At 58.6% G+C, this 57,671-nt stretch carries 45 protein-coding genes and 11 pseudogenes (2 of these 56 running past the window's edge); 38 read left to right on the top strand and 18 right to left on the bottom strand.

Annotated features, from left to right (window positions below; all coding sequences use genetic code 11):
* The 10 genes in view from IVB18_RS43085 to IVB18_RS43040 are tightly spaced (at most 49 nt apart) and all read left to right on the top strand, a layout consistent with a single transcriptional unit that may run on beyond the window.
* On the top strand, positions 1–111 hold the 3' portion of the coding sequence (locus tag IVB18_RS43085; protein ID WP_247986155.1) for a TrbC/VirB2 family protein. Its footprint begins 216 nt before the window's first position; only the last 111 of its 327 coding nucleotides appear in the window; its start codon lies beyond the left edge, outside the window; it ends in the stop codon at positions 109–111.
* The gene (locus tag IVB18_RS43080; protein WP_247986154.1) at positions 111–374 is read left to right on the top strand and encodes a VirB3 family type IV secretion system protein; all 264 of its coding nucleotides are present in this window, start codon (positions 111–113) and stop codon (positions 372–374) included. Before IVB18_RS43085 ends, IVB18_RS43080 begins: the two co-directional genes overlap by 1 nt.
* Positions 375–382: 8 nt before the next feature.
* The gene (gene trbE, locus IVB18_RS43075) at positions 383–2,815 is read left to right on the top strand and encodes a conjugal transfer protein TrbE (RefSeq protein WP_247986153.1); all 2,433 of its coding nucleotides are present in this window, start codon (positions 383–385) and stop codon (positions 2,813–2,815) included.
* On the top strand, positions 2,815–3,549 hold the full coding sequence (gene trbJ, locus IVB18_RS43070) for a P-type conjugative transfer protein TrbJ (RefSeq protein ID WP_247986152.1): 735 nt from the start codon (positions 2,815–2,817) through the stop codon (positions 3,547–3,549). The genes trbE and trbJ overlap by 1 nt, the downstream gene beginning before the upstream one ends.
* 2 nt (positions 3,550–3,551) lie before the next feature.
* Positions 3,552–3,923, top strand: coding sequence for a putative entry exclusion protein TrbK-alt (gene trbK-alt, locus IVB18_RS43065; protein WP_247804053.1), 372 nt, complete (start codon positions 3,552–3,554; stop codon positions 3,921–3,923).
* A gap of 3 nt (positions 3,924–3,926) precedes the next feature.
* The gene (gene trbL / locus IVB18_RS43060) at positions 3,927–5,159 is read left to right on the top strand and encodes a P-type conjugative transfer protein TrbL (RefSeq protein ID WP_247986151.1); all 1,233 of its coding nucleotides are present in this window, start codon (positions 3,927–3,929) and stop codon (positions 5,157–5,159) included.
* A gap of 49 nt (positions 5,160–5,208) precedes the next feature.
* Entirely contained in the window at positions 5,209–5,889 is a 681-nt protein-coding gene (trbF, locus tag IVB18_RS43055; protein WP_247986150.1) for a conjugal transfer protein TrbF, read from the top strand.
* A gap of 1 nt (position 5,890) precedes the next feature.
* Positions 5,891–6,865, top strand: a complete 975-nt coding sequence (trbG, locus tag IVB18_RS43050) for a P-type conjugative transfer protein TrbG (RefSeq protein ID WP_247986149.1) — start codon at positions 5,891–5,893, stop codon at positions 6,863–6,865.
* Positions 6,862–8,067, top strand: coding sequence for a TrbI/VirB10 family protein (locus tag IVB18_RS43045; protein WP_247986148.1), 1,206 nt, complete (start codon positions 6,862–6,864; stop codon positions 8,065–8,067). The genes trbG and IVB18_RS43045 overlap by 4 nt, the downstream gene beginning before the upstream one ends.
* 5 nt (positions 8,068–8,072) lie before the next feature.
* A complete protein-coding gene (locus IVB18_RS43040; protein WP_247560515.1) occupies positions 8,073–8,315 on the top strand; it encodes a DUF2274 domain-containing protein in 243 nt (80 codons plus the stop codon).
* On the opposite strand, the gene IVB18_RS43035 is transcribed toward IVB18_RS43040, so the two are convergent.
* The 3 genes and pseudogenes from IVB18_RS43035 to IVB18_RS43025 all read right to left on the bottom strand — a co-directional run bounded on the left by IVB18_RS43035 (position 8,288) and on the right by IVB18_RS43025 (position 9,866).
* Entirely contained in the window at positions 8,288–8,683 is a 396-nt protein-coding gene (locus IVB18_RS43035) for a LysR substrate-binding domain-containing protein (protein ID WP_247991870.1), read from the bottom strand. The two genes, IVB18_RS43040 and IVB18_RS43035, sit on opposite strands and share 28 nt — an antisense overlap.
* A gap of 35 nt (positions 8,684–8,718) precedes the next feature.
* Positions 8,719–9,087, bottom strand: coding sequence for a LysR family transcriptional regulator (locus IVB18_RS43030; protein WP_247986147.1), 369 nt, complete (start codon positions 9,085–9,087; stop codon positions 8,719–8,721).
* A gap of 150 nt (positions 9,088–9,237) precedes the next feature.
* Positions 9,238–9,866, bottom strand: a pseudogene (locus IVB18_RS43025) (acyl-homoserine-lactone synthase).
* A 90-nt stretch (positions 9,867–9,956) separates the two neighbouring features.
* Here IVB18_RS43025 and IVB18_RS43020 point away from each other — a divergent pair.
* Positions 9,957–11,192, top strand: a complete 1,236-nt coding sequence (locus IVB18_RS43020) for an IS701 family transposase (RefSeq protein WP_247983558.1) — start codon at positions 9,957–9,959, stop codon at positions 11,190–11,192.
* A 189-nt stretch (positions 11,193–11,381) separates the two neighbouring features.
* Here the strand turns inward: IVB18_RS43020 and IVB18_RS52090 are convergent, their stop codons facing one another.
* On the bottom strand, positions 11,382–11,606 hold the full coding sequence (locus tag IVB18_RS52090; RefSeq protein WP_346732595.1) for a helix-turn-helix transcriptional regulator: 225 nt from the start codon (positions 11,604–11,606) through the stop codon (positions 11,382–11,384).
* Positions 11,603–12,049, bottom strand: a pseudogene (locus tag IVB18_RS52085) (autoinducer binding domain-containing protein). Before IVB18_RS52085 ends, IVB18_RS52090 begins: the two are co-directional and overlap by 4 nt.
* A gap of 400 nt (positions 12,050–12,449) precedes the next feature.
* On the opposite strand from IVB18_RS52085, the gene ald reads away from it, so the two are divergent.
* Positions 12,450–13,562 (top strand): alanine dehydrogenase, encoded by a 1,113-nt coding sequence (gene ald / locus IVB18_RS43010; protein WP_247986146.1) that lies wholly within the window; start codon positions 12,450–12,452, stop codon positions 13,560–13,562.
* A gap of 231 nt (positions 13,563–13,793) precedes the next feature.
* Here ald and IVB18_RS52080 read toward each other — a convergent pair.
* A pseudogene (locus tag IVB18_RS52080) lies at positions 13,794–15,476 on the bottom strand (aldehyde dehydrogenase family protein).
* A 597-nt stretch (positions 15,477–16,073) separates the two neighbouring features.
* Between IVB18_RS52080 and IVB18_RS42995 the strand changes: the two are divergent.
* The 17 genes and pseudogenes from IVB18_RS42995 to IVB18_RS42915 all read left to right on the top strand — a co-directional run bounded on the left by IVB18_RS42995 (position 16,074) and on the right by IVB18_RS42915 (position 26,994).
* The gene (locus tag IVB18_RS42995; RefSeq protein WP_247986145.1) at positions 16,074–16,436 is read left to right on the top strand and encodes a hypothetical protein; all 363 of its coding nucleotides are present in this window, start codon (positions 16,074–16,076) and stop codon (positions 16,434–16,436) included.
* Complete coding sequence (locus tag IVB18_RS42990; protein ID WP_247986144.1) at positions 16,433–16,615, top strand: hypothetical protein; 183 nt, start codon at positions 16,433–16,435, stop codon at positions 16,613–16,615. Before IVB18_RS42995 ends, IVB18_RS42990 begins: the two co-directional genes overlap by 4 nt.
* A 312-nt stretch (positions 16,616–16,927) precedes the next feature.
* Positions 16,928–17,128, top strand: coding sequence for a hypothetical protein (locus IVB18_RS42985; RefSeq protein ID WP_247970971.1), 201 nt, complete (start codon positions 16,928–16,930; stop codon positions 17,126–17,128).
* 26 nt (positions 17,129–17,154) lie between these two features.
* A complete protein-coding gene (locus IVB18_RS42980) occupies positions 17,155–17,562 on the top strand; it encodes a hypothetical protein (protein ID WP_247986143.1) in 408 nt (135 codons plus the stop codon).
* Between the two features lie 584 nt (positions 17,563–18,146).
* Positions 18,147–18,692: pseudogene (locus tag IVB18_RS42975) on the top strand (transposase); the annotation flags it as partial.
* A 222-nt stretch (positions 18,693–18,914) separates the two neighbouring features.
* Positions 18,915–19,259 (top strand): annotated as a pseudogene (locus tag IVB18_RS42970) (SIR2 family protein); the annotation flags it as partial.
* Between the two features lie 313 nt (positions 19,260–19,572).
* Positions 19,573–20,758, top strand: a pseudogene (locus IVB18_RS42965) (NifB/NifX family molybdenum-iron cluster-binding protein).
* 12 nt (positions 20,759–20,770) lie between these two features.
* Positions 20,771–20,992 carry a ferredoxin gene (locus IVB18_RS42960; protein WP_247986141.1) on the top strand — a complete coding sequence of 74 codons (222 nt, stop codon included), beginning with the start codon at positions 20,771–20,773 and terminating at the stop codon, positions 20,990–20,992.
* A 655-nt stretch (positions 20,993–21,647) separates the two neighbouring features.
* Entirely contained in the window at positions 21,648–21,941 is a 294-nt protein-coding gene (locus tag IVB18_RS42955; protein ID WP_247986140.1) for a hypothetical protein, read from the top strand.
* Positions 21,938–22,252 carry a nitrogen fixation protein NifZ gene (locus IVB18_RS42950; protein WP_247986139.1) on the top strand — a complete coding sequence of 105 codons (315 nt, stop codon included), beginning with the start codon at positions 21,938–21,940 and terminating at the stop codon, positions 22,250–22,252. Before IVB18_RS42955 ends, IVB18_RS42950 begins: the two co-directional genes overlap by 4 nt.
* On the top strand, positions 22,249–22,488 hold the full coding sequence (locus IVB18_RS42945; RefSeq protein ID WP_247986138.1) for a nitrogen fixation protein NifZ: 240 nt from the start codon (positions 22,249–22,251) through the stop codon (positions 22,486–22,488). Before IVB18_RS42950 ends, IVB18_RS42945 begins: the two co-directional genes overlap by 4 nt.
* A 15-nt stretch (positions 22,489–22,503) precedes the next feature.
* The gene (locus IVB18_RS42940; RefSeq protein WP_247560494.1) at positions 22,504–22,857 is read left to right on the top strand and encodes a DUF3024 domain-containing protein; all 354 of its coding nucleotides are present in this window, start codon (positions 22,504–22,506) and stop codon (positions 22,855–22,857) included.
* A 33-nt stretch (positions 22,858–22,890) separates the two neighbouring features.
* Positions 22,891–23,160 (top strand): DUF6129 family protein, encoded by a 270-nt coding sequence (locus IVB18_RS42935; RefSeq protein ID WP_247986137.1) that lies wholly within the window; start codon positions 22,891–22,893, stop codon positions 23,158–23,160.
* 560 nt (positions 23,161–23,720) lie between these two features.
* A complete protein-coding gene (locus IVB18_RS42930; protein WP_247319892.1) occupies positions 23,721–23,939 on the top strand; it encodes a hypothetical protein in 219 nt (72 codons plus the stop codon).
* A 1,244-nt stretch (positions 23,940–25,183) separates the two neighbouring features.
* Positions 25,184–25,363, top strand: coding sequence for a hypothetical protein (locus tag IVB18_RS42925; protein WP_247986136.1), 180 nt, complete (start codon positions 25,184–25,186; stop codon positions 25,361–25,363).
* Between the two features lie 292 nt (positions 25,364–25,655).
* On the top strand, positions 25,656–26,084 hold the full coding sequence (locus tag IVB18_RS42920; protein ID WP_247986135.1) for a hypothetical protein: 429 nt from the start codon (positions 25,656–25,658) through the stop codon (positions 26,082–26,084).
* 481 nt (positions 26,085–26,565) lie between these two features.
* Positions 26,566–26,994, top strand: a pseudogene (locus IVB18_RS42915) (Lrp/AsnC family transcriptional regulator).
* 1,418 nt (positions 26,995–28,412) lie between these two features.
* Here IVB18_RS42915 and IVB18_RS42910 read toward each other — a convergent pair.
* From IVB18_RS42910 to IVB18_RS42870, 10 genes and pseudogenes are all read right to left on the bottom strand, one after another.
* Positions 28,413–29,945, bottom strand: coding sequence for a long-chain fatty acid--CoA ligase (locus IVB18_RS42910; protein ID WP_247991869.1), 1,533 nt, complete (start codon positions 29,943–29,945; stop codon positions 28,413–28,415).
* A gap of 1,261 nt (positions 29,946–31,206) precedes the next feature.
* Positions 31,207–31,341: pseudogene (locus tag IVB18_RS42905) on the bottom strand (M20 family peptidase); the annotation flags it as partial.
* Positions 31,277–31,414, bottom strand: coding sequence for a hypothetical protein (locus tag IVB18_RS51525; protein ID WP_253076229.1), 138 nt, complete (start codon positions 31,412–31,414; stop codon positions 31,277–31,279). The gene IVB18_RS51525 and the pseudogene IVB18_RS42905, both read right to left, overlap by 65 nt.
* A gap of 118 nt (positions 31,415–31,532) precedes the next feature.
* Positions 31,533–31,790, bottom strand: a pseudogene (locus IVB18_RS51520) (flavin reductase family protein); the annotation flags it as partial.
* 811 nt (positions 31,791–32,601) lie between these two features.
* Complete coding sequence (trpD, locus tag IVB18_RS42895; protein WP_247986134.1) at positions 32,602–33,615, bottom strand: anthranilate phosphoribosyltransferase; 1,014 nt, start codon at positions 33,613–33,615, stop codon at positions 32,602–32,604.
* A gap of 1,265 nt (positions 33,616–34,880) precedes the next feature.
* Entirely contained in the window at positions 34,881–36,488 is a 1,608-nt protein-coding gene (locus IVB18_RS42890; RefSeq protein ID WP_247986133.1) for a carboxyl transferase domain-containing protein, read from the bottom strand.
* A gap of 1 nt (position 36,489) precedes the next feature.
* Positions 36,490–36,996, bottom strand: a complete 507-nt coding sequence (locus IVB18_RS42885) for a biotin/lipoyl-containing protein (RefSeq protein WP_247319880.1) — start codon at positions 36,994–36,996, stop codon at positions 36,490–36,492.
* A gap of 1 nt (position 36,997) precedes the next feature.
* A complete protein-coding gene (locus tag IVB18_RS42880) occupies positions 36,998–38,467 on the bottom strand; it encodes a biotin carboxylase N-terminal domain-containing protein (RefSeq protein WP_247986132.1) in 1,470 nt (489 codons plus the stop codon).
* A 1,285-nt stretch (positions 38,468–39,752) separates the two neighbouring features.
* On the bottom strand, positions 39,753–40,490 hold the full coding sequence (locus IVB18_RS42875) for a carbonic anhydrase (protein WP_247986131.1): 738 nt from the start codon (positions 40,488–40,490) through the stop codon (positions 39,753–39,755).
* Between the two features lie 508 nt (positions 40,491–40,998).
* Positions 40,999–41,419 (bottom strand): annotated as a pseudogene (locus tag IVB18_RS42870) (VirK family protein).
* Positions 41,420–42,454: 1,035 nt separating this feature from the next.
* Between IVB18_RS42870 and IVB18_RS42865 the strand changes: the two are divergent.
* The 3 genes and pseudogenes from IVB18_RS42865 to IVB18_RS42860 form a co-directional block, all read left to right on the top strand.
* Positions 42,455–44,266: pseudogene (locus IVB18_RS42865) on the top strand (prolyl oligopeptidase family serine peptidase); the annotation flags it as partial.
* 92 nt (positions 44,267–44,358) lie between these two features.
* Positions 44,359–44,652, top strand: coding sequence for a prolyl oligopeptidase family serine peptidase (locus tag IVB18_RS51515; RefSeq protein WP_346732685.1), 294 nt, complete (start codon positions 44,359–44,361; stop codon positions 44,650–44,652).
* A 534-nt stretch (positions 44,653–45,186) separates the two neighbouring features.
* Positions 45,187–45,564 carry a hypothetical protein gene (locus IVB18_RS42860; RefSeq protein WP_247986129.1) on the top strand — a complete coding sequence of 126 codons (378 nt, stop codon included), beginning with the start codon at positions 45,187–45,189 and terminating at the stop codon, positions 45,562–45,564.
* Between the two features lie 438 nt (positions 45,565–46,002).
* Here the strand turns inward: IVB18_RS42860 and groL are convergent, their stop codons facing one another.
* Positions 46,003–47,643 (bottom strand): chaperonin GroEL, encoded by a 1,641-nt coding sequence (gene groL / locus IVB18_RS42855; protein ID WP_247986128.1) that lies wholly within the window; start codon positions 47,641–47,643, stop codon positions 46,003–46,005.
* A gap of 85 nt (positions 47,644–47,728) precedes the next feature.
* A complete protein-coding gene (gene groES / locus IVB18_RS42850; RefSeq protein ID WP_247277985.1) occupies positions 47,729–48,043 on the bottom strand; it encodes a co-chaperone GroES in 315 nt (104 codons plus the stop codon).
* 1,843 nt (positions 48,044–49,886) lie between these two features.
* On the opposite strand from groES, the gene IVB18_RS42845 reads away from it, so the two are divergent.
* The 6 genes in view from IVB18_RS42845 to IVB18_RS42820 are tightly spaced (at most 32 nt apart) and all read left to right on the top strand, a layout consistent with a single transcriptional unit that may run on beyond the window.
* Positions 49,887–52,409, top strand: a complete 2,523-nt coding sequence (locus IVB18_RS42845) for a 2-aminoethylphosphonate--pyruvate transaminase (protein ID WP_346732594.1) — start codon at positions 49,887–49,889, stop codon at positions 52,407–52,409.
* Between the two features lie 32 nt (positions 52,410–52,441).
* Complete coding sequence (rtxC, locus tag IVB18_RS42840) at positions 52,442–53,500, top strand: dhydrorhizobitoxine desaturase (RefSeq protein WP_247986126.1); 1,059 nt, start codon at positions 52,442–52,444, stop codon at positions 53,498–53,500.
* Between the two features lie 32 nt (positions 53,501–53,532).
* Positions 53,533–54,327: a gamma-glutamyl-gamma-aminobutyrate hydrolase family protein gene (locus IVB18_RS42835; RefSeq protein ID WP_247986125.1), complete on the top strand. Its 795-nt coding sequence runs from the start codon at positions 53,533–53,535 to the stop codon at positions 54,325–54,327.
* Positions 54,324–55,286: a DMT family transporter gene (locus IVB18_RS42830; protein ID WP_247986124.1), complete on the top strand. Its 963-nt coding sequence runs from the start codon at positions 54,324–54,326 to the stop codon at positions 55,284–55,286. The genes IVB18_RS42835 and IVB18_RS42830 overlap by 4 nt, the downstream gene beginning before the upstream one ends.
* Positions 55,283–56,569: an ATP-grasp domain-containing protein gene (locus IVB18_RS42825; protein WP_247986123.1), complete on the top strand. Its 1,287-nt coding sequence runs from the start codon at positions 55,283–55,285 to the stop codon at positions 56,567–56,569. Before IVB18_RS42830 ends, IVB18_RS42825 begins: the two co-directional genes overlap by 4 nt.
* Positions 56,569–57,671: the 5' portion of a glutamine synthetase gene (locus tag IVB18_RS42820; protein ID WP_247986122.1), read on the top strand. It continues 235 nt past the right edge of the window; 1,103 of the gene's 1,338 nt are visible here — the first part of the coding sequence; its start codon is at positions 56,569–56,571; its stop codon lies beyond the right edge, outside the window. The genes IVB18_RS42825 and IVB18_RS42820 overlap by 1 nt, the downstream gene beginning before the upstream one ends.

Genomic DNA, 57,671 nt, shown 5'->3' with positions numbered 1-57,671 from the left:
TCTGGTGGCTTTCGTCGCCTGGTTCAGATCGTGTTCGGTCTGTCCATCGCCTTTGCGGCATCAAGCTTCTTTCTGTCTTTCTTCTCCTTCGGCGGCGGCGTGGTGATCTAATGGAGGAGCCAGTCGCAGGCTTTATCGCGCCCGTGCATCGTGCGCTCACCGAGCCTATCCTGATGGGCGGTGCGCCGCGCGCCGTGGCGATCGCCAACGGCACGTTAGCGGCGGCACTCGGTCTTGGGCTGCGCCTGTGGGTTGCCGGCCTTCTCCTCTGGTTCGTCGGCCACATGGCCGCCATCTGGGCCGCAAAACGCGATTCCGATTTCGTGGAAGTCGTGCGCCGGCACGTCCGTATTCCAAGCCACCTCAAATCCTAGAGTTGCCTATGATGAATCTTGCCGAATATCGCCGTTCAAACACGCGCCTTGCCGACTTCCTGCCTTGGGCGGCCCTGGTCGATGAGGGCATCATTCTCAACAAGGATGGATCCTTTCAGCGAACGGCCCGGTTCAGAGGGCCGGATCTCGACAGCTCAGTGCCTGCCGAGCTTGTTGCTGTCGCAGGCCGCCTCAACAATGCGCTCCGTCGCCTCGGATCGGGGTGGGCCGTCTTCGTCGAGGCGCAGCGGCATTCGGCAGGACGCTATCCGCCGGATACATTCCCGGACGTCGCCTCGGCGCTGGTGGATGCGGAGCGGAAAGCGCAATTCGAGGAGGCCGGCAGCCACTATGAGTCGAGCTACTATCTGACTTTCCTCTATCTGCCTCCGGCAGAGAGTGCGGCCGTGGCGGAGCGCCTGCTGTACGAGGGCAGCCATCGCGCTGCGGGAGCGGATGCGCGCGAGGTGCTTGCCGGCTTTGTCGACCGGACCGGCCGCGTCCTGCAGCTCGTCGAGGGTTTCATGCCGGAATGTGGCTGGCTCGATGACGAGCAAACGCTGACCTACCTGCATTCGACGGTCTCGACCAAACGGCATCGCGTGCGCGTGCCAGAAATTCCGATGTATCTCGATGCGTTGCTTGCCGATCAATCCCTGACAGGAGGTCTCGAGCCCATGCTGGGCGAGGCGCATCTGCGCGTTCTGACGCTCGTGGGGTTTCCGACCGCGACCACGCCCGGAATTCTCGACGAGCTGAACCGGCTGGCATTCCCGTATCGCTGGTCGACGCGGGCGATCATGCTCGACAAGACAGATGCCACAAAGCTCCTCACCAGGATCAGGCGGCAATGGTTTGCCAAGCGCAAGTCGATCGCGGCGATCCTGAAGGAGGTGATGACGAACGAGGCCTCCGCGCTTCTGGATACCGATGCCCACAACAAGGCGATGGACGCCGACAGTGCGCTCCAGGAATTGGGCTCGGATCAGATCGCAGAGGTCTTCGTCACGGCAACGGTCACGGTCTGGGACGGGGATCCTCGCGCAGCCGACGAAAAGCTCCGCCTCGCCGAAAAGGTCGTCCAGGGCCGCGACTTCACCTGCATGGCCGAGACGGTCAATGCCGTCGAAGCCTGGCTCGGCAGCCTGCCGGGACAAACGTACGCAAACGTCCGCCAGCCGCCGGTCTCGACCCTGAACCTCGCCCATATGATCCCGCTATCTGCCGTATGGGCCGGAGAGGTGAGGGATCACCACCTCAACGCGCCCCCATTGTTCTTCGGTAAGACTGAAGGTTCCACGCCATTCCGGTTTTCTCTGCATGTCGGAGATGTCGGCCACACCCTGGTCATCGGACCGACGGGCGCCGGCAAGTCGGTGCTGCTGGCGCTCATGGCGCTGCAGTTCCGCCGCTATGGCGAGGCGCAGATCTTTGCGTTCGACTTCGGCGGTTCGATCCGCGCATCGGCCATCGCCACGGGGGGCGACTGGCATGATCTCGGCGGCGCGCTGGAATCGTCAGAATTCGTCGCGCTCCAGCCGCTTGCGCGCATCGACGATGTCGGTGAGCGAGGCTGGGCATCCGACTGGATCGCATCGATCCTGACGCGCGAGCGGATCGAGGTCACGCCTGACACCAAGGATCATGTCTGGTCGGCGTTGACCTCGCTCGCCTCGGCGCCGATTACGGAGCGGACGCTGACTGGCCTCTCCGTTCTTCTGCAATCCAACGCTCTCAAGCGCGCGCTGCAGCCCTACTGCCTCGGTGGGCCATACGCGCGGTTGCTGGACGGCGAGCACGAAAGGCTGGGTAAAGCCTCCGTCCAGGTGTTTGAGACCGACGGATTGATCGGGACCTCTGCCGCGCCCGCAGTTCTGGCCTATCTGTTTCACCGGATCGAGGACCGCTTAGACGGTCGTCCGACACTGCTCATCATCGACGAAGGCTGGCTTGCGCTCGATGATGCCGATTTTGCCGGCAAGCTCCGCGAATGGCTCAAAACGCTTCGCAAGAAGAACGCCTCCGTCGTTTTTGCGACCCAGTCGCTTGCCGATATCGACGGCTCGAAAATCGCGCCTGCCATCATCGAGAGCTGCCCGACCCGGATCCTGTTGCCAAACGATCGCGCCATCGAGCCACAGATCATGGCGATCTATCGCCGCTTTGGGCTGAACGACCGCCAGATCGAGATCCTCGCCCGCGCCACCCCCAAGCGACACTACTACTGCCAATCCCGACGCGGCAACCGCCTGTTCGAGCTCGGACTTGGCGAAATCGCGCTCGCCTTTGCGGCCGCCTCGTCCAAAGCCGACCAGGCTCTCGTCGATCGGGTGCTTGCCGAGCACGGAAGGGACGAGTTCGTCACCGGTTGGCTCAAGGCGCGAGACCTCGGTTGGGCCTGCAATCTCATTCCGCAGCTCGCCAAACAAGGAGCGCTCTGATGAGCTGTATCCGCCCGCTTCTGGCAGCAAGTATCATTGCCATGACCATGATCCAATCGCCCCGCGAAGCGAAGGCGCAGTGGATCGTGTTCGATCCCAACAACTACGTTCAGAATGGGCTGACGGCCGCGCGTGAGCTGCAGCAGATCAACAACCAGATCACTTCGCTCCAGAACGAAGCGCAGATGCTGATCAACCAGGCGAAGAACCTGACGAGCCTGCCTTATTCATCGTTGCAACAGCTCGAGCAGTCGATTCAGCGCACCCAGCAGCTACTCTCGCAGGCGCAGCGGATTGCCTACGACGTCCAGCAGATCGATCGCGCGTTTTCCACCACCTATGCGCCGGCATCCGCGAGCATGTCCGATGGGCTCCTGGTCGCAAATGCCCAAACACGCTGGCAGAACTCAGTTGCCGGGCTGCAGGACGCCATGAGGGTCCAAGCGAGCGTTGTCGGCAATCTCGACGCCAACCGCACCCAGATGTCCGCCCTCGTGACGGCGAGCCAGGGCGCAGCGGGTGCGCTCCAGGCAAGTCAGGCCGGCAACCAGCTCCTTGCGCTGCAAGCCCAGCAGCTTGCGGACCTTACGGCGACTGTTGCCGCGCAAGGTCGCGCACAGACGCTCGAATCCGCCCAGCGGGCTGCAGCGCAGGAGCAGGGTAGGGAGCAGCTGCGGCGCTTTCTCAGCCCGGGCCAAAACTATCAACCGACAACCGTGCAGATGTTCCACTGATCATGAAAATACGATTTGAACGACTACCTGTCGCGGCAGCAGCTGGTCTTGCTGTCCTGTTGGTCGCCGCCTGCGCCATTCGCCTGCGCACCGACGAGAGCGCGACCCAGTCTTCCGTCTCTCTGGCCTCAAAACCGGATGTGACCGCAGCAAAGCTCGAGCAATGCCGTACCGTCACCTACGAGCAGAAAGATGCTCTGCTTGAATGCCAGAAGATCTGGGCCGAGCAGCGCAATCAGTTCTTAGGCGGAAGCAGGGCAATTGATGGTTCGGATAGCCGGACCGGCGCGGCGCCATTCCCCTCTCCAGTCCCGCGTAAGGACGAAAGTCGCCTCCCGTCCGGCTTTTCCTCCATTCCGAGCCAAAGCGAGTGAGCCATGGGCGGCACGGGCGTCATCGACCAGTTTCTGGAAACCTTTACCCGCTACATCGATTCCGGATTCGGTCTCGTCGGGGGCGAAATTGGATATGTCGCCACAACGCTGGCTGCAATCGACATCACCCTGGCTGGCCTGTTCTGGTCGTTCGGAACGGACGAGGACATCATCGCCCGGCTGGTCAAGAAAACCTTGTTTGTCGGCGTCTTTGCTTACCTGATTGGCAATTGGAACAACCTCGCCCGGATGGTCTTCGAAAGTTTTGCGGGGCTAGGTCTGAGAGCCTCAGGGACAAGCCTTTCGTCAGCAGATTTCCTAAGGCCGGGCCGCATTGCGCAGGTAGGCCTTGATGCAGGCCGGCCGATCCTGGACTCCATCTCTGGGCTGATGGGCTATGTCAGCTTCTTTGAGAATTTCGTGCAAATCGTGGTCCTGCTGTTTGCTTGGATCGTGGTGCTGCTCGCGTTCTTTATCCTGGCGATCCAGCTGTTCGTCACCCTCATCGAATTCAAGCTGACGACACTTGCCGGCTTCGTCCTGATCCCCTTCGGCCTATTCGGCAAGACCGCTTTTGCGGCCGAACGGGTGCTGGGCAATGTCATCTCATCGGGAGTCAAGGTTCTGGTCCTTGCCGTCATCGTGGGCATCGGATCGACCCTGTTCTCGCAGTTCACGGGCGGCTTTGGCGGCAACCAGCCGACCATCGAGAATGCGATGGCACTTGTCCTGGGCGCGCTCGCCCTCTTGGGCCTTGGCATCTTCGGCCCCGGTATCGCCAATGGCATCGTCTCCGGAGGTCCGCAGCTTGGCGCAGGCACCGCCGTCGGCACGGGCCTCGCTGCCGGTGGGGTGATCGCGGCAGGAGCTGGCGTTGCCGCCGGCGCTGCAGGTCTTGCTGCAGGCGCAATTGCGGGCTCGCTGCGCGGTGGAAGCGCGATTGCAAATGGCGCGACGAACATGTTGCGGGCGGGAAGCTCCGGCGTCGAGGCGAGCGCGCCAGGCGCGGCAAGTCCCTTGCGTTCGCTCGCAGCCGGCCTTGGGCGAGGGGCTGGTCAAGTCGGTCAGGAGGAGGGGGGCTCCTCGGCCGCGCCCGACAGTCCGCCAGCCTGGGTTCGGCGTATGAAGCGGGCGCAGACCATCCAGCATGGAGCATCAGCGGCCACGCACGCGGTTCGGTCAGGCGATCACGGCGGGAGCGGCGCATCGGTCGACCTCTCACAAGACAATCGCTGAGTTCGCTGTCTCTCCAAATCCATTTCCAACCATGCCTTGAGGTGCACAAATGTTCAAACGATCGGCCGTTCACTATGGCCGCACGCCGGAGCCGGTCACGCCCTATCAACGCGCAGCTCAAGTCTGGGATGACCGCATTGGTGCAGCACGAGTCCAGGCCAAGAACTGGCGGCTCATGGCATTCGGTTGCCTGTTCCTCTCCGCGGGCTTTGCTGGAGCTCTGGTCTGGCAATCAGCCCATGGCACGATCACGCCCTGGGTGGTTGAGGTCGATCAATTGGGTGAAGCGAAAGCAGTTGCCCCTGCAAATGCTGCCTACCAGCCGACGGACCCTCAAATAGCGTTTCACCTGGCGCGCTTCATCGAGCACGTCCGCGGCCTGCCGATGGACGCGATTGTCCTCCGCGAGAACTGGCTGCGTGCCTACGACTTCACGACCGATCGCGGCGCCGCCGCGCTCAACGACTATGCCCGCAACAACGACCCCTTCGCCAAGCTCGGAAAGACGCAAATCGCGATCGAGGTCTCGAGCGTCATCCGAGCCTCGCCTGAGAGCTTTCGCCTCGCCTGGATCGAGCGCCGCTACGACAACGGCCAACTTGCCGCAACGGAACGGTGGACTGCGATCCTTACCATCGTCGTGAAAATGCCTCGCGATCTGGATCGCCTACGCAAAAATCCCCTTGGCATCTACGTCAACGCGATCAACTGGTCAAAGGAGCTCGGCTAACATGCCGTCAGGTCTCGTTATTGTGTCACGAAAAGTGCGACCGTGCTTGCCTCTGGCTCTTCTGGTCTGTGTCTCGACGCTCGGCGGCTGCACGACCTTCAGGCCGCCGCAAATCAGCTACGACAACGAGCTCCCGCCGGCACCGGACTTGCCGGCGCTTGCCGATGATCGCCCGCGACCGCTGCATGTGCCGCCGGCCTGGAAGGCTGCACGAGGCGGCAACAGCGCGGAGGCCAAGGAGCCTGTCGAGCGCATCGAAACCGCAAATGACGCTGCACGCGTGCAGCCTCGCAAGGCCGGCTACTACAATGCGGTGCAAGTGTTTTCCTATAGTCCGGGCGCGCTCTACCAGATCTATGCCGCGCCGGGGCAAATTACGGACGTTGCCCTCGAGCCCGGTGAGCAGCTGATCGGCTCAGGACCGGTCGCCGCAGGCGATACCGTCCGCTGGGTGGTCGGCGACACCGAGAGTGGCAGCGGCGACACCCGCCGCGTTCACATCATGGTCAAGCCAACCCGTCCCTCGATCGAGACCAACCTCGTCGTCAATACTGATCGCCGTACTTACCTGATCGAGCTTCGCGCCAAAGAAAAGCCCTATATGCCCTCGGTCGCCTGGTTCTATCCGGCGGATCGTGGCGGGCGAACGCGAGCTTTACCGCCGGCACCCTTTATTCCGGACCTGCCGGCGCGCCGCTACCGCTACGCCATCGAGGGCGACAGCCCGCCTTGGCGTCCCGTCAACGCTTATGATGACGGCCGAAAAACCTACATTGAATTCTCCCCCGGCGTCAGTCAGGGCGAGATGCCGCCGCTCTTCGTGATCGGGCCCGACGGCAAAACCGAGATCGTCAACTACCGCGCTTACGGAAATGTGCTGATTGTTGACCGGCTGTTCGCGGCCGCGGAACTGAGGCTGGGCGAGGAGCACCAGCAGAAGGTCAGGATCGTGCGTACCGACGGGAGGTCGCTTTGAACGATACTGACCAGGCGATCGATACACCAAAGGAAGCGCCTCGGGGCAAGCCGCCGGAAGAGATCGCCGAAACCCTGCGGCTCCGGCCGGATCGGCCAAAAGTTGCGCGCCTCTCGCGGAAAGTCCTTATCGGTGGCAGCGCCCTTGTGCTCGTGCTGATCACTGGCGCGGTGCTCTGGGCGCTGCAGGAGAAACGGTCAGGTGCTTCAGCGCCCGAGGAGCTTTACGCGACTGACCACCACAACGTCGCCGACCAGCTCGCGACCTTACCGAAGGATTACACCGAGATCCCGAAGGACGTGCCGCGCCTGGGGCCGCCTTTGCCCGGCGATCTCGGTCGGCCGATCGTCGCAGCACAGGGATCTTCGACGTCCAGCTCGCTCGGTATCGATGCCGAACTGCAGCGTGTCAACCAGGAGAGCGAGGCGGCACGGACCAGCAAGGTATTTGCCAGCACCAATGTCCGGCCACAAGCCCCTGCCACTTCATCGAGCGAAGCCCGATCCAGCGCCGCGCCATCATCCGACGAAGCATTTGCTCAGAATGGCCAAGACCGAAAGCTTGCGTTCGTCAGTGCAACGGTCGATCGTCGGACGACAAGCTCCGATCGCCTTGCGAGGCCGGCTTCGCCTTTTGTCGTTCAGGCCGGAACGGTCATTCCGGCAGCTCTCATCACAGGAATCCGCTCCGACCTGCCTGGCCAGATCACGGCGCAAGTCACAGAATCGGTGTACGATTCTCCTACCGGGCGAGCTCGCCTTATCCCCCAGGGAGCAAGGCTGATCGGGAGCTACGATAGCCAGGTCGCATTTGGGCAGTCGCGCGTGCTCCTGGTCTGGACGCGCCTTATCATGCCGAATGGGAGGTCGATTGTTTTGGAACGGCAGCCCGGTGCAGATGCGGCAGGCTACTCTGGTCTTGAGGACGAGGTCGACAATCATTGGAAGGAACTGTTGGGGGCGGCCGCTCTTTCGACGCTGCTTTCCGTCGGCACGGAGGTGAATTCCGGGGCGGATAACGGCAATACCAACAACGATCTCATTGCCGCCCTCCGCCGTGGAGCTGGGGATTCGATCAATCAAACAGGCCAGCAGGTGGTCCGCCGCAATCTCAACATACAGCCGACTTTGACGATCCGTCCGGGATTTCCGGTGCGGGTGATCGTCAACCGTGACCTGATGCTCGAACCGTATAGAGGTTGAGGACGATGGCAAAGCTTAAGCTCGGAGCAATCGAAGACGACAAGCCGATCAAGATTACGCATGAACTGCCCGCGAGCGTGCACAGGGATCTCGTGGCATATGCCCAGATCCTTGCACAGGAGACCGCTCAGCCGATCGGAGATCCGGCCAAGCTTATCGCGCCCATGCTGGCCCGGTTCATGGCGGCCGACAGGAGCTTCCGGAAAGCGCGCCGCGCGCGTCAGCGACCGATCGAAGGCGAGGAATAGCGGCTCGCACCCGCGCCATCGCGCAGCTCTTGGTAGACAAGGTCCGCCAAATTCGCGCCTATGTCGGACTCGAGCACGAGGCTTATTCCTGTGTTCATGCTGATCAGGCTTTTGATGATGCCGCGACTGACGTCGTGGCGCTCGATTTTTGGGCGGACCTCAGGCGAGACGAGCTTGGAAACCAGAAGATATTCGAGCTCCCTTCCGGGGTCGTAGTGGCTGAGCAGCACCGTCTCGCCGCGCAGGTCGGTCCAGCAGACAGTCTCGCGCGAACTGAGAGGATGGTCATGAGGCAAGGCAACGAGAACACGCTCGCTCCACAGAGACATGGCTTTAGTGTCCAAAAACGGCAAGCTCCCCGTGACGATCAGGAGATCAAGCGGTCCGTTGCGGAGTGCCGCTACTAAACGTGTTCTTGATCGTTCAACCTCGCAAGCGCGATCTGCGGGAACCGCTCCTTGAACTCAAGTAAGGAGGCTCGCAGATTGCCGGCCGAAAGCGATGTGCAGAAACCGACGCTCAGACGGCCGGTTTCGCTGTTGTGAACGGATCGCGCGGTTGCGATGAGTGCGTCGAATTCCTCCAGGATGGTTCTGGCCAACCGAAGGACGTCGCAGCCGGGCCGCGTTGGGCGCACACCTCCGCTGAAGCGCTCGAAAACTGGAACGCCCAAGTGGTGCTCAAACTCGCTGATTGTTCGGCTGAGGCTCGATTGTTGGGACCTCAGCAACTCGGCGGCTCCACGAACGCTCCCGCAATCGGCCGCAGCCACGGCCGATCTCAGGTGTTTCAGTTCGAGCGCTTTACTGGCTTGAAGTGACGGTCGTGTTCGACGTGGCTTGTGCATCGCAAGTCTTGAGAGAGAAGAGCGGCCTTCCGCACCAATCTGCAGCGATGCTGCGATTGGGTTTGCTTCCAGAACCTAGGCAGCCGCTTGAATGACCGGAGCCCAGAGCGCCGGTCCCGAGATGTGCCCCGCCTTGCGGATGCGGTCCAACGCATCGGGCGAGACCTCCAGGTACCCGGCAACCGCCGTGGTGTTTCCGAGAGGGCGAGCTTTTCCCACTCTGCGAAGGGGCCATCCGGCCCGGCGAAGAATGCGCTCCATGCGGGCGTCGGTCACAGTGACGATTTCGATCAATTCAATGGAAAGGCCGAATTCAATCATACCCGCAAACGGCTCGTAACTGGCAGCAGCAAGTCCGCCGCTCGCCTTCGGCGCATCCGCGGGAACATCGAGCGCGAATCGGCTGCTCTCCCAGATCCGATCGCTTCGTGGCGCCGGCTGCCCGTCCAGCAGGATCGGAAGGTGTCCCTCAGCATGGTTGGACCGGTCGAAGGCAAAAGTCGGACGCAACCTTGAATACGTCCGGCTCCCGAGCGGTTCAGTAGATGCACCGGTCGAAGGACGTCAAACTCGTCGACTTCCATGTCGCCGCTGACCTCGACGGTCCAATCCAGGCGCTGCTTGAAAACGCGGTAGCGCAGCCGGTGCATCTCGGCGAGACCGTGGAGGAATTCCCAGTATTCCGGCGTGATGAGCTGCATCATTTTTGCCTCCCTGCTTCGTTTCGGCAACTAAGCAGAGAGGCCTAGCATTACAGTTGCTTTGTTTGCGGGCTTCTGAATCCATGGGCAACCATGATTCGAATGTCGTGGACGCGGGCCGCGTCGGTTGAGGAGACGCTTGCGTTGTGGGCGGCGTCGCTTCGAGAGATCAAGCAACGGATACGTCCGTTGTTCACGCAAGAGCGTGTGGCGACGAATGCAGGCTTGTTCCTGGAAGGTCTGCTCGGAGATGAGCAGCGCAAGACCGGCTGGATGCGCGCGGAGGCGGCTGGCGATCCTGGCCCATGGCGTCAGCAGGCAATTCTGGGTCGTGGAGATTGGGACGCTGATGCCCTGCGCGATATCGTCCGCGACTATGTCATCGAGCATTTGGCGGATGACGATGCGGTGCTGGTGATCGACGAGACCGGCTTTCTCAAGCAGGGTAAGGCCTCATGCGGAGTGGCACGGCAATACACTGGTTCGGCAGGGAAGATTACGAACTGCCAGATCGGCGTCTTCGCTACCTACGTTTCGCGTCATGGTCATGCGTTCATCGATCGCGCGTTGTATCTTCCGAAGGAATGGACTGACGATCCAGATCGTCTGGAAGCCGCATATGTGCCTGCCGATGTCGGCTTTGCGACCAAACCAAAGCTTGCGACGAGAATGATCGCACGTGCGATAGCCGCGTCTGTACCATTCAAGTGGGTTGCCGGTGACACGGTCTACGGTGTTGGCGATATCGAACAGCAGCTACGGCGGGCAGGCAAAGGCTATGTGCTCGGGGTCAGCAGCTCTCATGTCTTCCGATCCTGGGGCAAGCGACAGCCGGTCGCCGGCAAGGCCGAAGACATCGCCCGGACGCGGCGCCCGTCCGACTGGAAGCGCTTGTCGGCGGGAGCCGGAACCAAAGGACCGAGGCTGCATGACTGGTGTTATCTCGAACTGGCCGATCTCGAGGTCGAGCAGTTCAACAGCGCAAATGATGGTTTATGGACGCGCGGTCTGCTGATCCGTCGCCATATCGCCGATGGCGATCTCGCCTTCTTCACCACCTGGTGCCCAGCGGGAACATCAATTGAAACGCTGGTCGCGGTCGAAGGCCATCGATGGGCGATCGAGGACAGCTTTGAAACCGCGAAAAACGAGTTCGGGCTCGATCACAACGAGAGCAGGTCCTGGCATGGCTGGCATCGCCACGTGTCCCTGGTGATGCTCGCCTTCGCCATGATGGCGGCGATCCGCCATCGCGCCAATCCGCCACCGCCCAAAAAAACCAAACGCCGCCCCCCGGCAAAAGCCAAAGCACACCCACGCCGCCGCTGATCCGTTGGTCAATCCAGGAAATCCGCCGCATCGCCATCAGGCTTGCTCGAAAGCGGATCCAACCCGCGCATGTCATCGCATGGTCATTCTGGCGCAGAGCTCACCAGGCTGCCGCTCAGCGCGCGCATCTCAAAGCAAAACGGCAACTGTAATGCTAGGCAAACGCATCCTGTGCAGTTCCACAGGTGTTTATGGAAGGCCGGTGTTTAATTTTCGAGATTTTGATTCGGTCAATAGCACGATCGCTTGACGAAGCGAGCTGACACCGAGCTTCGCACGGGCGTTGTCCAGGTGAAATCCCGCGGTTCGCTCTGCGATGCCGAGAATGATCCCGATCTCCCCAGCCGATTTACCGCGCGCGGACCATTCGAGACACTGGTACTCGCGAGGAGACAGCACCACGCCGCCGATCATGCGATCAATCGTCCAGAAGCGTTTTGCATGCTCATGGAAAACGTTGCGATTAATCGCAGGCTCTGGGCGTGCTCGACAAGCGCGCGCTCGAAACCAGTTCGACGCTCGTCACTTGCAAAGCTCAGCGCGGCGATTGCGCCCTTGTCATCGTGGATAGGAAATGTAAACCCGCAGCGAATCCCAAATTTTTCGGCTTCTTCGAACAAAGCGCGTTCGGACTACGACCGATTTCGCGCTTCAAATCCAAGCCCCCATCGGAAGGGCTTAGGCTGGCGCATTGCCCGACGTACCACCGGATCGACGGATTCGTAGCCGCGCTGCAGATAGATGGCGGTCCAGGAGGGGGGATATGTCGAGATCAGGTTGGGAGCACTGCCTGGCTCGCGGGGAAGAGCGAGATATGCGAAGCACGACAGTTTGAGTGCAGCGGCGACCTCAGCCATGCTCTGCTGAGCTGCGTCTCGATGCGTGCTTTCGGTCAATCGTTCAGCAAACCTTTGAAAAACCCGATCCATCTTTGATGAATCCGCGGGCCTCCCTCGCAAGCGCTACTCGTGTTAGCGAATCGAGCATCGTTGCGAATGAGGCAAAACAACGAAGAAGTCGATCCAGTCCGGCGTAGATCAATCCTGATCACGAGCGCCTGGTTTGGCTGCCGGGGCCGCATCAGGTCTTGCCACCCTGTGGTAGCATCCCTGCCAACTCGGCGGTCTTCGGTCGTCTGTTCGAAATCCTGCAAGCAGGCGGGGAAGATCGCCGGATTACTGCGCTATTTGTCTTCTCGCCTCGCAGGTTTGTACCGCTCTTCCGATTACAACGAGCTGCTCACCAAGGAGATTGCAAATGAAGGTCGGTGTTCCCAAGGAAATCAAGACGCACGAATACCGCGTCGGCCTGACGCCTGGGGCCGTCCGCGAATACGTTGCAGCTGGCCACAGCGTATTGGTCGAGAGCAACGCCGGCGCCGGGATTGGCGCGACAGATGATAACTACCGCAAAGCTGGCGCGACGATTGCGACCTCTGCTCGCGAGGTATTCGCGTCGAGCGAAATGATCGTGAAAGTCAAGGAGCCACAGCCCTCCGAATGGACGCAGCTTCGAGAAAACCAGATCCTCTTCACTTATCTGCATTTGGCTCCGGATCCGGAGCAGGCGAAGGGCCTCATGAAGTCTGGCTGCACCGCAATTGCCTATGAAACTGTGACCGACGCGCACGGTGGCCTTCCACTGCTTGCCCCTATGAGCGAGGTTGCGGGAAGACTTGCGATTGAAGCCGCGGGTGCGGCGCTGAAGCGGTACGCGGGCGGACGGGGACTGCTGATTGGCGGGGTACCGGGCGTGCCACCCGCTCGCATTGTGGTGATCGGCGGGGGCGTTGTCGGCACTCACGCTGCACGGATGGCGGCAGGCTTGGGCGCTGAGGTCACGATCCTCGACCGTTCAATTCCCAGGCTTCGCGAACTGGATGAGTTGTTCGAAGGGCGAGTACGTACCAGATTCTCGACGATCGACGCCGTTGAAGAAGAGGTATTTGCGGCGGATGTTGTCATTGGTGCCGTTCTCGTTCCTGGCGCGAGCGCGCCGAAACTGGTCAGCCGCGCTATGTTGAGTTCGATGCGCAAAGGCTCCGTGATCGTGGACGTAGCGATCGATCAGGGCGGATGTTTCGAGACATCGCGGGCGACGACACATGCCGATCCAACCTATGAGGTGGATGGCGTTATCCACTATTGTGTCGCAAACATGCCGGGAGCTGTGCCGCTCACCTCAAGCCAGGCACTCAACAACGCTACGCTGCCTTTTGGTTTGGCTCTCGCCAGTAAAGGATTTGCAGCTGTGCTCGAAAATCCGCATCTGCGCGCAGGCCTGAATGTCTATCGGAGCCGGCTAACCTATAAGGCTGTCGCCGAGAGCCTTGGTCTTCCCTTCTCGCCGATCGAACAGGCTGCGGCCTGATCCTAGAGGTCCCCTACGGGACGTTTCGTCGCAGACTTGGGCCGCTCATCAGAGTGGCCCTTTTTGTGTGCCGAGTATGAGCGACAGCTTGGAGGTGGAAGTCCTCTACCCAACTTGATTGACGGCGAAGGCTTAGCCAAGCGCAAGGGCGTCAACGTGCCCGGGGTCCTTGAATGCGGGTGCGATGGAAGGGACGACAGCTAGTGCCTGCGCCGCGCTCTCAACCAGCAGCTAGAGCTCACTCGCGGCGCGGTCGGGCACATCATTCTTCCAGCGTACCGATCCAAACGGGCGCTCCAGCATACGACGGATACGCAGGGGCTCAGGCCCGATATGGAAAGCCATGGCCTTCTCGTGTAATGCGCGCTCCGACTGGTCCAGCGGTTGCGTTGGCGCAAATATTGAGTCATGTAGGGCAATCTAGCGCTCGGTCCACAGCTCGGGGTCGGCGATATCATGCGCAAATTGACCAACCATAGGCGCCGCCGGCAGAGCTTCACATCCTACATGAGGTTGTGGAAGGCTCGCGCATTTTCCGAGGCCACCCGATATTCGAGCTCAACTACCAGTGGGCCGCTCCGGTAGGTCAGCGGGAGCCGCACCTTAGGATCGGCAAGCATGTCGGCGTCATCCCCGCATCGGTGATGGCCGGCATGCGCAGCCAGCGCCCAAGCAGCGGCAAGAGCAGCATCAGTCCGGCAAAGACGAGCAGCGTGATGTCGACACCTACGGCATCGGTGAGGCGCCCCCAGCCCCAACTGCCAACTGCGAGGCCCCCAGAGAACGCAGCCTACCAAGCCGCAACGGATTGGCCCGCAACCCAGCGCGGGGCGGAGAGCTGCTCGCCAATGTTGAACAGCGTCCACGTCCATACGGCGCCCGCCAAAACCAGAGCTGCGGCTGCCAAGACCGAATTATGACTGAGCACAACCGCCGCGATCGCGCCGCTCATGGACAGTGTGCAGGCACGAACCGCAGCCTCGCGGATCTTTATCGCCGCGACCTTCGTCGAGAGCTTCTGCACGAATTCCTCATAGATGCCTGCTTGTGCGTAGAGGCGGTTGGCGCAGACGCAGGTCTGGCCCATGTTGCGGTATTTGGAGACGATGGCGCCTTCGGTGGCGGCATCGATGTCGGGTCGTCGAACACCACGAAAGGCGCCTTACCGCCGAGCTCGAGGCCGAGCTTCTTCAGGCCGACGGAGGCCCGACGGTAGAGGATCTTGCCGACCTCGGTCGAGCCGGTGAAGCCGACAAAGCGCACGGCCGCGTGCTCGCACAAAACCTCGCCGATCGGTCGCGAATCTCCGGTGAAGACGTTGAAGACACCCTTGGGCACGCCGGCTTTCTCAGCGAGGGCTGCGAGCGCAAGCGCGGCCACTGACTGGCTTCAGCACCACGGTGCAGCCTGCGGCGAGCGCCGGCCATACCTTGCGGGTGATCATCGAGTTGGGGAAGTTCCACGGCGTGATGGCGCCGCAGACGCCAATCGGTGGCTTGATCGCAAGCAGCCTTGCATCCGGGCGCGGCGAGGGAATCGTTTCGCCATAGATGCGGCGCGCCTCTTCGGTGTAGAACTCGACATAGGCGCCACCGATATCGACTTCGCCTAGCGCCTCGGAGAGCGGCTTGCCCTGCTCGGAGGTCAGGATTAGCGCGAGATCCTCGCGATTGGCGACGATCAATTCGTACCATTTGCGCAGGATGTTGGAACGTTGCTTGGCTGTGAGCTTAGCCCATGCAGGGAGCGCTCGTTCAGCAGCCTCCACGGCTCTCGTGCAGCCGTCGGCCGAGAGCTGCGGCAGTTTGGCGAGCTCAATGCCGATCGCCAGATTGTTTTTACCGAAAGGCGAGGTGAGCCGACTCAGGCGCCATCAATTTAGCAGGCCTCCCGCAGAAGTGACGGGTCCTTCAGACGCTAGCGCAGGATGGACGAGCCTTGCGTGGGTTTGTGCGGCGGCGGTCGGGGTCGTCGCGTTGCTCCTGGAGGTTTTCAAATCCGAGCAAACAGGTCTTCGTCGATCGCGAAAAAAGGCCGCGCGAGATACCGCGCGGCCGAGTCAGGGAGGAAACGCCCCGAAGGGCACTGAATAGGAGCTCGGCAAGTAAATGAACTCACTGGGAACTCCAATCTTGCACGAAACGTCGTCAGATCGTGCAAGCGGATATCGGATACTCATTTACCTGGGAGGATTGGAGGCGTTCGCAGCGATATCTTGCAGTTTTTGTGCGAAGATTTCGCCAAGTTCGCAGCAACTGCTATCTTGAAGCGTTTCTCGCGAGAATATTCGAACTTGCGTACTGTTCATTGGGCCATCGAACACTCGCTCGGTGTACGCGTCCGTACCCTCGATAGCTCGGTTTCAGGATTTAGGAAATCAATCTAAATTAGTCAGCGCTCGTCAACGAGCGGCAGAGAAACATTGAGCTCGGCGATTTAGCAGGATAGCTGCGCGTCGCGACAGTGCGAACCAGCATCGGGCGCGTCCGGACAAGTCATTTGAGGGGCAAAATGCGCAAAGTCGCGATCGGAATTCGTTGGACATCATCACCGCGTCGCGGATTCCGCGTTGGGCTACGCGAACAGCTGGCACTGCCGGGGATTTCAGGGGGCATTGTCACAGGCGCAATCTGCGCTGTCGCCATGCTCTACGGGAGCGTGGCACAAGGGGAGTCGAATGCCAGCAACGAATTCAAGGATCATGTCGTATCATTGTCACAAACCTTCCTGGAGTCCGGACACATTGCAACCGAATTTGAGCGCAAGCCCAGTGAAGAATCGATCAGGAAGCATGCCGATAATCATGAGGGCCAGCTCGGGCACTCAGTCTTGTCGAGGGATTCGTGGCTGATTTGCGCGAAGATGACCCGATGAAAGAAGCCACCTCCCTGCGGTCCATCATCAATCTCTATGCAACACGCCTCCAGAACGTGGTCTCGGCGCAACGAAACCTTGGCTTCAACGAGGATGAAGGATTTCAAGGCAAGTTACGAATGGCCGTGCGCGCAGTTGAGCATCGGGTGAGCTCAATCAGCCTCAGCGCGCGACATTGATGCTGAAGATGCGCCGCCACGAAAATGAGTTCATGTTGCGCGGTGAGGACAGCCATCGCGATGAAAATCGTCAAAAAGAGCCTCTCCGGGGCTGAAATTCCATCACGGAGGTGGTTCCTCGGCACTGGCGTGGCGGAGCAAGAGCATCACAACTATCCTCCGTGAGTAGGACACGGCCGCGACGTCTCAGACAATCAACGAACAACGGCAACTGTGGTGAAGTTCATAGTCTTGGAATCAGCTAATAGTTCATTTGAAAGTTTCAGCGTGCTTCCTCGTGCTACCATTCTTTGCGCCTTGCGGAGTCGCCAAGTGTTGGACGCAACGACCACTGCGCTTTTGCGTGCTGTTCTTGAGGAGGTTTGCGAGGGTCTGCCTCGCAGCGAAACCGGCACTCGGGCCCATGTCGCTTCCAAGATCTTGGACGCCGCCAACAGAGGTGAGATCACGGCGGACCGCCTTAGGCAGGTCGGCATGGAAGCTCTTCGCTCTGCGCCAACAATGTGGCGGTAGGTGCGGACAACACTGATAGTGCTCATGTGAATTTCCAGGTCACGGTGTTGAAGATCCTTGTGAGCTACCCGGACGGGTTCGCATCCATGCCGGATCTCAAGCGAGACATGGCCATTTTGGCCACGAGCGGTCCCGATTGGGCGGCGCGCACCAAGAGAATGGGCGCCCGCGTGCCCGAGCTCGACCTTTTTTCGCAGCGACTCGTCGAGCGTGTGAATGGAGGGTGGCGCATCACGGACAAGGGACGAGAGGTGCTCGAACTGATGGAGCCGCGCCCTAGCACGCCCCAAGTCCAGCCAGAGGACACGAGAGCTCCTGAGCTACCATCGCCAGTGCCGGCACGATCCCATTCTGTCGAAATACGTCGGCGCGAGCCTGAACGACTGGGGCGGCGCCGGTCCTCTAAGAGCCGAACGTGCGCACCGCACTCTTAGACCGGACTATCTAGGCGATCAAGACCGCGCCCGACGATCAGGTTGCCGAAGGAGAATTTTCGATGCCGTTGTGGGCTTCGAACTTTTTATTGAAGAGCTGGAACGAGAAGTGCTGATATCTCAGCACATATCGGGGAAAGGTGCTGTTGCTTCGATCAGGTCCAAGATCCCGGGATCCGCAGTGCGCCATTCATGTATGGACCTCGATTTTCGGCGCCTAAGCCGTTGGCTGAGGCCACGGCGCCGGCGCGGCCAAGTGCGACGGAGTGCCTGGGAGTCTCGCCGCCTCTCAACGGCAACAGTATCTGAGCGCTGATGCCGCTCGGCATAAAGCGATCGATGGCCGACACGCTTGGTTCGCATTGACTCACGTCAATTCGCTCCCGGTCTCGTTCTTGAAACATCCCTCTTAGACCGTCGTCCGTGAACAACGCCTAAGGTGCTGATCAGGAATCGGGTTTCCGGACGTTGGTGCGTTTCGGATTGCAGGCGTTGATAGGTTTGAGCATCGGAAGCCTGCAATTTGCAGTTTGAGATTCCGTCGAATCGCAAAGCCTGATTCGATGGCCGTATCGGAGGAGCCGATGCGACCGAAGAAGCCGAAAGCGACGGAAGAAGGCGATCTGTTTCGTGCCAGGCTCGATCAGATCATCAACATGAAGCACGAGCTGGTGCAGCTCGCCGGCAAGGTCGACTGGGCTTGGATCGATGCGCAGATTGCACCGCTGTACAGCGACAAGGTCCGCCCTGGGATCGAGACCCGCTTCGTGGTTGGGCTGCTGCTGCTCAAGCACATTTATGGCCTCTCCGACGAAGGCGTGTGCGATCGCTGGGTCCATGATCCGTATTCCCAGCACTTCACCGGCGAGGCGTTTTTCCAGCACGAGTTTCCGCATGAGCGCTCGGATCTCAGCCATTGGCGCAAGCGCTTTGGTGACAAGCTCGAGCTTCTGCTGGCCGAGAGCCTGAGGGTGGCGCAAGACGCCGGGGCACTGCGCAGGCGCGATCTCAAGCGGGTCACCGTGGATACCACGGTGCAGCCCAAAGCCGTCACCTTCCCGACCGACGGCAAGCTGCTGCGTGCAGCCATCGAAGAGCTCAACCGGCTGGTCCGCAGAGTAACTGCTGGCTAACGAGGCCGGCGCAACCAACCTGGACTGTCACGATCTCCGCCGGTGGATGGCCCGGCACATCAAGCTGGCTAAGGTGGCAAGTCGGCAGTCGAAAAGAGAATTATTGTCTTTGATCTCAGAGGCGATACGATGCCTTAAACTACTTAAGCTCTATAAGAAGATGAAGGCGAATAGGCTGGAACATATGAGTATAAGTCCCGCTGCGGGGCCCATTGGCCCACTGTGCTGCGCAAGCCGCATGGCAGCGTGCTGCCGGTCAAGAGCTTTCTGATTACTGACGCTGATTATGTTGAGGTTCTGACTGAAATCGACATCCAGACACCAGTTCCCGACATCATCAAGGAAAGGCGGAACGGACGGAGCTTCCTCTTCATCGGCTGTCGCTTCAGATCGGCTTTTGCTGTTTATGCGCGGCAGATCACCAAATGCTCGGCTGACGTCCATTACGCGATCGTCGATCCGCAAGCACTCTCGCGCAACGAACTCTGCTTTCTGGTCGAGCAACACCTGACACCGATCGCGATATGGCTCCCGCACGCGATAGAGATGTTGAGCGCCAAGTAGCGACGCAAAGTGGGCTGCTCGCCCCGGTCCGCTAGTAGGAAGAGGTCGCATCGCAAACGACCGGTGCGGGTTGGGAGATTTCACGCGAGCTCAATGAGAACCCAACGGCCATCTCCGTCACAATCGCGACGCCTGTCGCATTTGCGACGTGTGAACTGTCGCTGACGCGTGCGCAACTGTGCGGATCACGTCTAGCTAACTCATTCACAGGGCGGGAATGCCATCGCCATCCGAGATGGCACGCGAGTTGCTAACTCTCGTTCTGCGGCCGCTCAGGCTGGTCGCCATGGGCACACTTGGTAGAGAATTGAGTATGAACGCTGTTGCCGGACGCGGAAAACATGTCAAAGATGCTGAGGATAGCGGCGGGATGCGGGTCATCACCGATTATAAGGGTTCCCGGAGCTCTTCGAAGAATGGCAAAGGGAGCTATGGGTCACAGACTGCCCCAGGCGATCTGCCGTCCGAAATCTGGGACAAAGTTAGGACTCCTCCCTGCTATAGCGAAGAAACTCATCATCATTACGCTCGCATCCATGTCGCGGTCGCGCCGGCTTGCAATATTCAATGCAACTACTGCAATCGTAAGTACGACTGCGCCAATGAATCGCGTCCGGGTATTGTTAGTGAGAAGCTCACTCCTGAGCAGGCGGTGAGAAAGCTGCTCGCGGTCGCCACCAGAATTCCACAGCTGACCGTGCTCGGTATCGCCGGCCCCGGCGATGCCTTGGCCAATCCGAAAACGACTTATCATGCCACAGATCTCCGCGCCCGAGCACGGCACAGCATTCGGGCTCAAACGCCAGCGAGGCCCGACAGCGCAGGAATTGGCGGCGCTTCAGGATGCTTGTGAAGGTCAGATAAAGATGATGCGGCATCGCCGCCAGTACCGCGCTGACGCCGTCGGCCTGCTCGGAGATGATCGCAGCAGCGAGTTCACCATAGAGAAGGTCATGGCCATGGACGTTCAATATGACCTCGAGACGCGCAAGGCTTATCAGGCCAAGATTGAGGATGAGCCTGCGGCGAGGATCACGACCAGGCAGGAGGAGTTTCCGGAACTCGCTGGCGAAATGAGCGAGGTCAAGCTTCTGGCCGCGGTCGCAACCAAAGGCTCGGGCCTCATTAATGAGCATTTTGGGCATGCTAGGGAGTTCCAGGTGTACGAACTCTCGACATCCGGCGTCAAACTCGTCGGGCACCGTCGTGTCGACGTTTACTGCCAGGGCGGATATGGCGATGAGGATCGGCTTGCGGGCATCATCCGCGCCATCAACGACTGCCATGCTGTATTCGTGGCCAAGTTTGGTGGCTGCCCAAGAGACATTCTGATCAATGCTGGGATCGAGCCGGTCGATCAATACGCGCACGATACCATCGAGAAATCGGCGATCGGCTGGTTCAGGGGCTATCTCCATAAAATCAAGAGCGGTGAGACCCGGCACGTCAAGCGCGGCGACGCCGCGATCCGGCAAGAACCGCTGATCTCGGTCGCGTAAGAGGTTGTATCTATGCCATTCAAGATCATCGCCTCGCAATGTACCAGTTCCTCGGCTTGTGAACCCTTATGCCCGAATGTTGCAATGTCGGAGAAGGCTGGAAACGTAATTGAACCCAAGAAGTGCACCGAATGCAGCGTCTATTTTGACGAGCCGCAGTGTGTCGCTGTCTGTCCAGTTGAAAACACCAGCGTCATCGACACATCAGTGCCGCGTTACCATGCGCCTGCCTAAAGGGGGTGTGCTCGTGAACTTCATGCCGAGCTCCGTCACTGCAAAGTCGCGAGTATCGCCGTGTGCATTGACGGCGCCGCAGGCGTCGACTTGCAATTTCCTGTCATGGCCATGGATTACTCAGGATCGATCGCCAACATCGGTGCGTAGGCGGCGCCGCGGGCCCCGTAAGAAAGTCATGGAGCGCAACGGTCCAAAGTTGCGCCTCGATGCCGAGCGCCCACTAAGCAGCGCTGTCATCGATTTGACCCACGCCGCTGTGCTGACGGGCCTGTTCTTCGCCGAGCCAGGTGCACCGCCTTGCAATGTCGAAGGGGCCACCTGTCAGAGGAGGAAAGCTGCCCATGAACCTGGACCCAGTCATTCCACTATCAGGCAGCAAGGGAGCGTTGATCGCGCACACGCGGCTCGACGAAGGTCTGCTACCCGAAGCCGAGGATCAGCAACGGCAGACCGGGCTCTTCTATCATCTGGACGGAGTGGCCGAAAACACCTGCTCGAAGCAGAGACGTTGGCCTCTGTCCCGATCGAGCTCTACCGCTTCGACTTCTACAGACTCGCTGGGCTAAGACGTCGGAGGTGGCAAAGCTCTGCATTTTATTGCGTCTGTTGGATCGGGACGCAGCGCATCGCGCCGCGCCGGCTTGGCTGGCTGATGAATGATGAGGCCATTGAGTTTCGCCGCATGGTGGCACGACGTATGCGGCTGCTTGCCACGGTGAACGACCCCGACACCTCCGTGCACCTCGAGTTCGCGCAGCGACTTTCACCTCATTCGGTAACCGCTCTGAACCGCGAACCTGAACGGCATGCCCGCTACGAAGTGGCGATTCGCATCGCGGATGACGAGTCGGCATGTCTCATCGCAGACGAGGACAATATGCTGCAGAAGAGCACCTCTGCTCGCGTCTCCGTGCGCCCTGCAGGTTCGCGAGGGGGCGGTGCATGAACATGATCGTTCGCGACAGTGATGTGGTCCAGCTAAGCGGGCCGCCCGCGTTCAGCTTCGGCGAAAAGGTGCGGGCCAGCAGTACCATCCGCAATGACGGCACCTTTCGCGGCAAGGAGATCGGCGACATTCTGGCCAAGAAGGGCGACGTGGGTTATCTCGTTTCCATCGGCACGTTCCTGCAGAAATTCTATATCTACGGTGTCGAATTTCTTGAAAGTGGCTACCGCGTCGGCATGGGGCGCAAAGAGCTCGACCCGGTCGACGAGGGCGTAGATGATCTGCCATTGCCGGAAGTGGCTGTGTCATGACAGAGCCGCGCGTTCCAAAATATAGATCGGGCCAGCGCGTGAAAGCCGCAGTCAATCTCATCAATGACGGGTCAGTTGCTACCGCGCCGCCTGATCGGATCCTGGTCGGCGCCGGTGCTATCGGCGAGATTGTCCGGGTCGCAATGCATACCGAAGCGAGCGTGCCGATTTATCTTGTAGATTTTGGTGAGCGGCTGGTCGTTGGTTGTCTTGAAGAAGAGATCACAGTCTTTTGAGGGGATGTTCTCGCAATGAGAGTGTCGAGAGAGGTACCGGTCGGGCTGATCCCGCATCCGAACGAGCTAGATCGCAAGCGGATCGAACGTGCTTTGATCTCGCGCAAGCACTATCGCTATGTCTCGCCGAGTGTGACGCCGGTAAAGGCTGGCTATCTCATTGAGAGTCCCTGCTGCTCGCGCAATATCGACAACGATGGCGGTCAGATCGATGTCGCGTTATTTCATTACGATGCCGTGAGCGGGATCTGGAAGCTGTTCTTCAAGAATCATGCGCGAGGAAGCTGGAAATTTTACAGCATTTTCCACCGGCTGGCGTCGGCGATCGACGAATTGAACACGGATCCCGAGCGGCTGTTCTGGCAGTGATGCTCATTTGGCAGCAGTCATATAGGAGCCACAATGGCGCTCGCCACAGAACAATTGATCGAAATCGAACGCCTGCTTGCGACAGCTAACATAGACACTAGCGCCGTTGCTGACCTAAGGCGCCGCTTTCCGCAGCTCACCTTGGTTCGATGTGATGCGTCGGATGTGACGGAGCGGCCATTCCGGCGTCTTCCGCAGTTTGACCTGCATCTAATCGATGGATCGGACCACTGCATGCAGATTACGGCCAACCAGGCGCGAGCGACTGGATTGGTGCTGGCTAGAAGGCATGTTGGGCGATGATCGGAACTGGACCCGCAGAGAATCGCCTCGATGACGCGGAGGCGGTGAATGCCATTCCGCTCTCGGATCCTGATATCATTGTTGCCGACTCTCTGCCGTCGAAGCGCAATTGTGTTCGCAGCGAATTTCCAGTCGGTGGACGACTGAGACGCTCGAACGAGCTTTCGCGGTCTATGTTGGCCGCAAGTATAGCGTTGCGGTTCCAAGCGCACGATTGGGCTCCTGCTTGGCCTGAATGCGCTCAGTATCGAGCGGGAGCAAGAGGTAATCGCCTCCTCCTATTCGTTTCTCAGACCGTCCATGCCATCAATCTCGCGGACGCACGGGCGGAGTTTGCCGACATCGACTGTTGGTCCGAAACGTGGCTCAAGGCAATGCCGAAGTACGTATGAGGCCTAACACACGGGCGATTATCGCCGCCAACCCGAACGGGCCACCCGGCACCGATGCAGGTGCGAAGTTCAAGTCGCGGCGCGAGGTCCACCCCAAAGGGGGCGAAACTGAACACGTCACAATCGAGCAGCCCAACGGTCTCTACCTGGCAAAAAAACGGGAACGATATGAATCCGCAGATCATCATTCACGTCCGCTTCGCCCCGAATGGCAGGGTGATCCAGATCAGCGAGCGCCCGGCGAGGCTCACGCCCGACCAATGGTTTAATGTTCTCAAGGCCCGAGCCGGCTCTGCCTATCGCCCACTGTCCCGTGGTCGTGGCGTTTTTCGGCTGACCCGGGCCGCAGTTGATACCTTCAAGCAAGAAACTGTGACGCCGGCATGAGCGAAGAGATCATCGATATCGTGGCTAGCCACGAGATTGAGGTGTTCGCAGGCTGTCCAGCCGATGCGATCGAGCGGGTGGCGCCAGGGCGTACAGTCTGTCGCAGATCGGCGAGGGCCTGCCGGTTACAATTCTTGTGATCCTGACTTTCGGCAATGACTATTTCGATTATGTCAATCGTTGCTGGTACGACGGAGCTTGGCTTAAGATCGGTTACTGCGGGTTGTTCTCCCCGGATCGGTCATGATTCAGATACAACGGCACGGTGCGACCTTGGAGGTCGACAGTGCGTTTTGCATCGGGGCCTCGTAATGGCACGCGCTTAGATCGATTGCACTCCGCGCTGTAGTCGACAATCGGGTCCGAGTGTCCGGGGGGCCGTATAGTCGCGATCCGTCGGCTTTGCGAAACACCCACGTGCCGGCGGTCTCGTTCCTCCGATAACCGATCGACAGGCCTCGTCCGATTGATACCAAGACGGGCGTTTTGCGCACCGGCTTGTCCAGCCGCGCACTGCGGCTTTCGAGCGTCTTGTCCCTGATGCGCCTGACCATCGCCGATGCCTCAGCTTCATTCCGAAAGTGTCCAGCCGGAGTCCAGTGGACAAGGATTTATACGGGACTGATACTGGCGGACGCCAGCGCACTCGAATCCTTGAGACGGCCGGCAATTTGAAGATCTCTATAATAGGGCGTCGTGTCCTTCTCTCAGCTGAACAAGAACAAGCTTCGCTCAGAAGCATGCCTTGGCCACGGGAGGAGCCCATGGGATTGAGACAAAAGCTCGCTAGCGTTTCCTTCCCGCGGAGCCTTTAGCGCCGTCTGCTTTTCCAAAGCTGTACAAGCGGAAGACACCGCTCAGCATATGTTAGGTAAATCAACCCGTTCACGTCGCGATACGCGAGAAACCGACAAGTCTGAGTTGGCAGCTGAATTAGACGGTTGCGTCTTACAAGGGATATTTTCCCAAAATTACCCAGATGCTGAGTTCGGACGCCAGCGACCAATGCGACCTCATCTGGAATAATCACGATCGGGGCAGGGCCGCGCCTCATAAGGCCGAAGCAGGACAGTTCGAGTCACCTCCAAAATGCTGACCGAAAAACACCGCGTATCCACGGACAACCGCTGGGATAAAGTTCTATCGCTCCGATCTCATCGGCAAAGGCTGCCGCAGAGCCGGAATGATCTCGTGGGGATTGCTCATGCCCTGCATCGGAAGAGAAAAGTGAAGCGGGTTATGGCATGAGCTACACCGACGCAGCCTTTAGTTTCTGGTGGACCCTCTGGAACAATAACTACGAAGTCTTCGCAGCAGATGGCTGGACGCCCGATGATCAGTTCGGCCCTTCGGTTGCAGGCGGCGAACACTGCGAGGACCATTCTCGAATCCTATTATCTGTTCGAGGCATCGAATGTTCTTGATGACCTGAGCGAGCCCAAAGACATCTGCCCATCAAGGACATCTGCTTGTTGGACGCTTGCTCATGCCAAATGCAAGGAAATACGCCTATAGCCGCCTCTTCCCAGTCGCACCGGCTTTCACGGAAACCGGAGTTCTTGCCCTTGAGGGGCAGCGCCGCGTGCTCGAATGCATGATCGACGAGCGCGTCGATGGGATCTGCATTCTGGCTCATTGTTCCGAGCAGTTCCTGTTATCGGAGCATTTGCAATCGAGCGCGCCCGCTATGCGGCCGCGCGTGGCGCAAGCCTACTGATGCTGATGCCGCCCTATCACGGCGTGAGCCTCAACGCAGACGCGCCCTCGATGCTCGATCGTTTCGGCCGTATCGCAGATGCGGCCAAGATTTCGATCCTGGTCCTGAATGCGCTGCTAAGTGGCGTGACGTTAACAATGTCGTTTCTGGTGCGCCTTGCCCGGGAGATGCCGCGCTTTAGTTATTTCAATATCGAGGTGCCGTTTGCCGCGGCGAAGCCGCGGACGTTGACTGACGCCGGAGGAGAGGCAATCCTAGGCCCCTTCGACGGAGAGGAAGCCATTACAATGATGCCAGATCTCGATGCTGGTGCGAGCGGGACGATACCGGGCGCGCTGCTTCCTGATCTATTGCGTCCAGTGATCGATCATCACACGACGGGACGCAGGCGGGAAGCCGCCCTGCCTATGGAAGAGGGCTGTCGTTAATCGGTTTCGAGAACCGCCAGTGTGGCCTGCGCGCCCACGGGCGCGATGTGACATAGCTGAAGGAAATTCACCCCGCACTAGCTCGCCCGCGAGGTCAATCCAATGGCGCTCCATTGGTGACGCTAAGCCGCCCACATGTCCGCTCCCGAAAGGACTACGTTCAATCAGCTGCCAGGGATCAAGAGAGGTGCGGTACCGACAAATTCACCCCCACAAACAGCGCCGTGAGGAAAAGAGCTTTAGCGGCTTATTGGAATTAGGAGAGGCGACGCAAGCCGACCGGGCGCGCAAGGCCCGAACCCGTGGTTAGCTGTGCCCGATAAGGTTTGAGCCTTTCAACTCGTCAGTGCGCGCATTGTCGGCTGAAGACGTACATTCGTAGAGGTGCTAGGGAGGAGGTTTGGAGATGACCGGGACGCTCAATGGGACTATGTCGCATGCTTGGACGAGGCGGTCGCGCTCGACAGTCCGCAATGCAGCCGTGGAAATCGACAAAATCGATGCTCGTCTTCTTGATCTCGTTCAACGCAACAATCGCCTAAGCAGTGAAGAACTCGGCGCGAAAGTTGGCCTATCTGCATCCGGAGTTCAGCGCCGACTAAAGCGCCTACGAAAGGAGGGCGTGATAGAATCAGACGTCTCAATCATTTCGCCAAGGGCGATCGGCTGAAACGTGACTATGCTGGTCCTCATTGTCTTTGAGCGCGATCGCGCCGACATCATTGATCGCTTTAAGCGGGGGATCCGCACTATGACGGAGGTGATGAGCGGATTTTACGTCACGGGCCAAGCTGATTTCATCCTGTTGGTGACTGCATATAATATGGAAGAGTACGAGCATTTCACCCGACGCTTGATAAATGAAAATCCAGATATAAAGCGCCTCGAGACTGTAGTTGTTCTGGACTGAGTCAAAGCCGGTTTCATTTTACCAATGGGATCGTTGGCATGCTGGTGACCAATCTCGCCGTGACCCCTAACGCCCTGATCTTGGAGCAAGCATAATCGCTTTCCGCGCTGTGAGAGCGGTAACGACCATCTCGCACTCTCGGCCCGGGTCGATGCGGTCCGATTAAAATGAGGCCGCGTTCCAGCAATTCCATCTGGCTCGGCGCATGCTCCTCAACAGCAATGTCCGAGGCTAACACTATGAGGCCGGCGCTTGTTGTGCGGTTTCGGACTGCCGAACAAGTCAGGTCAGGTTCAAGACGCCTTGCGCGATCGACAGGTCGCTAATTGTTCCGGGCATAATCAGAAGCTTTATTCAGCAAGGCGCTGGTACGGGGATTGCTGCAAGCACTCGTCAAGGGCGAGCGTCCACGCAGGTTCGCAAAAGCGATCTCTCCTTTTGAACCCGGACGGGCTCCAATGGCGCGCTACTCATCGGTTGATAGGAAGATTGATACAAATTTCGCTCCCAAAGACGGCATGGGCAGTTCGATCACGTCCCAGAATACGCCGGCAGCAACACGGGCAAAGCTCTAACTGACGCGGGCGCCGGTGGCGTCGAGGAGCCAAAAACGGAGATGGGATGGACGATCGGAATATCGGCTGAGTGAGGACGGGTACCCCAACTGGCGACGTCGCTCCGGCTCAGCACCTCTATTAACTTCCTGGAAGAGTGCGGCACCTCTGAAGACATGGACGACGTCTCGTGCGAACCGTCGACATACGTCGACTGCAACGGCATTTGCGATCTGATTCGCAAGTTCAAAGCGCAGGAGACGTAAATCGCGATATTCGGTGAGAGGATGGCAATGTATGCCGCCAGCAGCATTTCAAGAGACATTCCGAACCATGCCAACTCTGGCGTCGTGCAGCTCGGCGGTCTGCTCTGCAGACCGAGAAGGAGGCGCATGGGCCGAGAAGCGCTTGTGAGTGCCGCTCTGTTGAGCTCTCTTGCCTTCTCGTCCATGCAGCGTTCTCTCCCGTTTCTGAGGTTCAAATGACGCGTTCTAATGCTTCTCCTTTCAAACTGCGCGAGCATCCAGAGATATCAGTCGGCGAATCCTAGACTTACCAAAACCGGACTGTGGTCGGGCCCCCTATCTCCCTCCTGTGCAAACTACACGGAGACCAAGCCGACTTGGAGGCAAGCGAAAGTTGGGTTGTCGCCAGATCAGAGCCCGACATTTGCGCGGTACCGGCATTCATAATGAGGATCCGCGGCATCAGCGACCTCGGGGCAACGTTATTCGACGGAAAGGCGCCGACAATGATCAACTCGCAGCTGCCGTGTTCGCATACACGCGGTGACCCGTGGGGTTTTCGCGGCCCTCAGCGGCCACGCCTGCGGGGTAAAGGAAATGCCAAACCCGATCGAAATCTTCAGTCGCCGTCGTTGTGCTGGCTTGATCGTGTAAGCCCCTTCAGCACGAAATGCTGGATCTTGCCCAACGCCGTCCGTGGCAATTCTTCCGTGAAAATAATTTCGCGCGGCACCTTAAAGCGGGCGAGCTGTGAGCCTGCATGCGCCGTTAATGCTTCCGCGTCAAGCCGAACCCCCGGCCGCCTGATCACATAAGCGATCGGCACCTCATCCCAGCGCGGATCGGGTCGACCGACAACGGCGCAGTCTGCGACATCGGGATGCTCCATAAGCGCGCGCTCTACTTCCGCCGGGTAGATATTTTCTCCACCGGAAATGATCAGGTTCCTTTTGCGATCATGAACCCAAAAGTAGCCATCGGCATCGCGGCGGCCGATGTCACCGGTGAGATACCAGCCGTTGTGCAAAGCCTCGCGCGTTGCTTGTTGAGCGCCCCAATACCCGCTGAAGACATTGGGGCCCCGTACGGCGATCTCGCCCGGGCTGCCTGCCTGCAAGTTGTTGCCGGTATCATCGAGAATAGCAGCTTCGCAGCATAGGCCGGGCAGGCCGCTTGAGCCATTACGCGTAAGATCGCCGCCGAGCCTCGTATACACAGCAATAGGGCAGGTCTCGGTCGAACCGTAAACCTGCAGCACTGGCACCCCACGCGCGACAAAGCGTTCGATAAGGTGCTGCGGGACCATCGTTGAACCGGTGCAAATTGCCTTCAGTGAGGAGAGGTCCGTCGTCCGCCACTGAGGATGGTCGGTTAGGAATTGCATCGTGGCAGGCACCAACGCTGCCAGCGTAGGTCTGTCGCGTTCGATCGCAGCAAGCGTCGCCTCGGGCGTAAATCGCGTGTGAATGGTGACGGTCGCGCCGTGATGCAACGCCGGCGTGGTCTGGATATTCAGGCCGCCAACGTGAAATAGCGGCAAGACTGTCAGGACATGATCGGTCGAGCCGAGGTTATGCATGTGCTGACTCATAATTCCATTCCACAGCAACGCTTCTTGACGCAGCACAGCGCCTTTCGGCCGCCCTGTGGTACCCGAAGTATAGACAATCAGAAGCGGGCAAGACAGATCCGTGTGCTGATTGCGATCGTCGCCTCGGCCCTGGTCTACCAGGCAGTCCCACTTGCTTCCGCCGAGAGGCGAAAAGTCCAACCCGGCAACAAAGGTATCGGGCAATTGCCTCGCCAGAGCTGGTAGCAGCGCATCAAAGGCCTGTTCTAGAACTAGCACTTTGGGACGGGCGTCGGAGAGGATGAACAACTGTTCCGCGACCGTAAGCCGCCAATTTAATGGAACGAGCATTGCGCCGAGTCGCGCGCAGGCATAGAGCAGGGCCAGGTAGTCGGGCCGGTTGAGGCCAAGGATCGCGACGCGGTCGCCTCTCTCGATGCCGAGCTGGTGTTTTAGAGCACGAGCGATTTGCTCGATCCTTTGAGTGAAGGCGGCGTAGCTTAGGGTGCCCCCGTCGAAGTGGATCGCGGGTTTGTCGGGAGTAAACGACGCGTTACGCTCAATCAGTGTACAAAGATCCACCTTTGTCCCCTTTTCGCTCAGGTTCGCTACGTACTTGCAAAACTGCTTAAACCCCTGACCTCCTGAGTCGTTCGGAAGCTCTCGATCGCGATCAGATCGCATCGGATGGCCTTCAGGCACGCGAGCAGTCAAGCGATCTCAGTCGGAAGCATACGGTCTTGACGACGTCATCAGCCCGGGCTCGATGTAAATCTCTTAAAGCGTAAAGGCGGAGGCGCTTCGTCACGGGCTCCGTTTTGTCCGACAGCGCTGGCGTGCATCTGCGCGTAGTGATAAGCGCACCATGACGTTATCTTCTTCAGGTTTCCGACTTACAGGCTCACCGCACATATAGGGAGATCTGGAATCTTCATCTTTGAAGCCGACTATGGCTCGGCATTGACCTTCAGTGTGGTCGACCAACAGAACGTTCTTGGCACCGTCGGGTTTTTTCATCGTGCTGCCCCGAAATGCGAAGCAATCTTTCGCGATTGTCGCGCCGGTCAAGCCGACCGACATAAGCCGCCTAAGCCGATTGGAACCATCGGAGGTCGGATCGACCGTCCTGCATTTCCGAGATGATGGCGCCGTGCGAGCTCCAAGCGGGCTGAGCGAACAGAACCAAAAACGCCTTGGTTCAACTGATCTCCACGGGTGTCCCGGCCCGCGGAGGAACTCGGTTTCCAATCTGCAACGGGGGGAGCCGCACAGCGCGGTAGGGGTGACGTTGACGTCCTCTGAATTGACCAGCTCTCCAGCGATGTGGATCAGAGAAGGCGTATGGTGCCGGCCGTAGATTGTCGAGCCCATCAGGACCACCCGCAAGCCGCACCGTCGCGATGATCGAGGTAAGACGGTGCGGTGCGATTCTGAAATGCTCGAACATTCGCAATCCTTATCTCGACCAGCCCAAGACTGGTGTACCTTGAGATCGTACAATTTAACGTTACGTGCGATTCAAGCCCCTTGGTCTTGTCGCTGGATCAAATTTTTCCGAGGCTCACCGGGCAACGCCGATAGGAAAAGTGGAAGAGCTCGCGATGCCAAGCTTAATAAGTCGCCGCAACCGAGAAATACACAGTACCACGTCTTCCGCACTCGACCCTCACGCCATAGCGTGCCTTTGTCCCGCCAACGCAATTCACGAGATGCACCCCAGCTGCGGCGCCTGCCCTGAAGAACGAGCCGCGCGAATGCGCGAGCGCGCCGCCGTACGGCGGCAAATGGCGATGGCAGATATCGCGTCGCGCAGCAATCATCGCAGCGTCTGGTAGAGCCGATGCTATAGCCGCCCACGCGGTTCAAATAACGAAATGTAGAGCTGCTCATAGTGGGTATGCGCGCCCTTGCCATCACGCCGAGGCCGTCGAGTCTTGCGATGCGACGCGGTAAAATCGCCGTCGGAAACGCGGCCGGTGAAGACAGAGCCGGGTCGCGATAATTCGTCCGACAAAGATGGTATGCGTGCCAATCACCTTGTGATCGTGCAAAACGCACTCGAGCGCGCAAGGTGCGCTTCGCAGAAGCGGTACGTCGAGGAGCCCCCTGACTCCATGGCGCGATATCGAAACGCTGGTGACCTTTCACACCTTCCCGGCCGCCAAAGCGTAGCGCGAGATCCTCCTGGTCGCCGCCGAGAAGACTCACTCCAAAGCTGCGTCTGGCGAATATCGCGTCATGCGTTTCGGAACTGGCATTAATACCGACCACCGCGCAGGGCGGCTCCATGCAGATCGAAGTCACAGAACTGAGCGTCAGACCACGCCGCCCGACAGCCGTTCCCGTCGTTACGATGGCGACGCCACTCGGCAGATTTTGTATGGCTTGCCTGAACTCTGTCGCTTGAATTGACGGAACATTGTGCATTTCGGAAGAAAGCTGGCCCCTCATAATCTGCCTCGGAGGGTGTTCGGTTTTCCGCGTTTTCGTTGTGGCGATATCATCCAGATAGTACTTGCACACTTCAGCCTTCAGAAGCCGACCGTATTCCAGGGACGTTATCCCTACGATCCTGAGGCACTCCGGGCATCAAGGCCTTCGCGCAGGACTGGGCCAAAAAGCGTAAGCCGTGGCTCACGAACTCGTCGTCGCCATCGGTATAGGTACGGGTGAACCACCGGCACCCACGGGCCCGCAAGATGACGCCACTCCGAGGTTTGGGGGCGTCAGCAGCTCTCCGCGCGCAGCGGCATGAGAGCACCTAGTGGATTCCGGAATCGTCGACAATCTGCTTTTTTGCAGCGAGAAGATGCTTATCGAGTGTTGTGTGCAGCGTACCCCGCAGATTTGGGGGGATGGAGCTGTCTGTATCGATGACCTCCCGAAATTTCCGAATGATGTGTTCTATCTTTGCCATAGATGCGAGCGCTTCTACCGTTCGTGGGGACGTCATTGCTTATCCTTTGACGCGTTGCGTGCACACAAAATTGAGAACCTAAGCTTCGGCCGCGGCCTTTGCCGATTGTCTCGGCAGGCTGCTTCGCACTGGTCTTCGCGATCTGAGGCCTTTCGCGCATCCTGCTCCCGTCGATTCGAAAGCGGGGCTGCTGCGTCTGTGACCCGGCAACCTCGGTAAGCGCCTCGACGTGTGGCAGAGGCAACTCGCGCTTTGCGCCTGCAATCTCTTCGCGCTCGTAGGCTTCGATGTTGGTGTTCAAAATGTCGTACATCGGCCGTGTCAAGCATTGGAGATCGCGATCAGGTGTTTCAATCGCGCGGCTGCCGCACCGCTATTAAGGGATTCTTGCCCAAGGGCGACGCCGTCCTTCAAGCTGCTTGCGTGGCCGGCCACGATCATTGCCGCGGCGGCGTTGAGAAGAGCAACATCGCGGTACGGACTTGGCATGCCGTCGAGCACGCTTTGCAGCGCGATTGCATTGGCATCGGCGTTGCCGCCCCTCAGCGCCTCGTTGTGGCAGCGGGCGAGGCCCGCTTCTTCCGGGGTGACTTCGAAGGTACGGATCGCATCTCTCTCTAGCGCGGCAACAAACGTCGGCCCGGTGAGGGTGATCTCATCGAGTCCATCTGAGCCATGCACCACCCACACCGACTCAGCACCAAGGTTCTTTAACACCTGCGCCAAGGGCTGCACCCATCGCCGCGAAAACACTCCGACGATCTGCCGCTTGACTCCGGCCGGATTTGCGAGCGGGCCGACTAGATTGAAGATCGTGCGGGTCCCAAGTGCCGCTCGGATCTGAGCAACACGGTGCATGGCCGGATGACGGATGGGCGCAAGCATGAAGCCGATGCCAGCTTCGTGCACACAACGAGCAACGCCTACAGGCGGGAGGTCGACCTTCACGCCGAGGCGGGCCAAGACGTCAGCAGCGCCTGATAGTGAGGACACGGCGCGGTTGCCATGCTTGGCCACAGGAACGCCGGCCCCGGCGACGATGAATGAGGCGCATGTCGACACGTTGACTGAGCCCGAAGCGTCACCGCCCGTACCAACGATGTCGACAGGATCGGGGGGCGCACTGACCCGGAGCATTTTGCTCCTCATGGCCGAGGCTGCGCCGGTGACTTCTTCTACGGTTTCGCCACGTACCCGCATCCCCATTAATAATCCCCCGATCTGGGAGGATGTCGCCTGGCCCGACATCATGATTTCAAAGGCTGTTGCGGTCTCCTCGCGGGTCAGCGTGGCACCTGTAGCAACTTTGCTAATGATCGATTTGAGGGCGTTCATTGCTCTACACGTGCTTAGTCGTTCCAATTGGCCAGTCGCGCGTGCGAGCGCGACCTCAATCCGCTAGTTGATCTCATCTTCCACGTTGTCGATACCCACACTGTTCTTTGCTGATATATGATAGGACAAACGTTGGGGTTTTGTGGGATCGAGCCGAACTCGACGGTTGCAGGATGACGTCGATGCCACACACGACTACTCCCGTTGATGCTCCCAGCTGGCGCTGGCGCATAGCTCGAGATCCTGACCAATACACTGCATGTTGCCCCTGATATGGCATTACGTCGCGGCATCATCGGCGCTCGTTACCGGCAGCGTCTGTGGGCTTAGTGGATGTTTGCACTGATCCTAAGTCACTCGTTATCGATACTTGCGCGCCCATGACATCATTCTCACCCGTTTTCGTTTTCTGCGTTCAACAGCGAGGCGTCATTCGAAACGGGCGTTAGTGGGGTCATGCAGCTCGGCAACCGGTCCGGCTCGGACCGCGTATGCGTTGTCGAGGCATGCGCGGTGTCAGCTTGAACGTCAGTCCGCTCTGCAATCCTACAACCTGACGCTACGTAAGAATCAAGCTATCGATGGCGTTCACCTGCAAAGGAGCAAGTGTTCTTTGCTCGAGATCAGATCAGACGATTGGACGGCAAGACGGTGGGTGGTTCCATAGTCGAGCATGGCGGGACGACTTCTTCTGCACCCAGCCCGTCGTGGAATCGTTGACTGCGATCGGTATGATGGCTTGCATGTCTCCTCCCAAGGATTATTATCGTCGGTGATGAATGGACCAACAATCCATCAGCAGGGCGCACCTTAGATCTAATGTGACTGACGCGTCCGTTGGTGGATCAGAGTCAGCAGGGCAGCCCGCGCTTGCATCAATCGCGAACTCCAGATGTCGATGGCTTCGACCCGCAGGAGCCTCGCAATTACACTACCAATGCTAGAAGTGTAACGAGCAGATCATCTCGAGTGTTACGCAATTTGCGTGGTCCCCACGCGAGGTTCGATGCGCGGCCAATCAGGCCTATGCGACCCAGCTCCGCCTGCTTCGACGCAACGCCGTTGTCCTGATCGACAACGTGGTCACCGAATTCAACGCACCACTTAGAACCGGGTTGGTCTAATTTGACCAAGGTCGCGAATTCGAGTTCTGCCCGGAATGTGGGCGACACCAATCTGGCTCATGCCGGGGACAAGACGATCCGTCGATTTGGACTCCAGTTAGAGAGTAGAATCGACAGACACGGACGTTCGACTCCTGCCGGCTACATTCGGAATACGCCATAATGGGGCGCTTCGATGGGAGCATTCAGCGAAGCGCTCAGGGCGATCGCGAGTGCACTTCGGGTATCGACTGGATCAAGAATTCCGTCGTCCCAGATTTCGGAGGTTGCATAGTAGGCGCTGGATCGTTCCCGATACTCGTCGAGAAGGGGACCTCGAATGGCTGCCAGCTCCTGCTCTGCGAGCTGCCCACCGTCACGGGCCAGTTGTCTGGTCTTAACGTGGGTCAGCACACCTGCCGCTTGCTCGGCGCCCATCGCAGAGATCTGAGACTGCGGCCAGGTGAAGACGAACCGAGGATCGAAAGCACGTCCCGCCATAGCGTAGGTACCTGCTCCGTGCGAGCTGTTGCAAACGACCGTGAATTTTGGGACCGACGCTCCCGAGACGGCCATGATCAGCTTGGCACCATCCTTGGTTATGCCACGGCGTTCGTATTCGCGGCCGACCATGAAACCCGTTGTATTCTGCAGGAAGAGCAGGGGCGTCCGGTTCTTGTCGCATAGTTGGATGAAGTGAGCGCCCTTCAGCGCACTTTCGCTGAGCAGCACGCCATTATTTGCAAGAATCCCTATTTGATATCCATGAAGCCGCGCGAAACCGCACAGCAGGGACGTGCCGAAACGCGGCTGGTATTCGTGAAATCGGCTACCATCGATCATGCGGGCGATGATCTCCCGCATGTCGAACTGCACTCGAGGGTCCTTTGGAATAATGCCGTATAGTTCCGATGCGTCGTAGGCAGGGGGCTCCGGGGCGGCTTGATCAATCGGAGTCTTCGCGGCCCGATGGAATCTGGCAACGATATCACGTGCGATCGCAATAGCGTGCATATCGGAGCTTGCGGAATAATCGCTCGTGCCCGACACGCTCGTATGCATGTGGGCGCCCCCAAGCTCCTGTGCCGATACGTCTTCACCGGTAGCAGCTTTCACGACTGGAGGGCCACCGAGAAATATAGCTCCCGTATCCTCGACCATAATGTTGAATTCGCTAAGCGCCGGGACGTAGGCCGCTCCCGCTGTGCAATGACCCATTGCGATCGCGACCTGCGGTACTCCCATCTTGGAGAGAATGGATTGGTTACGGAGGATCCGACCCGCGAAGTAGCGATCGGCGAAGAACTCTGCCTGAAAAGGTAGGAATCCTCCGGCGCCGTCGCACAAATGAATCACTGAGAGGCGATTCTCGATTGCGATGTCCAAGGCTCGCACTATCTTCTTGACAGACAACGGATACCATGCGCCGCCCTTTACGCTTGCGTCGTCTGCATGAACCATCACCTCGCGACCCGCGACGATCCCGATGCCGACGACCTGTGCCGCGCCGGGCACTTCGCCGTTATAGGCCTTGTTAGCGGCCAGCGTTGAAAGCTCGAGGAACGGAGTTTTTGGATCGAGCAAGGCGTCGATCCGATCTCGTACAAACAGCTTATTTTGACGTCGAAGGCGCTCGAGCTCCCGCTCGGGCCGCTGGAAGCGGACGGCACGTTGCCGCTCCTTCAACTCGTCAGCAAGCCGCCTGTTGTGGAGCTCGTTTTGACGAAAGTCTTGCGAATTGACATTCGCCCCAGAAGCGATTCGTAGCATTTCAGCGCCCTTCTTTCGATAGCGTAATCAGCACAGCATCCCGCTCGAAGCTCTCCCCTTCTTTGAAATGGATTCGATCGACTACGCCATCCTGTGAAGAGCGAATAATAGTTTCCAGCTTCATGCTCTCAATCATCATCAGCGCCGCGCCTGCGGATACCGGTTGACCAGGCGAAACCGCGATCGTAACGACTACTCCCGGCATCGGTGCGCGGGTCATGAGCGAACTTTCCTCTTGGTTCACGCAAGCGAGCGTTCGCAACGGGTCGCTGTAGCGCAAAACACGCGTCATGCCACGGATGTGGACGTGAATCAGGTCGCCTTCGATGACGAAGCGGACCCGTTCGGTCTCGCCGGCAATGGTCAGGACACCTGAATTCTCGCCGTATTGGGCGAACGCGACCGGGGAAATGACTTGGTCGCGCAAGTGAAGATGATAGGAGCCGGATTGGCAGGGTGAAAGCCATAACTGATGGTCGACGCCATCAACCTCGACGGAGTGATACACGTCAATTTCTCCAATGGCCCAGCGAAGCGTGAAGCGCGGGCACGGCATCGGCCGATTCGCGGACTTGTCGGGTCAGGAGAGCAGCTGATGCCAGGAATGCCGGTAGGCCGGTAGCAGAGTTACCAGCGGCAATGTGCGGGTTTTCCTCCAGATATCCCGTATGAAACTGTCCGCGGATAAACGACTCGTCGGAAAGGATGCGGGCGAGGAAGCTAGCGTTTGTCTCGCAGCCGAGAAGAATGACCCCCTGAATCGCGTGATTGGCCGTCGCGGTGGCCAATGTGCGCGTCGGCGAATGCGCGATGATCTTTGCGAGCATGGGATCAAACGCAGTGGTGATTTGCTGACCCTGCGTGATGCCGCTGTCAATCCGTACCCCACTCGGATACTCGAGAAGAAGTACTTTGCCGGACGTCGGAACATAGCCTCGTTCGGGGGCTTCAGCGTACAGCCTTACTTCGATAGCGTGGCCGTTCGAAACGATATCTGACTGAGCAAAACCAAGTTCTCGGCCCGCGGTGGCATAGACCTGTTCGGCGACAAGATCGATGCCGGTGATCATCTCAGTCACGGGATGTTCGACCTGTAGGCGCGTATTCATCTCGAGAAAGTAGAATTCTCCTGCATCGAAAATGAATTCGACGGTTCCTGCGTTTTGATAATTCGCGGCGCGTGCGATACCGACCGCGGTCTCGCAGACGCGTTTCCGTAGTTCTGGCGACAGGGCTGGCGAGGGCGCTTCCTCGATGATCTTCTGGAAGCGGCGTTGCACCGAGCACTCCCGCTCAAACAGGTGTACAATGTTCCCAAAGGAGTCGCCGAGCACCTGCACTTCGATATGCCGCGGGTTCTCAATGTATCTTTCGACGTAAAGCCGGTGATCCCCAAAATACCGTTGCCCCTCAGAGCGAGCCTGCTCAATCGCGCCTTCCAGGGCATGGACGTCGCGTACAATCCGCATGCCCTTGCCGCCCGCGCCCCCTGACGGTTTTACCAGCAAAGGGGTTCCAATTGCACGCGCCCTGGAGACGAACGTCGCTGGATCGTCCTCCTCAATTGCAGATGGGGCCACTGGAAAGCCGTTCGACTGGACGAAGTTGCGGGCCCGAATCTTATCACCCATCAGTTCAATAGTTTCGGGTGCGGGGCCGATGAACGCAACGCCGGCCTTTATCACGGCCGTGGCGAATTGAGCCTGTTCGGAAAGAAATCCATAACCTGGATGAACAGCGCTGGCGCCCGCCTTGTGAGCGGCGGCGATAATTTGTGCGATGTCCAGATAGGCCGCGATCGGCGTGTGACCGCTGATAGGAATCGCTGTGTCGGCCATGGAAACTGCCGGGCTTCGCGCATCGACCTCGTGGTAGACAACTGCAGAACGAAGGCCCAGCTTCCGTAATGTCTTGATGATGCGGGCGGCGATCTCGCCTCTGTTGGCGATAAGGACTGTATCGAAAGGCAGTGTGTGCATTCGCTATCCAAACAAACAACTCAAACGAGATCTTCCGTTACTTGCGAGCGGGTTGGTCCGCTTTCGATAGCTCCGCTCGCTTATCTGCTGACAGTGAGTCGGCCATCCACCGCGCAATTATTACCTTGCGGCTCGGTTTGGGGAGCGCCGCGCGGCGGCGATCGAGGGTGCAGGATGGTTCGTAGTACCTCACTTCGAGCCTGTTCTTTTCTTTGGCGGTATCGCCAATGGAAATCACGTGGCGACATTGATGACTCAAGCTGGCCTGCTTGGCTCTGAGACACGCAGTGATGGCGGTGCGATCCGGGATGTGGGTGCTACACAGGCGAAACACGTCCTGTATGCAACCGTCTTTCTCCGCGTCGGTCGGCGGCTGATCTCGCGCACCCGCCGACTCGAGGCACAGAGATACCGTTGCACAATAAGAACTACTGCACAGCAGTTGGCTTTGGGACGCAAAAACCAATGCGTTCGTTGTGTGCGCGTCACGATATCCACTTCAGGTCGGTACGTTGCGGTATTGGTGTTCGTGCGCAAGGCACAGTATGGCCTGTCTACAGGAAAAACAGGCCGGAACCGTTCAAGTCGTTGATGGCTGCGGAAGCGTTGCGTTGTATGGTAGAACCGAAGGCTGCGATGTGTTGACGATTTACAATCAGCGTGCCGATGTCGTCGTAACGCGTGTTGTCTTGCCGGACTCGACCTCGCAAGTTTGCCTGGTTCCGGACGAGATGATCGAGCAGTTGCGCGTCGACAAGGCACTAACGTCGTCCCGACGGCAAAAAAGGCCCGGCCTCATTTTGGAAGCCGGGCGAAGTCAGTCTAGGAGGAGCGACGCTGCTACACATCGCGCCGACCGTCGGCAAGGGAGAGTTGCCGCCGGCTCATTTACGGCGAGCGTTCGCCGCAAATTCGAAATACGACAAGATCGTTATGCCATCGCCCCACACGCTAGGAGTAGCTTACGTTCGTTTGTCAGAGGTCGCGATCTCATTTCAAGATCGTACAATGTGACGTTACGTGCGATTCAAGGCCTTTCAACGAAATGATCGCACAAATTTGTCCAAGCTCCTGGCTTCCTGGAAGTAGCCAGGTCCGCACGTAACGTACTATCCATTCTGTCCACGGGTGGGGGCTTGCCCCGTGAAGGCGCTGCGCCGGCGCGCTGCGTACGATCTGTCCCCCTCCGATCACCAGGATCTGGTCGGCTCGGCGGCAGAGACAACAACCTTTCAACCTTGTCGCTTCAAACGGCACTGCTCAGAAGTTAACGCTCTGATGACGGTCAGCTTACCAATTCGACCCGGCCGGTGTCGAGCCGATAAAGACCCCCGACGACTTTCAGCCTATTCTGCTCGATTGCTATATTTAAAATCGGAGCCGCCGATTTGAGCTTATTGACGTTGTCGACTACATTTTGCCGGATCGCATTTGCGAGTGCATCCCCGCTTTCCTGGGAAGACGCTTTTACCGCGGGCGCAAGTGCGGCGGCGAGAGATGGAATGTGCCCAGGCAAAGACTTGCCCTCTCTTAAGGACTCGATCGTAGCACCGACGGCGCCGCAGCGATCGTGGCCAAGTACCAGGACCACCGGGGTATTTAGCACAGCCACCGCATATTCAATGCTGGCGAGCATTTCATCGTTGGCGAAATTACCAGCGACACGGCAGACGAACAGATCGCCAAGTCCGCTATTGAAAACATGTTCGGGTGCGATACGTGAATCGGCGCAGGTTAGGACCGCCGCATATGGATTTTGCCCGCCGATTAAAGCTTCGCGCTCCTGCCTGAAATCGTCGCGTCGTGATAGGCCCTGGACGTAGCGCGCGTTGCTTTCCATTAGGCGCTTCAGCGAAGCGTCCGGCGTGAGAAGGTTGTCCGGTTTTGGCGGCGCTGTTGCCTCCATGGCGCCCGCAATCCTACCGCCCAGCAGCATGCCCGCCGCCGAAGCCGTGAACAGCATTAGCGAACGGCGAGACGGCGTCATCGGATAAGGCAGAATCGGAGGGCAGTCTTCACACATGTTTTCCCTCTTCGTGTGCTGCTCTGCGCCGTCCCGTGGCTTCGGGCTCCGCCTCGCTGCGGAACCAGCGCTAACCCAGCGCCTTACCTATGGAGTTGCACCAACTCAGTTGCACAGATGTGTTCGCCCTAGCGCCTCTCGCTGCGCTTGATGACACCGCGATGAGCGTTATCCAAAATGGCTCCGAGAAGGAGTTCTAGAGTGTCGGTTACGGCAACCTGATCAGGATTTCGAGACAACGTCACCGCCTCCCAAACAGCCGTTCTTCAGGCGGCATGCGCTCCACTAGATTAGGATGAGTGGAGCGAACGCGGAGCCGCGCGAACGGCCTTAGCGCCGGAATCCATCGATGTGCGCAGGCAGCGGTGAGCACGAACGAACTGGGCATCCTGGTCGCTAGCGCTCCTCAGGTAATGTAGCCCGATCGAAGTTGTCATCGGCGCGTGCCGAATGGGATACCTATCACATTGCGACGCGGCTAAGAACGGCCCAAGCCTCATTCCAATTTCTAGACGAACTTCGCGCCGTCCCGCAGTTCGCAGACGAATTCGCCCTTGTTCATGACCTTGGCCGGCCCGGCCACCAGCTTTGAGGCCCGCACCGTGCGGCTGAGGCTGTGGCGGATGTATTCCGTCACCGGGTACCCGGAACTGTCCACGGTTTGATGAGCATTGGAGAAGCTGATGCCGTTCTGGGCAGTCACCCTGAAGGCATTGATAATCAACCCGCCCTGTGGCCGGGCCGGGTTTGCCATCGACAGTGGTGCAGCGGTTTAGGTCCAGTATGACCTTCACAGTATTGCCAGTCTGCAAGGCACTGAGCACCTGAGCGTACTTCGGTGAGGGCTCCTCGGCCTTGACGATCGTGCTGACGCTGACAGCCAACAGTAAGGACAAGAAGATTGGCGGGCGTCTGCCATTGCACAGCATATTCTCTTCTTCCTCCACGGAGCAGGCGCGAAGAAGTCAAGTTGCTCGATGCCATGCAAGCATGTGCCCTAACCGTTCTCAAGTGCTTCGAAGGTAATCTAACGTCACAAACTCGTATGTAAGACTGTGCAAGGTTGGCGGTCCGCCGGATAATTTCAGGTGCCGAACACCCGGCCTTCGGCTGTAGCCGGCGCAAACGAAATCCTTCCGTGCGCCAACGCACCGATGCCGAGATCAAGCGCGTGTCGAAAGGCGAATCGTGCCATGCTCGAGACCTTTGATTATGGACGCTTGTCGACCTTGGCACCCTGTCAGCGTCGGACCACCAGAGACTCGGGAGATCACGACCGCTGTTGCCCGCCGAAGACCAACCTCTCCCTGGCACGCCGCATCGATCTCGGAGGTCGGTGAGTAGCGGACCACCATTGGTGGCCGCTCTTAATGAACAACCAAGAGACGCTGCCCTGACGGTTTTGACGAAAGCCGAGAGCCTGTGCTTGATTCCGTGGAGCCAGTTCTTGGTCTCACCCGACGGAACCTGCGCAGGTGTTGGGTATGTGGGCCTAAGGGTGCGTTGCGCTTGCAAATAATTATGATCGATCCCGCGGAGTGCGAGTCACTTCGTGCAATGCCTGCGAATTGCGAGAACGACTGCCGTCTCGGCGGGCTCGTCACTGGATCCTCCGCATTATGACGCGCCGTGCTGACATGTGCTCGCGCTCGCTGCACCAAGCCGCGGCAAATTCTCCGCGCGAGGGCCTTTCTTGAGCACGTGCCGTTGCAAGCTAGGCGAACCATAAATGCTTCTAGCGCGATTACGGACCGGTCTGTGAAATGCCAGAGCAGGGCACCTCTGCTCCATCGGTGAGAAGCGTAAAGCTCATTACAATACTTTCGAAGGTAACACCGCATTGTCAGGTTTGAGCCAACGGGCGCGACCGAGCGACTGGAGAACCTCCAATTTTCAGGCGGCACGCTGCTTGCTTTGTTCGGACCGGCGGGCACGGTCCCGCGCATGTCCGCTGTCGAGACCGAATGTACGTCTTCTGTCCGCTTCCGGCCAGCTCGCAAGTCGCGCGACCCGGGCGGCCCACCCAGTCCAGGATCACTCCCATGAAACACTCGCTCCTTGCCGCCGTGTTGCTCTCGCTGACGTGTTTGTCCTTCACGGCGGTGTCCCAGAAGTCGGCCGCTGCGGCCCAGGTGGACGATCCCTTCCTTTGGCTCGAGGAAATCGAACAGCCGCGCGCACTGGCTTGGGCCCGCGTCGATAATGACAAGACGCTCGGCGTGCTCCAATCAGATCCCCGCAATCGCCGCTTCTATGAGGAGGCGCTCAGCATCCTTCAGGCCAAAGACCGGATTTCGTATGTTTCGTTGGAACGGCGGGGTCGCAGCAATTTCTGGCAGGACGAGAACCACGTGCGCGGCATCTGGGGGCGTACAAGGCTTGACAGCTATCGCGGCCAGGACCCGCACCGGGAGACCATCCTCGATATTGACGCGCTGGCGGTCGCGGATAAGAAAAACTGGGTCTTTAAAGGCGCTAGCTGCCTGCCGCCCGAAGAGCGCCTGTGCCTCGTCCAATTTTCTGATGGCGGTAAGGACGCTGTGCTCGTCCGAGAGTTCGACCCGGACACCAACGCCTTCGTCACGACCGGTTTCGCTCTTCCGGAGGGAAAGCAGCCCGTCAGCTGGGTCGACCGCCACACGGTCCTCATCGCACGAGATTGGGGAGAAGGGACCCTGACGCAGGTTGGCTGCCCTTTCGTCTTGAAGGAGCTCAAGCGCGCTCAGCCGCTCGTTCAAGCGCGCGAGGTCTTCCGTGGGGAGCCGACCGATGCCGTGGCGGCGCCCTTCGTGCTGCGGAATAATGAAGGCAAAGTTCATGCGGCCGGCGCCATGCGCGCCATAAGCTTCTTCGAGCAGGAGTATGTGCTCTTAGGGCCCAACGGACCGATCAAGCTAAACCTGCCAAAGAAAGCGAACATCAGCGGCATCGTCAGTGGCCGCCTGCTCGCGACGCTCGATGAAGACTGGATACTGTCCGGCAGCACCCGCTTTGCGGCCGGCTCGATGATCTCGTATGGCTTGGGCAAATGGAAGCGAGATCCGCTGCGCGCGATGCCATCGCTCGTCTTCCAGCCCGAGCCTCGGCAAGCGCTCAGCGGGTTCGCGGTCACCAAGAACTTGTTGATCCTGGCGATCCCTGACAATGTTCAGAGCAAGGCTTTCATCTACAGGTACGACCAGGGCACTTGGCGGGCCACGCCGATCCCGCTCCCTACGAACGAGAACGTCAGCCTGTCAGCCGCTAGCGAAGAAACGGACGTGGTGCTGTTCACCGTCTCCAACTATCTGGGGCCGACGTCGCTCTGGTACTTCGACGCGGCGAGCGAAGGGCTTGAAATACTGAAGACGACACCTCCGAAGTTCAACCCGTCCAGGCATGTCGCGGAGCAGTTCGAGGCAACTTCGCTCGACGGGACCCGGATTCCCTGCTTTCTGGTGCGTCCCAAGAACGCGAGGTTCGGAGCGGAGATCCCAACTCTTCTCAATGGTTATGGCGGATTTCACGCCTCGCTCCTGCCATCCTATGCGGGAGCGACGGGGCGGCTCTGGCCCGAGCAGGGCAATGCATATGTCGTCGCGAACCTGCGCGGCGGCGGCGAGTTTGGGCCGCGATGGCACGAGGCGGCCCAAGCGGCAACGAAGCAGCGGACATGGGATGATTTCATCGCCTTTGCGGAGGACCTAATCCGCCGGAAGGTCACCTCTCCGCGCCGACTGGGCGTGGTCGGCGGCAGCCAGGGAGGTCTGCTGGTGGGCACCGCGATTACTCAGCGCCGGGACCTCTTCAACGCAGCGATCGTGCAGGTGGCGCTGTTCGACATGCTTCGGTTCACCAACTTGGGCGCAGGCTCTTCCTACATCGGCGAATATGGCGATCCCGCCATCCCGAGCAGCGCGGGTGGATCGAGGCCTACTCGCCCTATCAGAAGCTTGTCCCGGGCAAGACTTACCCAGTCCCCTTCATTCTCACCTCCACCAAGGACGGCCGCGTGCATCCGGCCCACGGCCGCAAGGCAGCCGCCAGGCTTGCTGCGCTCGGCCAGCCCTATTACTGCTATGAGAATATCGACGGCGGACATAGCGCGGCCGCCAATCTCACGGGATACGCGCGACGGCTGGCACTCGAATACACCTATGCATCCAGGCGGCTTGTGGATTGAGTGCGGTTGATGAGTGAGTTCGTTAAGGTCGCCAGTGCAAATGGCGACCTGTCAACATCAGCGCGTTTGGTCGGAGAGATCAGTGACCAGGCCGCATCCGTGTATGTCATGACCCGCCACTGGGGGATGTCGTTGTGCTCTATGGCTTCACTCCAGCCATCCCTACGTCCGGCGGGATGGCTTCGGCTTGGCAAACCTGAATATCCAGACCTCTCACAACCACAAGAGCTCTCCTTAGTTGCGGTCGAGCATTCGCAATGGTGCGTTAAATCCATCTCGGAGGAGGCGGCGACACGGAGCGGAGAATGCACAAGACTTCGGTCGTGAAGAGGTGGCGTGCGGCATGAGGTTGTGGCCGCTTTCCAGCTGCAAAGCGCTCACGGTCAACGCGATCTGTTCCCGGCTACATCAACGTAGCGAGTCAGTTTACGGCTGATCACTTGACCCATGATTGCATCGTCAGCCGCATGGAATTTGCGTGCGGGCTTGTGCTCCGACGGACAGGTGACTCACGAAAGGCAATGGAACCCATTCATGAGCGAGATGACAACTCAGATTCATTCGCACGCGGTCGTGTGGATCGACCACCTCATTGCTAAGATATTCTCCATAGGTTCAACGGGCGTCAGCGCGATGGCCGTACGCGCGCATTTGGCGCCCCAGCGTCTTGATTGCAAAGCGAATACTGGCTCTGCCGACGTGAATGACGATCCGACGTTTGTCGTCAGGGTAGGTTGGGCCCTGAGTAGCTGCACCGATTTGCTGATCATCGGGCCGGGGACCGAGAAGACCGAGCTGATGAACTTCCTGAGAGTGAACAGGCCGGATCTCACCCTGCACGTCGAGACAAGTAATCCTCCGACCGACCGGGAAATTGTAGCGGTTGGGCGAAAGATCTTCCGTCTCGATTGAGTTGGCGATGTTCTTCTTCTGATTCTGGACGGTGCAACAGATCGGCCCAAATTAGGAGAGATGAGGATCGCCCCTTCCCGGGGACCACCACCTAGCTCGCGCATCCGTTTACAGTGATGGATAAGCGCGGGAGCCGATGCTATTTAAGTCAGTAGCGCCAATGGGTGGCTACCGCGACCGGGCGTTCTCAGGTTTTCGCCTCGACCAGCCGCCGACGTTGAGGCGAAAGACTGCGCAAAACGGCGATCACCCGCTCGTCCTCCCGGTGACATGCCTAACAGCAGACTCGCAAAATCCCAAGCGGAACGTCTAGCAACTGCTGATCGTCATTTCCGCAGAGCGCATAGCGCGAGATCAGAACAACGAACTGGAAAAGTCGCGAGCAAAAATGACCCCGGCATTTTTCTGCCGGGGATCGCATTTTCAGAGAGAGTTGGCTCAGAAGTCCATGCCGCCCATGCCGCCGCCCGGAGGCATCGCGGGCGCGCCGGTGTTCTTCTTCGGCAGCTCGGCGACCATGGCCTCGGTAGTGATCAGCAGAGCCGCAACCGAGGCAGCGTTCTGAATCGCGGTGCGCACGACCTTGGTCGGGTCGATGATGCCCTTGGTGACCAGGTTGCCATACTCGCCCGTCTGCGAGTCGAAGCCGTAGGCGTATTGCTCCTTCTCAAGGATCTTGCCGACGATCACCGAGCCGTCTTCACCGGCGTTGATCGCGATCTGGCGAGCGGGCGCGGACAGCGCCTTGCGCACGATCTCGACGCCGGTCTTCTGGTCGTCGTTCTTGGTGCGCAGACCCTTGAGCTGCTCGGAGGCACGGAGCAGGGCGACGCCGCCGCCCGGGACGATGCCTTCCTCAACCGCCGCACGGGTCGCATGCATCGCGTCATCAACGCGATCCTTGCGCTCCTTCACCTCGACCTCGGTCGCGCCGCCGACGCGGATCACCGCGACGCCGCCTGCGAGCTTGGCGAGACGCTCCTGGAGCTTCTCACGGTCGTAGTCCGAGGTGGTCTCCTCGATCTGCGCCTTGATCTGGGCCACGCGCGCCTCGATGTCGGCCTTCTTGCCGGCGCCGTTGACGATCGTGGTGTTCTCCTTGTCGATCATCACCTTCTTGGCGCGACCGAGCATGTTGAGCGTGACGTTCTCGAGCTTGATGCCGAGATCTTCCGAGATCGCCTGGCCGCCGGTCAGGATCGCGATGTCCTGCAGCATGGCCTTGCGGCGATCGCCGAAGCCCGGAGCCTTGACGGCCGCGACCTTCAGACCACCGCGCAGACGGTTGACGACGAGGGTCGCGAGGGCTTCACCTTCGACGTCCTCGGCGACGATGATCAGCGGCTTGCCGGTCTGCACCACGGCCTCGAGCAGCGGCAGCAGCTCGTTCAGCGAGGAGAGCTTCTTCTCGTTGATGAGGATGTAGGCGTCGTCCATCTCAACGCGCATCTTGTCGGCGTTGGTGACGAAGTAGGGCGAGATGTAGCCGCGGTCGAACTGCATGCCCTCGACGACGTCGAGCTCGGTCTCGAGCGACTTGGCTTCCTCGACGGTGATGACACCCTCGTTGCCGACCTTCTTCATGGCGTCGGAGAGGAACTTGCCGATTTCGGCATCGCCGTTGGCCGAGATGGTGCCGACCTGGGCGATCTCGTCGTTCGAGGTGACCTTCTTGGAGTTCTTGACGAGGTCGGCGACCACGGCTTCCACGGCCAGGTCGATACCACGCTTCAGGTCCATCGGGTTCATGCCGGCGGCAACCGACTTGGCGCCTTCACGAACGATCGCGGCCGCGAGCACGGTTGCGGTGGTGGTGCCGTCGCCGGCCGCATCGGCGGACTTGGAGGCGACTTCGCGCACCATCTGCGCGCCCATGTTCTCGAACTTGTCGTCGAGCTCGATCTCCTTGGCGACGGTGACGCCGTCCTTGGTGATGCGGGGAGCGCCGAACGACTTGTCGAGCACCACGTTGCGGCCCTTTGGACCGAGGGTGACCTTTACCGCGTTGTTGAGAATTTCGACGCCGCGCAACATGCGGTCGCGGGCGTCTACGCCGAACTTGACTTCTTTGGCTGACATGTGGGTTTTCCTGAATGTTTTACTTGGTCTCACCCTTGGCGACGCCCAGCAGGCGCTCCTCAGGATGAGCGGTGCGAGCGATGGTTTAGGCCGCCTTCTTCTTGGCGGACGCGTCCGTGAGAACGCCCAGGATGTCGCTCTCCTTCATGATCAACAGCTCCTGGCCGTCGATCTTGACCTCGGTGCCTGACCACTTGCCGAACAGGACGCGGTCGCCGACCAGGACGTCGATCGGGATCAGCTTGCCGCTCTCGTCGCGGCCGCCGGGGCCGACGGCGATGACTTCACCTTGCGAAGGCTTTTCCTTGGCAGTGTCCGGAATGATGATGCCGCCAGCGGTCTTTTCTTCTGCGTCGATGCGCTTGACCACGACGCGGTCGTGAAGCGGACGGAATTCCATGCAGATCTCCTAAGCATTTACACCAGTTGAAGATTTCACGATTGCTAGCAATCGCTGCCCGCGAGTGCCAACGCAGGCGCAGCTGAAATAGGACCGATTTTTTGGGGAACAAGTGTTTGTAGGAGGAAAATCGGCCGGGCGCGCGGGATCTCTGTGGGAGCTTACCCAGATCTGTTCGAGTTTGCCGCCGAGCGTCGACCTTCTTCTGAGTGAGCCGTACGGCTCTGTCTCTCGACCTAATGTCACTCCCAGTTCAATTCCTCTGCCCTAAATTCGAGATGGTAAAGGCCGGCCGATCTGGTGCCGGTTCAAATGCGAATCGTCGGCTGACTTCGTTCTAAGATTGCGATGCGTTTAGAACCTAACGCAGAGGTCGGGAATTGGAGGTATCGCTCCGCTTGATCGATGATCCGATAGCGCTCAGCAAGTCGAAGCGAGGCAACGCTGGCTGCGAGAGCTAGCGCAAGAACGTGCTCAGATCGTTCGGCACCTCGTCCAGTTTCAGATCACCTTTGCGCGCCGAAGTCGCTGCTGGACGGATCGCCCGTGCTCCAGACAGCGAGCGCGCCGATGTCCCCGGTTTGCGCGAAAGGGCCTCTGCCCGCATCGCGACAGGTCTATATGCGCGAACAGCTTGCCAAACTGTCCCGCGGCCATGACCTGGCAAGGCGTTCAACTAAATCCTGAAGCGATGGGCGAGCTGCGAAGACGCCGGTGGCGGCGTGCTGATCAATACCGGAGCCAGCGTAGGTGTGATCTCGACAGGAACAAGAGCTGGCACGGAATCCCCGCCCGGTCGCCCCTGGCGCGCTTGTCGACGCCTGGTGAACAGCAGGCTGTGAGCCACCCCGTACCGGCGCGCGAGGCCGCAGACCGTCTCGCCAGCCTGCAAGGTCTCTCCGACATGACGAACCTTCTCGTCGCAACTCCATCGCCGCCGACGTTCGGCGCCCAACACATTGACCTGCATTCGCCACGTGACCTTAAAGCTAGACTTAAGATCAAATCCTCGGCCGCCTCTCAAACTACACAAGGCGGCCGCCGCCGGGCGCCGCCGGAGGGATACGGACTCCGAAACTAGTCAGGTGAATCTAAGTTCGCCCCACGTCCGCTAGGCCTTGTGGCAGAACCGTCTGGTCTGCGGACTTGGTCGGCGTGAAGTGGACATGATAATGCGGCCCTAACGACGCAATCGGGCGGCCTCTTATACCTGCGTTCGCGACAAGCGCTCTCCTTCAAAAAAGCCACAGCGGTCATTTGCCTGCCTTGTGCTTTGGGCGCGTCTTTAGCTTTGATGGGATTCATCTTGGACATCGTACACATACTGTGGCGCCTCGGATTACATGCGACACAGCCGCGTTGTCCGAAAAGTTTCACACGACAAGCTATCTGAGGGGCTTGAATCGCACCTTACGTCAAGATGTAACGTATCGAAATAGGCGGTGACAGGCTTCGGCACCCGAAGCCATCCGAACGAGTGACATAGAGTGCGAATGTCCCAAATCCTAGGCTCACGCAAGACGAGCTCGGTCATCAACGACTGTCGTGAAGCTCGCTGTGTCTGGGTCATAGCAACGCGCGTCCGACAGACGCGCTTGGCTCACCGTCGGATCGTAGGACGCCGCTCACACGTAAGCAGAGACTGTTAGCGACGCGAGATGGTGGCCCTCAAACCTGCATCTCAAGGCCAGAAGGAAGCTGATGCTTCGCGGCAAGTGCGATCGGCAACACGGTGCGGTACCGGGAGAGCTGCGGGCTTTACGCAGATCGTTCTGAATCTGCGACTAGGGTCAAGGGTGTCGTTCACTAGGGTTTGGGCCGTCGTCACGGCGAAGCACATCGTGTGACTCTGCCGAACTGCGATGGACACTACATAAACGGGGATGGTGTGACGAGACAACGTTCTTTGCTGACGCCTGGGCCAATGTCGTTATCGTCGGCAGTCAAGGCCCAGATGCAGCTCGACCTCGCATCGCGTGATTGCGAGTTCATGGAAGTGACCGCTCGCATGAGGCAGCTGATGCTCAATGTGTCGGGCAATGCGGAAGGCTATTCGGTCGTTCCTATCCAGGGAGGCGGCTCCTTTGGAATGGAAGCTGCTCTCTCTTCATTTGTCACCCAGGCCGACCGGCCGCTTGTTTGCATAAACGGCATCTATGGCGAGCGCATTCTCAAAATTCTGCGGCTGTGGGGCGTCCAAGCGGTGAAGCTTATCAAGCGAGCCACCGAACCGTTGGACCCTGAGGAAGTCATCGAGCGTTTGAGCCGAGATCCAGGTATCACGCACGTATGCTTGGTTCATTGCGAGACTACGACCGGGATTGTGAATCCGCTCGAGCCGATCACAGAAGGAGCAAGGCGGCGTGGTGTAAAGACTATCGTCGACGCGATGAGTTCTTTCGGCGGCGTCGACATCGACCTAAGCCGGGGCGGGCCAGACGTCTTGGTTACGTCGAGCAACAAGTGCGTCGAAGGTCCGCCAGGGCTGGCTTTCGTCATTGCTTCTTGCGAGCTTCTTGAGAATGCAGTTCAAGAGCCAAGATCGTTTGTGCTCGACGTGAGAGATCAATGGCGCTCGCTTGAGCGCACTGGCGAATGGCGATCAACCCCACCAACGCATATCGTTCAGGCAGTCACAAAGGCATTGGAGGTCCTGAGCATCGAAGGCATTGATGCCAGGCGCCGCAGGTATGAGAAGATAAGAGACAGCGTCATAAAAGAGCTGGAAGGAGTGGCGTCCCCACTGCTTCCAGCGAACCTCCAGTCGCCGGTTTGCGTGGCGTTCACCGCGCCAGCTGGAATCTCCGACCAGGTAGCGTTTGACTGCCTATATCGGCACCTGGCAGCCCATAACCTCTACGTCTACTCTAAACTGCATCTTCCTACGCGCAGTTTTCGGATCGGCTGTATTGGCGAGATTCAATCCAATTGGATCGAGCAATTGGGCTGTGCCTTTCGCACGTACTTCCGCTCCGGTGAGACTCTGACCGTGGGACGAGTGTCAGCCCAGGAAACACGGGATAGCCGTACAGAGATATCGCGCCCAATGGCGAGCAATGCGCGGCATTCATATTCGATCGAAACTGCTGTTCTGCACGCAGGATACCGTCGTGATCCGGTGACGAAGGCTGTGGCAGTGCCGATCTATCAGAATACGGCCTATGAGCTCGACGGTGATTTGAGCCATATTGCTGACGTCTATAACGTAAAGGCTGATGGTTTCACATACACCCGCATCATCAATCCGACGACCCGGGCGCTTGAAAAAAGATACGCCGCCGTCGACATGGGAAGCGACTCGCTGGCTGTTGCATCAGGTCAAGCGGCGACGTTTCTTGCGATCGTGAACTTATCAAGCGGTGAGGTGGGAGATAACGTCGTCGCTTCTCCGTATCTATACGGCAACACCTGGAATCTGCTCCACAACACGTTGAAGCGTCTTGGTATCAACGTAAGGACGGCAGACCCTCGAAACCCCGAGACGTTCGAACGCGCCATTGATGATCGCACGATATGTCTGTTCGGGGAGGTCATCTCGAATCCCTGTCTGATTCCGCTTCCTGTCCAGCAGCTGGCAGAGATCGGCAGAAGGCACGGCGTCCCCTTGGTTGTGGACAATACGACAACCCCCCTGGTATGCCGGCCGTCAGCTCTCGGCGCCGCGATTACGACGTACTCTGCCACGAAATACATTTGCGGTCATGGGACGACGCTCGGCGGACTGATCGTCGACAACTGTGGGTTCGACTACCGGGGACGATCTCGCTTCCCACTGTTCAATAGTCCGGACGATGCGCACGGCGGGATCATCTGGCGCAACGCGTTGGCGGAGCTCGACGACCTCGGAAAGAGCGAATTTCTTCTCAAGGCGCGTATGACGTGGTTGCGCGATACTGGCGCCGCAATCGCCCCCTTTGCGAGCTTTCAACTCATTCAGGGACTTGAAACGCTACATCTTCGCATGAAGCAGCACTGTGAAAATGCCAGGATTGTAGCCAACGTTCTGAAGGAACATCCGAAAGTGTGCCGTGTCTTCTACCCGAGCCTCTTTGAGGGAGCTGACCGAGAAATCATCGATCAGACACTTAATACCGGGTATGGGCACGGGGCGATGGTCATGTTTGAGGTGGAGAACGAGCAAGCCGGCCGCAAGTTCATCCAGAACGTCGACCTGATGTATCACGTGTCGAATGTGGGGGACGCCCGCACGCTGGTAACCCATCCTGTCTCTACGACTCACACCACCGTCCCACGGGAAAAGCGCGAAGCCGCCGGCATATTTGGTGGCTCCATCCGGCTTTGCGTCGGCATCGAAGATGTTAGCGACATCATCAAGGACTTGGAAAAAGCGCTTTCCGCAGTCTGACAACCTGAAAGCCGATTAAGCAAGGGGTTCTCATGAAACAGGCAGATGCTTGGAAGTTGAGGTCGTCACGTTTTGAGGCGGTTCAATTTGGCCGCGAGATCAATCAGCAGCTCTCCGGGCTGAGGCCTGACAACGTGACGGGAGCTGCTTACATCGCGAAAGATTACGCTGTGATCGCAGCTTGCGTGCTGGCGACGGTCCATGTCTCATGGTGGTTCTATCCCCTCGCAGTTCTGTTGATTGGCGCCTACCAGCGTGGATTGACGACAATCGCTCACGATGCAGCTCACCGCACCCTCGCGAGCAACACGACCTGGAACTATATTCTTGGCATTTTGTTCGCGTCCTATCCTTTGTTCCAGCGCCACTGGGCATACCGGATTTCACACGTCCACCTGCATCACCCGAATCTCGGCGATCCGGAGAAGGATCCCGACTTGAAGTTCTTCTTGGCCAGCGGCGTTTACGAAGTTGTGCCTCCTAAGCAGTACGCCTTCAACATCATCTGGAAGCCGATACTGGGTGGCGCGACAGTCGCGTATCTGAAGTACCTTTGGACTAATCGGTTTTCGATAACAGATGTCGAGGACCAGAGCCAGTCGGGAATCCTCATCGACAAGTATGGCTTCTATCTCTTTTGGATGCTCATATTCGGCGGGTCATATCTTCTTGGACTGCTCCACGTCGTCGTCCTGTTTTGGGTCGTGCCCTATCTCACCACGTTTCAAGCTCTCGGCTGGTTTATCGAGCTCGCCGAGCACTCACCTATGTGCGAGACCGAGACAAAGAATGTCTACCTGACTCGGAATAGAAAGGGGAATTTTATCGAGCGAGCCATTCTCGGTCAGAATCTGGATGAATACCACCTTGAGCACCATCTGTCGCCCGGCATTCCTTTCTGGCTCTTGCGCAAAGCTCAGAAAATTCGAATGCAGGATCCTCATTACGCAAGTGTTGCTGCAACCTGGGGAGGGCTCTTCGTCAAGGGCCCTCAAGGTCAACCCAGCGTAATTGCCCAGTTGAAGGAACGAAATCGATGCTTGTATGAGCAGTCTCTGGCCAGTCCCGAGGCGAAGGAGCAGTTGGCTTGATATCGCGGCGAACAGAGTCGGTCCGAGCCGTGGTGGGCGTGACCTCAAACCGCCTTTTGGCCGATGGCGTGCACCGCGACTGGTTGCGGCGCAAATATGTTCAAGCCCTCGTTCGCTATGCGGGCGTGGCTTGCGTGATATTGCCAACGATCGATGCTGACGATGCGGAAGGCGACAGTGATCTGTCGATCATGGGCAGGCTCGACGGTCTGATTTTGACAGGCGATGAATCGAATATCGATCCTGCCATCTTCAGTTGGTCCGCTTCGCGCAGACTGAAACCGACAGGCCACGCGGACGTTCAAGCTGGCGTGAGGGATCGTCCTCGTGACAGGCTGTCCGCGGGCGCCATCGAGAAGGCGGTTGCCCTTGGGATGCCGATACTTGGCATCTGCCGTGGGCTTCAGGAGCTTAACGTCTATTTTGGCGGCACGCTTCACCCGTCGTTGTCCGAATGGAGGCTGGAAAGCGGACAGATGCACGCTGAGAAGGCGGGGCTGCCGAGGGATCGCCAGTACGATATAGCGCACAGCGTGAAATTATGTCCTGACGGCGTTCTCCTTCCTATCGCGGGCGCGATCGAAGCGCACGTTAACTCCTTGCACAATCAAGGCATAGAACGGCTTGCGGCTGCGCTGAAACCGGAAGCCTGGGCGTCCGACGGTCTGATCGAAGCGGCTTCTGTAATAGGCGCGCCGACGCTGCAGATCGGCGTGCAGTGGCACCCCGAATGGCACGTCGAAACTGATTCCCTGAGCGAGCAGCTTTTCAATGCATTTGGAGAGGCGTGTGTCACGTATCGCCGAAGTGATAGGGGCGTACTGTGAAGTTTCGATCGAAATGCGGCCCTTTGGGATTGAAAGAAGGAGAGCCTCTCGACAGGCCGAGCAGACAATTTGCGGCAGGAGTGCTCTTTATTGCCCTCTACGTTGTCGTTAGCGCGGCAGGTGAAGTCTTTGCGGCATCATATTTTCAGCAAGCAAACGTGTGGGTCACTCTCCTGTTCTCCTTTGGTATCGTAAGTATGACGTTCAACATTTTGGCTCGCCGCGAAAGCATCGGAGCGAAGGTCACGAAGTCGTCGATTCTGGCTTTTGTGTCGCTCAATTGCGTTACTGCGATAAGCTGGGTCGGCTTGTTTATCGGACTGAAGCACGCCGAGCCTGCTATCGTCGTCACGTTCATGGTCGCATTGGGACCTACAGCGACAGCATGGTTGAACGCACTGATCAGGAGACAGGGACGTCCTCCGAAATTAGATATCGCAGTGAGCGTTCTAATTGCGGCTGTTGGTATTTACATGGTCTGGATCGCGGTAAGCGGCAACGCTGGGATCGAATGGGGGTCTCGATCGTCCTTTGGTATCTTCCTGGCAATCGTAGCTGGGCTGTCGCTTTCGCTTACCAATATCCTTGTGAAACTGCTGTTCGACCGTGGATTTTCTGGTCGACAAGTGCTGGCCCATCGCTTCTATGGAGCAATCCTCTTGCTGCTGGCACTGAGCGATCCTTCCTCCATCTTACCAGAGATCTCACAGCATTGGCTTGCAATCATAATGATTGCACTCTCGACGATCATTGTTCCCTTGCTCCTTGTGCAGGAGGGCATTCGCCGCGTAGAGCCATTTACGGCAAACATGGTCTTGTCCACGGCACCTGTCATTACGTTTCTTTTCCAGTATTTCGATTCTCGTATCGTGCCTTCTTTATATACGTTTGTTGGAAACGTTCTCATCACGGCTGTCGCCGTGGCTAACGTCTACTTGCAGTACCGGAGATCGGCATGAAGGAACGGAATTGTGTCATTGTCGACGCATACTCGACAGGCCGATACCTCCCGGAAGAGTTCAAGCGCTACGGAATTAGGACCGTGCATGCGATGTCGAATGCACGGATCCCACCAATCTTCCAATCGCACTTTAACGTCGACATCTATGATGAAGTCATTCGGCCGGACGAGCGCATGACTAAGGAGGAGATCGTTGAATTTCATTTGCAGGCTCTCCAAGGTAGGGAGTTGGAATTCATCATAGCGGGTTGCGAGTCAGGAGTTCAACTGGCCGATTCCTTGTCCGAGCGGCTCGGACTACCTTCAAATGGAACCGCGTTGTCCGCTGCAAGACGTGACAAATCGCGCTTGGCTGACGCTTTGACCTCTGCAGGAGTGCGATCGATCAGACAAGTTGTATCCGACGATGCGGAGGACGTCATAAATTGGATGCGTCAACAGCGCTACGACGAAATCGTGATCAAGCCCTTGAACAGCGCAGGTACGGAGGACGTGTTCTTTTGCGCGACCGACGCTGATGTTCGCAGAGCTGTGCATGTTATTGTCGGCAAGGCGAATTGCCTCGGAGCGATGAATCGTTTTGTTCTTGGCCAGGAGAAGATAAACGGCAAACAATACACCGTAAACGCTGTCTCGATCAACGGAGAAACCTTCATCACGGAGGTGTGGACTTATGACACCGTTGCCATCAAGGGCGCGGCATCGGTCTGCGCGCTCGAGCAGTTGCTGGGTGGTGAGGAACCAGTTGTTCAAGAGCTGTCCGACTACTTGGTGCCGGCGCTAAGGGCGCTTGAGATCGTCAACGGACCTGCTCATGCCGAAATTATCATCGATCATAAGGGGCCGGTTCTGGTGGATCTTGGAGCGAGGCTTCAGGGGACAATGTCGGCAAAAGCCCGGACCATGGCTTTGGGTCACAATCATATAACACTGACGGCGTGGCGCTACGCAGATCCCATCGGTTTTACTGAGTATATGAGGCGACGCGGGCCTTACACGCGGCTGGCGCACGCATGGTGCGTCTCACTCATCTCCAATATGGACGGTGTTGTTGGCGGTTATCCCGGACTGGACGCAATCCGCAAGCTGCCCAGCTTCACAGATTCGATAGCGTTTGTTCCGATAGGTCAAAACCTGGTCCCAACGACCGACTTAGCTTCGACGCCGGGAATTGTGTATCTCGTGAGCAAGAACTTGACTGAGCTTGATGAGGATTATCGCAAGCTGCGAGCAATGCGTATGGACGAGGTATTCGGATTGACGGCGCAAGGTCAGAAGTGATGGCAAGCGAAATACAGGTGGCTGGCGCGGACGAGGCGCGTAAGGCATTGATTGGAGTATGCGACTTTGACGGCATTCTTCGCGGCAAGCACGTATTGGCTGACGATGTCTCGGACGAAGGCTGGACAATCAAGTTCTCCGAAGCCGTGCTCGGCTGGGATTGTTCGGACCGAGTGATACCTGCCAATTTCGGGCAAGAGCCGCCATCGATATTCGGAGACGCCAACCTGCGTGTTCTGTCAGGCACAGCGCGTCCGGTGTCTAACCGTCATGATCGGTATCTTTACCTCGCAGAGTTTGCAGGTGGCCATGAGAGCATCTGCCCGCGTGGTGTTTTGCGGAAGGTCTTACGAAGAGCTGCTGACCACGGATACAGTTGTGCTGCTGGATTTGAGTTCGAGTTTATGCTGTTTAATGAGAGCGCCGAGACAATTGAGAAAAAGCCTTATGATCAATGGGTCCCCCTGACGAGGGGCCCTTTTGGCTATTCAGTAGCGCGCACCCTTGCCAGTAATGAGCTATTCGAAGAGATTCTGGCGCTTTGTGAGAATGCTAGATTGCCGCTCAGCGGGCTCCACTTTGAAACCGGGCCTGGGGTGATTGAGGCATCGCTTCGTCATTGTGATGCCCTGGAGGCTTCGGATCGAGCAGTCGTATTCAAGTCGATGTTGAAATCCTGGGCTCAGAAGCGGGGTATGATGGCAACGTTTATGGCAAAGGTTTCGGAGAATTGGCCGGGACAGTCGGGACATATTCACATTTCAATGTCGTCAAATGGTCAAAATGCGTTTTACGAAGCCGAGGCAAGCCGCAACATCTCAAGAACTATGAGCCAATTCCTCGGCGGACAGCTGAAATATATGAACGACTTTTGTGTACTCGCTGCGCCCAACGTGAACAGCTATAAGAGGCTGCGGCCAGGCTACTGGGCTCCAACCTGTCCTAGCTGGGGAGTTGACAATCGTTCGTGTGCGGTGCGGGTCATTCCGGGAAACAAGTCTGCACACCGCCTTGAGTACAGATTGAGTGGCGCAGATGTGAACCCCTATCTGGCTCTCGCATGTGCTATCGGCTCCGGTATTCTGGGGATTGAAGAGAATGC

Source organism: Bradyrhizobium sp. 186, from assembly GCF_023101685.1.
In the GTDB taxonomy this organism is placed as follows: domain Bacteria; phylum Pseudomonadota; class Alphaproteobacteria; order Rhizobiales; family Xanthobacteraceae; genus Bradyrhizobium.
Note: the sequence above shows the minus strand (reverse complement) of the source record. Positions and strands in the feature narration are given on the sequence as shown.

Excerpts from the sequence above, each read along its gene's own strand:
- IVB18_RS42825 (WP_247986123.1), top strand. The coding sequence starts at position 55,283 with ATGAAGGAACGGAATTGTGTCATTGTCGACGCATACTCGACAGGCCGA.
- IVB18_RS42935 (WP_247986137.1), top strand. The coding sequence starts at position 22,891 with ATGGCGCTCGCCACAGAACAATTGATCGAAATCGAACGCCTGCTTGCG.
- IVB18_RS42940 (WP_247560494.1), top strand. The coding sequence starts at position 22,504 with ATGAGAGTGTCGAGAGAGGTACCGGTCGGGCTGATCCCGCATCCGAAC.
- rtxC (WP_247986126.1), top strand. The coding sequence starts at position 52,442 with ATGAAACAGGCAGATGCTTGGAAGTTGAGGTCGTCACGTTTTGAGGCG.
- groL (WP_247986128.1), bottom strand. The coding sequence starts at position 47,643 with ATGTCAGCCAAAGAAGTCAAGTTCGGCGTAGACGCCCGCGACCGCATG.
- IVB18_RS42875 (WP_247986131.1), bottom strand. The coding sequence starts at position 40,490 with ATGTGTGAAGACTGCCCTCCGATTCTGCCTTATCCGATGACGCCGTCT.
- IVB18_RS43020 (WP_247983558.1), top strand. The coding sequence starts at position 9,957 with ATGATTCGAATGTCGTGGACGCGGGCCGCGTCGGTTGAGGAGACGCTT.
- IVB18_RS43040 (WP_247560515.1), top strand. The coding sequence starts at position 8,073 with ATGGCAAAGCTTAAGCTCGGAGCAATCGAAGACGACAAGCCGATCAAG.
- trbJ (WP_247986152.1), top strand. The coding sequence starts at position 2,815 with ATGAGCTGTATCCGCCCGCTTCTGGCAGCAAGTATCATTGCCATGACC.
- IVB18_RS42860 (WP_247986129.1), top strand. The coding sequence starts at position 45,187 with ATGAGCGAGATGACAACTCAGATTCATTCGCACGCGGTCGTGTGGATC.
- IVB18_RS42995 (WP_247986145.1), top strand. The coding sequence starts at position 16,074 with ATGCGCAAAGTCGCGATCGGAATTCGTTGGACATCATCACCGCGTCGC.
- groES (WP_247277985.1), bottom strand. The coding sequence starts at position 48,043 with ATGGAATTCCGTCCGCTTCACGACCGCGTCGTGGTCAAGCGCATCGAC.
- trpD (WP_247986134.1), bottom strand. The coding sequence starts at position 33,615 with ATGAACGCCCTCAAATCGATCATTAGCAAAGTTGCTACAGGTGCCACG.
- IVB18_RS42960 (WP_247986141.1), top strand. The coding sequence starts at position 20,771 with ATGCCATTCAAGATCATCGCCTCGCAATGTACCAGTTCCTCGGCTTGT.
- IVB18_RS43080 (WP_247986154.1), top strand. The coding sequence starts at position 111 with ATGGAGGAGCCAGTCGCAGGCTTTATCGCGCCCGTGCATCGTGCGCTC.
- trbE (WP_247986153.1), top strand. The coding sequence starts at position 383 with ATGATGAATCTTGCCGAATATCGCCGTTCAAACACGCGCCTTGCCGAC.
- IVB18_RS52090 (WP_346732595.1), bottom strand. The coding sequence starts at position 11,606 with ATGATCGGCGGCGTGGTGCTGTCTCCTCGCGAGTACCAGTGTCTCGAA.
- trbK-alt (WP_247804053.1), top strand. The coding sequence starts at position 3,552 with ATGAAAATACGATTTGAACGACTACCTGTCGCGGCAGCAGCTGGTCTT.
- trbL (WP_247986151.1), top strand. The coding sequence starts at position 3,927 with ATGGGCGGCACGGGCGTCATCGACCAGTTTCTGGAAACCTTTACCCGC.
- IVB18_RS42950 (WP_247986139.1), top strand. The coding sequence starts at position 21,938 with ATGAACATGATCGTTCGCGACAGTGATGTGGTCCAGCTAAGCGGGCCG.
- ald (WP_247986146.1), top strand. The coding sequence starts at position 12,450 with ATGAAGGTCGGTGTTCCCAAGGAAATCAAGACGCACGAATACCGCGTC.
- IVB18_RS42890 (WP_247986133.1), bottom strand. The coding sequence starts at position 36,488 with ATGCTACGAATCGCTTCTGGGGCGAATGTCAATTCGCAAGACTTTCGT.
- IVB18_RS42920 (WP_247986135.1), top strand. The coding sequence starts at position 25,656 with ATGCTGATGCCGCCCTATCACGGCGTGAGCCTCAACGCAGACGCGCCC.
- trbG (WP_247986149.1), top strand. The coding sequence starts at position 5,891 with ATGCCGTCAGGTCTCGTTATTGTGTCACGAAAAGTGCGACCGTGCTTG.
- IVB18_RS42990 (WP_247986144.1), top strand. The coding sequence starts at position 16,433 with ATGAAAGAAGCCACCTCCCTGCGGTCCATCATCAATCTCTATGCAACA.
- IVB18_RS42955 (WP_247986140.1), top strand. The coding sequence starts at position 21,648 with ATGAATGATGAGGCCATTGAGTTTCGCCGCATGGTGGCACGACGTATG.
- trbF (WP_247986150.1), top strand. The coding sequence starts at position 5,209 with ATGTTCAAACGATCGGCCGTTCACTATGGCCGCACGCCGGAGCCGGTC.
- IVB18_RS42880 (WP_247986132.1), bottom strand. The coding sequence starts at position 38,467 with ATGCACACACTGCCTTTCGATACAGTCCTTATCGCCAACAGAGGCGAG.
- IVB18_RS42945 (WP_247986138.1), top strand. The coding sequence starts at position 22,249 with ATGACAGAGCCGCGCGTTCCAAAATATAGATCGGGCCAGCGCGTGAAA.
- IVB18_RS42925 (WP_247986136.1), top strand. The coding sequence starts at position 25,184 with ATGAGCTACACCGACGCAGCCTTTAGTTTCTGGTGGACCCTCTGGAAC.
- IVB18_RS42930 (WP_247319892.1), top strand. The coding sequence starts at position 23,721 with ATGAATCCGCAGATCATCATTCACGTCCGCTTCGCCCCGAATGGCAGG.